The sequence below is a fragment of the Oceanimonas marisflavi genome (assembly GCF_003049725.1).
Lineage (GTDB): Bacteria > Pseudomonadota > Gammaproteobacteria > Enterobacterales > Aeromonadaceae > Oceanimonas > Oceanimonas marisflavi.
In genome coordinates this window covers 113462-171132 of the sequence record NZ_QAGM01000004.1, presented here as the reverse complement: position 1 = coordinate 171132, position 57671 = coordinate 113462, and the positions used below count along the sequence as shown (strand labels likewise).

The following is a 57671-nucleotide window of genomic DNA, read 5'->3' as shown; positions in this document are numbered from 1 at the left end:
CGGCGGTGTGCGCATTGTAGTGCAGCAGGTGCTGCGTCATTCCCGCCTTAAGGGGCTGGCCACCAGAAAGGTATTTTTGGTGGGGCCGGGCAAAAAGGTGCTGTCGGTGGGCAGGGGCATGCGCAACACCCCGGAAGAGGGCCATGTGCTGGCTGGTGTGGAACGGCTGAAGCATGCTCCCAGCGAGCAGGAGCTGGCCAAGCTTGCCCGGCGCATCAGTGACTCGGGCGCGCACGAGGTGTGGCTGTGCATGCCATTGGAAATGGGCGAGAGCATTCGCGCCATTTATCATGCCCTGCGCCACCACACGGTGGAGGTGCGCTTTATTCCCAACTTTTCGGATATGCAGCTGCTTAACCACAAGGTAAGCGAGGTGGCGGGCTTTTTTGCCATCGATCTGAGTGTGTCGCCCATGAGCGGCATGGCCTGGGTGGTAAAACGGCTGGAAGACATAGTGGTAGGCGCGCTTATCTGCCTGTTGATTGCGCCTGTGTGCCTGGTGATTGCGGTGGCCATCAAGCTGACCTCGCCGGGGCCTGTGTTGTTCAAGCAGCATCGCACCGGGGCCAATGGCCGGCACTTCAAGGTGTACAAGTTCCGCTCCATGAAGGTGCACCAGGAGCAGCAGGGTCAGGTAATCCAGGCCACCAGGGGCGATGCCCGCATTACCCCCATTGGCGCCTTTTTGCGCCGCACCTCGCTGGACGAGCTGCCCCAGTTTTTTAACGTGCTGCAGGGGCGCATGTCCATTGTGGGGCCGCGGCCTCATGCCCTGGCCCACAACGAGCACTACAAGGAGCTGGTGGAGTCTTACATGAAGCGCCACAAGGTGAAGCCGGGCATTACCGGCTGGGCCCAGGTAAACGGCTATCGCGGCGAAACCGACACCCTGGATAAAATGGACAACCGGGTGAAGTTTGACCTCTGGTATATAGACAACTGGAGCCTGTGGCTGGATCTGCGCATTATTGTGGCCACCGTGTTCAAGGGGTTTATTAACAAGAATGCCTATTGAGGGAATGGGGATTGGGGAATAGGGATGTAGGCGCCGCTTTAGCTGGCGCATTCGTCCGACAATGCCATTTCTCAAGGCCTGCTCTGCAGGCCCTGCCAGCTGAAGCGGCAGCTACATTCCCCGTATTTTTGAGGTGCAATCATGGCGTTGCTGTTCCGGCTGCGGCTGGTGATTTTTTTTATGTTTCTGGCGGCGCTGTGTTATGGCCTGTTTCGGCCCGCGCCGCCGCCGGACTTGTTTGATGACTCCGATAAATACCTGCATCTGGTGGCGTTTTTTTGCCTTGGCCTTAGTGCCCGTTTTGCCTTTGTGCGGGCTTCCGGTGCCTGGGTGTGGAGTGCGCTGCTGGCCTCGGCCCCGGTGCTGGAATATTTGCAGCATTATGTGCAGCCGCACCGCACCTTCAGCGGGCTCGATGCCCTGGCCAATGCGGTTGGCGTGCTGCTGGCGCTGGCAGGATGGTGGGTGATTCGCTCGCAGATGAGTGGTGAGGGGTGAGGGGTGAGTTTTGAGTGTTGAGGGATGAGTGTTGAGTGGTGAGGGGTTGTGGAGCGCGGGCAGCTTGCCCGCATTTTGGCGCGAAGCGGCAAGGTTTTTGAGCGCCCTTACGGGCGCTGATGCAGGCTGGCAGCCTGCGCTCCACGTAGGCCGTACATGTTGTAGGCCCCGTTTTAACGGGGCAGCAGTGCTTAATGTGTGACGGTTTGCCCGGCTGAAGCCGGGCCTACAACGGAAGACAACAATTAAGGAGAGCCTATGAACAGGGATGTGGAAATTATTCACCACGGGGCGGTGCAGGGGGTGACCGGCTCTTGTCATGAGCTGCGGGCCAACGGCGCGGGCATTCTGGTGGACTGCGGGCTGTTTCAGGGCCGGGAGCGGCGGGATGATTTGGCCATCGACTTTGATATTGCTCATATCAAGGCGCTGGTGGTCACTCATGTGCATATCGATCACGTTGGCCGGCTGCCCTATTTGCTGGCGGCGGGGTTTGAAGGGCCCATTTATTGCTCGCAGCCTTCGGCTTTGTTGCTACCGGCCATGCTGGAAGATGCGCTTAAAATCGGTTTTACCCGGGATGAAAAGCTGATTACCAGAGTGCTCAAACTGCTGGCATCAAAACTGCGGCCGCTGCCTTATAACGAGTGGCAGGCGGTGGAGGGCGGTGACATACGCATTCGGCTACAGCGGGCCGGGCATATTCTGGGCTCGGCTTATGTGGAATGCGAGGCGAACGGGCAGCGCATTGTGTTCAGCGGTGATCTGGGTGCGCCTCATTCCCCCTTGCTGGTGCCGCCTGTTTCCCCCGAGCGTTGCGATGTGCTGGTAATGGAAAGCACCTATGGCGACAGGAATCATGAAAGCCGGGCTGATCGCCGTTTGCGGTTAAAGGCGGCGGTGGAGCATGCGCTGGAAGACGGCGGCACTGTGCTTATTCCTGCCTTTAGTCTGGGGCGCACGCAGGATCTGCTTTATGAGCTGGAAAGCCTGATCGCCGAGTTTGGCGGCGAGCAGGCGGCGCCGGGCCTGCCCTGGAACGAGCTGGAAGTGGTGGTGGACTCGCCTCTGGCGGCGAACTTCACCGAGCTTTACCGCCAGCTGAAGCCGTTCTGGAACGCGGAAGCCCGGGAGCGGGTGAGCGAGGGCCGGCATCCGCTGTCGTTTGAGCAGTTAACGGTAGTGAACAGCCATGCCGATCATCTTAACGCCGTGGGTTATCTGGCGCGCTCGCACCGGCCCTGTGTGGTGCTGGCAGGCTCGGGCATGTGCGCCGGCGGCCGGGTGGTGAATTATTTAAAGGCGCTGCTGAATGATGCCCGCAACGATGTGCTGTTTGTGGGCTATCAGGCCGAGGGCACCCCGGGGCGGGATATGCTGGAATACGGGCCAAAAGGCGGCTGGGTAGAGCTGGACGGCGAGCGTTTTACCATTCGGGCACGAGTGCACCAGGTAAGCGGTTATTCGGCCCATGCCGGACAGGAGGATTTGATAAACTTTGCCACCGGCATTACCCCGCCGCCCCGGCAGATTAGGCTGATACACGGCGAGGCCGGGGCCAAGGCGGCGCTGCAGGCGCGGCTGGTGGAGTTGCTGCCGGAAACGGAAGTGGTGATCCCCTTCGGGGAGCCGTAAGCTGTCAGCTGTAAGTAAAAACAAGCGTAGGTTGTGATGAGCGAAGCGAATCGCAACATTCTGCAGCCGGCCGCGTGTTGGAATTCGCTGCGCTCATTCGCAACCTACATTTGTTCTCGTTCCCACTCCGGAGCGTGGGAGCGAGATATAGATCGTCACCCCCGCAAAGGCGGGGGGCCATGTGTGGGTTTGCACAATATTGGCAGGGCTGGCGCCGGGGTCACTGGATTCCCGCCTTCGCGGGAATGACGGGGTAGGTGCGGGAATGACAGGGTAAGTGTGGGTATGACTGAGAGTATACCGTTTAAGCATTATCATTTTCTGGGGGAATTGGCGGCTCTGCCTTATGTTGAGGCTATCTACCTGTTTGGCTCAAGGGCACGGGGCGATCACAGAGAGCGCTCCGATATCGACCTGGCCGTTTTTTGCCCGGAGGCGAGCGAGCAGGACTGGCTGAAGGTGTTGTCTGTTATTGAGCAGGCCGATACCCTGCTGACCATAGATTGTGTCCGGTTGGATGCCGAACCCGAAAACAGCCCGCTACGGGCGGCCATCGAGCGAGATAAAAAGGTGCTGTATGAGCGTTGAGCTGAATCTTGAGCTGCTGGGTAATGCTCTTGCTCGTTTGCAGGAGTCTCTGGATTTTCCGGCCAGTCAGCCGCTGGTGGTGGATGCCAGTATTCAGCGGTTTGAATTTTGTATTGAGCTGACCTGGAAAACATTGAAAAAGGCGCTGGCGGTGGAAGGCATTTCGGCCAACACCCCCAGAGAATGCCTGCAGCAGGCCTATGCCGCACATTGGCTGCAGGACGAAAGCGAGTGGCTTTCCATGCTCAAAGACCGGAACCTGACATCCCATACCTACAAGGAAGAAGTGGCGCTGGATATCTACCAGCGGCTGCCGGCGCATTTGAGTGCCATGCAGGCACTGCATGAGTTGCTCTGTCAGCGTTTTGACGCGTAGGCCGATGCTCCAGGGTTGGCGCTGCGCGCCAAAATGCAGGCTGGCAGCCTGCGCTCCAGACGTATTCCAAGTATTCAATAAAAACAAAGAGAATAGTTATGACCATTCTGGTAACCGGCGGGGCCGGGTATATTGGCTCCCATACCGTGGTGGAGCTGCTGAACGCCGGCCATAAGGTGCTGGTGCTCGATAATTTGTCCAACTCGTCACCCGAGTCATTGAAGCGGGTTGAAGCAATCACCGGCAAGGCGGTGCCCTTTGTGCAGGGGGATATTCGCGACGCGGCGCTGCTGGAAGAGCTGTTTGCCGGGCATGATATTACCGCCGTGGTGCATTTTGCCGGGCTGAAGGCGGTGGGCGAGAGCGTGCAGAAGCCGCTGGAATATTACGACAACAACGTAAACGGCACTCTGGTGCTGGTAGAGGCCATGCGTAAGGCCGGGGTGTTCCGGCTGGTGTTCAGCTCGTCGGCCACCGTGTATGGCGAGCCGCAGCACATGCCCATTACCGAAGACTTTGCCGTGGGCGGCACCACCAACCCGTATGGCACTTCCAAGCTGATGGTGGAGCGAGTGCTGCAGGATCTGAGCCAGTCGGATGAGCGCTGGGCCATTGCCCTGCTGCGTTATTTTAACCCGGTGGGCGCTCATGAGTCGGGCCTGATTGGGGAAGACCCGAACGGCATTCCCAATAACCTGCTGCCTTATATTGCTCAGGTGGCCGTGGGCCGGCTTAAGCGGCTGGCGGTGTTCGGGAATGACTACCCCACACCCGATGGCACCGGGGTGCGGGACTACATTCATGTGGTGGATCTGGCCCTGGGGCACCTGAAGGCACTGGATCGCATAGCCGGCCATGCTGGCGTCAGCATCTACAACTTGGGCACCGGCCAGGGCTATTCGGTGCTGCAAATGGTGAAGGCCTTTGAGCAGGCCAGTGGTCGTGCGGTACCCTATGCCATTGCCCCCCGCCGCCCCGGCGATATTGCCGAGTGCTGGTCGGATCCTTCCAAGGCCTTGCAGGAGCTGGGCTGGCAGGCCGGGCTGGGCCTGGAGCGAATGATGGCCGATGCCTGGCGATGGCAGTCGCAGAACCCTGCAGGCTATGAGACGGGTAAGGAGTGAGGGGAGAAGAGTGAGGGGATAAATGGCGCTGTTTTCCGATAATCACCTCACACCTCACAATGCTGAGTTAACATTCAAGAATAAATAATCAGGAACGGGATGACGTCTTTAATCCGGCAGCCGGCTTTTCTGGCCCTGCAGCAGTTAAAAGAAAAAGAGCGGGCGGTTAGCCTGGCGCAGCGGTTTGAGCAAGAGTCAAACCGCTTTGCGCAGTTCACCCTGGGCTTTGGCGAGCAGTTGCGGGTGGATTTGTCGCGCCAGCACTGGTCGGCGGAGGTGCGGGAGTTACTGTGCCGGCTGGCGGACGATATGGGCCTTGCGCAGGCCATTGAGGGGCTGTTTGCCGACAACAACTTCAACCACACCGAGGACCGGGCGGCGCTGCACACGGCGCTGCGCATGCCGCCGGATGCGGTGGTCATGCACAAGGGTGAAAACGTGGTGCCTTTGGTGCATGCGGAGCTGGAGCGCATCAAGGCCTTTTGCCAGCGGGTGCAGGGTGGCGACTGGCACGGTTACACCGGCAAGGTTATTCGTGATGTGGTGAATATCGGCATTGGTGGCTCCGATCTCGGCCCGGCCATGGTGGTTGAGGCGCTGGCAACCTGTCAGGACAAGGGCCTGCGGGCGCACTTTGTGTCGAACATGGACGGCGCCCAGCTGGGCAGTGTGCTGGAAAGCCTGGATCCGGCTACCACTTTGTTTGTGATTTCGTCCAAGACCTTTACTACCGACGAAACCATGACCAACGCCCGCGCCGCCCGTGCCTGGCTGCTGGCCGCCTGTGGCAGTGAGGAGCATGTTGCCCGGCATTTTGTGGCCGTTTCCACCAACAGCGAGGCGGTCACGGCCTTTGGCATTGATAAAGCCAATATGTTCCGCTTCTGGGACTGGGTGGGCGGGCGCTTTTCGCTGTGGTCGGCCATTGGCCTGTCCATTGCCCTGGCGCTGGGCTTTGAGCGTTTTCAGCAGTTGCTGGCGGGCGCCCATGCCATGGACGAACACCTGCGCCATACGCCCTTTGAACGCAATATTCCGGTGCAGCTGGCGCTGCTGAGCATCTGGAACATCAATGTGCTGGGGCTGCAAAGCGAAGGGGTGTTTCCCTACAGCCAGCAGTTAAAGCGCTTTCCTGCTTTTTTGCAGCAGCTGAACATGGAGTCGAACGGCAAGGGTGTCACCAACGCCGGCCAGCCGGCAGACCATGCCACTGGCCCTGTGGTGTGGGGCGAGGTGGGCACCAATGGCCAGCATGCGTTTTTTCAGTTGCTGCACCAGGGCAGTGTGGTGGTGCCGGCGGAGTTTATTGGCTTTGCCCGCTCGGCCTATCCTTACCCCGAGCACCAGCGCAAACTGCTGGCCAATATGCTGGCCCAGGCTCAGGCCATGGCTTTTGGCAAGTCCCGCGAGCAGGTAGAGCGTGAACTGGCTGCCGAGGGGCTGAGCGCTGAGGCCATTGCCAACCTGGCGCCCTGTAAGGTGATGCCCGGCAACCGCCCCAGCACGGTGATTTTGTGTGACGAGCTTAACTCCTATAACCTGGGCGCACTTATCGCCATGTATGAGCACAAAACCTTTGTGCAGGGCGCGCTCTGGAACATTAACAGCTTCGATCAATGGGGCGTGGAGCTGGGCAAAAAGCTGGCTGCCCGCCTGATTGACGATCTGGCCGCCGGTGTGGCCGAAGGCCACGACAGCGCCACCAACGGCCTGCTGGCGCAGATTAAAGCATGGGGGAATGCAGGGAATAGGGAATAGGGAATCTATAACGGACTGCTGCGTCCTTCGCGGGACAGGAAATAATGTTTTTAAGCACGGACTTGTTTAATGAATATAAAAAAACTTATTGATAATAATAACTTTATATCGCTGATGGTGTTTTTGTCGCTGGCATTGCTGCTGTCTACTCCGGGTGGCTCGGTGGCGGCCTTTGCCGTGTTGCTGCTGGTGGCGCTGGTATTTCTGTTCCGGGTGAAGGATAAGGCCAGCCTGACCAGCCAGGACAAGCTGTTTATTTTTTCTCTGGTGTTTATGTTCCTGACGGTACTGCCGGCGTTTGTGACAGACGGCTTTCGGGGCCGTTACCTGGATCTCTCTTTGCGGTTTTTGCTGGCCGTGCCGATTTTGTTACTGTTGCTCAAAACGCCGCCCAAAGCGAGCTGGCTGTTTGCCGGCGCGGTAGCGGGAAGCTTTAGTGCATGTGGTCTGGCTGTTTACCAATACTTCTATCTGGGCATGCCCAGAGTCGACGGGTTTCTTTACAGCATTAACTTTGGCTACCTGGCCTGTGCGCTGGCATTTTTGTCTTTTCCCGGTGTGATCTTTTTCGAACGTTCCAGATGGAAGCTGACCGCTTTTGTCGGCTTTATGGCGGCTGTTTTTGCCATGCTGCTTACCGGTACACGGGGAGCCTATATTGCCGTGCCGGCCCTCTCGGTGTTGCTGATTATCCTTTACAGAAAAGAGCTGGGAGCCAAACTGCTGGTTCTGGTGGCGGCGGCAACCATTTCCATGCCGGCGGCCAGCTACATGGTGGTGCCTCAGGTTCAGCAGCGGTTCGATGTGCTGGTTAACGAGCTTGTTAACTATGAGAGCGGGGATGCCAGCAAGGCATACAGCTCCAGTGGCCTGCGGCTTGAACTCTGGACTGCAGCCATAGCCGCATTCAGGCAAAGCCCAATATATGGCCTTAACTACAATGAACGGGAAGCGCTCAATGCCAGCCTGGTAGACGAGGGCAGGGTGATTCCTCAGGTGCTGTCGGTATCTCGTGGTCATGCCCACAGTGAGTATTTTGAAATACTGGCCGGCAGGGGCATTTTGGGCCTGATTGCCTTGATGATGCTGTTTCTGGTGCCGGGAGGCATTTTTCTGCGCCGGGCGGTAAATACACAAGGCAAGGAAAAGGCGCTGGCTGCCGCCGGTGTTACCTTTATTGGCGGCTTTATGGTTTATGGCCTGAGCGAGGCTCCGCTGCAGGGCAATGTTATCTCCGGTTGCTACGCGCTGACTGTGGTGGCCATGTACGCCATGCTGAAGCGCCCGGAGGCCGCCGGGCTGCGGTCGTAACTTCTCGCGCTCCTTCTCGTCATGCCCGCGAAAGCGGGCATCCAGTGAACCCGGCGTCTGAACCGTCTGTATTGTGCGGTTCAGCCCTGGGCTCCCGCCTTCGCGGGAGCGACGGAAGAAAGCGCGGGAGCGACGATGAGCTTTCCGCGTCTGCTCCATTGTTGGGATTCGCTGCGCTCATCGCCAACCTACGCCTCACCACTCACCACTCACCACTCATCACTCATCACTCATCACTCATCACTCATCACTCACCACTTTACTCACCACTTTCCTTTCAGAATCGTTCGATTTTTCACCACCTTTCCATAACTTCACTAGACTTAGATTCAGGCGCTTCCACACGGAGCAGTTATGGGTATGCAGGATGCAAACACGCTCAAGTGTCCTTTGTTGCAGAGTCTGGTATTTCTCACTCGGTTTTATGGCCAGCCCCATCAGGGCGAGGCCCTGATCAGTGGGTTGCCCCTGGCCGATGGTCTGCTTACCCCCGTTTTATTTCCCCGCGCCGCCGATAGGGCCGGCTTTTCTTCCCGCCAGGATGTGTCTCCCCTTGAGGATATTTCCGAGCTGCTGCTGCCCTGTATTTTGCTGCTGAAAAACGGCGGCGCCTGTGTGCTGCTGGAGGCCGACAGCCAGCGCGGCTGCCGGGTGATGCTGCCCGATACCGGTGAAGGTGAGCAGTGGCTGCCCGCCGACAAGCTGGCCAAAAGCTACAGCGGCCGGGCCATTTTGCTCAAGCCCCGCTTTCGTTTTGACGAACGATCACCCCAGGTGCTGGACCAGGGGCACGGCCACTGGTTCTGGAGCACGCTGCGGCGCTCCTCGTCCATTTATCGCGATGTGCTGATCGGCTCGCTGCTGATCAATCTGTTCGCCCTGGTCACACCCCTGTTCACCATGAACGTGTACGACAAAATCGTGCCCAACCTGGCATTTGATTCGCTCTGGGTATTGGCTACCGGTGCCGGAGTGGTGTTTTTGTTCGATTTTGTGATGAGGTTGCTGCGCAGTCACTTTATCGACGTGGCCGGCAAAAAGGCCGATGTGCTGTTGTCGGCACGCATTTTTGCCAAGGTGATGGGCATGCGCATGGAGGCCAGGCCGCCCTCTACCGGCGCCTTTGCCCGGCATTTGCAGGAGTTTGAGGCCATTCGCGAGTTTTTGACCTCGGCCACGGTGGCGGCCCTGGTCGATATTCCCTTCGCCCTGCTGTTTTTGTTCATTATCTGGATTTTTGCCGGCCACATGGTGTGGGCGCCGCTGATTGCCATGCTGCTGTTGCTGACGGTCAGCCTGCTGGTGCAGCGGCCGCTGCGTCACAGTATTGAAGAGGGCTCGCGGCTGGCTTCCCAGAAAAACGCCAATCTGGTGGAAGGCATTGCCGGGCTGGAGACCATCAAGCTGTTTGGCGCCCAGGGGGCCTTTCAGCACCGCTGGGAGCAGGCGGTGAGCCATATGGCCGGCTGGGGCATGAAAACCCGCCGGCTGACCAATGGCGTGTCGACCCTGGCCAGCGTGATCCAGCAGGTGACCACGGTCAGCCTGATTGTGCTGGGGGTGTATTTAATCGCCGCCGGCGAGCTGTCCATGGGGGGCCTGATCGCGGCGGTGATGCTGGGCAGCCGGGCCATTGCCCCCATGGTGCAGTTGTCGGTGCTGTCTACCCGTTACAACCACGCCCGCTCGGCCATGGATATTCTGGAAAAGGTCATGGCCGCTCCCGATGAGCAGGAAGAAGCCCGGCGCTTTATTCATCACCCCGAGTTCGAGGGCGACATCGTATTTGACCGGGTCAGTTTTCGTTATCCGGGGGCCAGCCAGGATGTGCTGAGCGAGGTCAGCCTGCATATTCGTCCGGGGGAAAAGGTGGCCATTATCGGCCGTATCGGCTCGGGCAAAACCACCCTGGAACGGCTGGTGGCGGGACTCTACAAGCCTACCCAGGGGGCCATTCGCATTGACGGCATCAATATGGATCAGCTGCAGCCGGCGGTGCTGAGAAGCCACATGGGCGTGGTGCCGCAAGACGTGACCCTGTTTTACGGCACCATTCGCGACAATATTGTGATTGCCAACCCCCTGGCCGACGAAGCCGATGTGCTCAGTGCTGCCGAGCGTGCCGGCGTCACGCTGTTTACCAATCAGGATCCCGATGGCCTGGATCGCCAGGTGGGCGAGAGCGGCCGGCTGCTGTCGGGCGGGCAGCGTCAGGCGGTGGCGATTGCCCGGGCCTGGCTGAACAACCCGGTGATGATGATGATGGACGAGCCCACCTCCAATATGGACAACCGCTCCGAGCTGCATGTGCGCCAGCAGCTGAAGCGCCTGGGCGAGCATCAGACCCTGCTGCTGGTGACTCACCGTACTTCCATGCTGGAGGTGGCAGACAGGTTGATTGTGCTGGAGCAGGGCAGGGTAATGGCCAACGGCCCCAAGGAGCAGGTGCTGGCGCAATTGCAGGCGGGCCAGGTGAGCATACGGGAGGCAAGTCATGGCTAGGCTGCCGTCTTCCGAACAGCTTGACTACACCAGCGACACCGCCGCCGCCGTGCTGCTCAACACCCCCAGGGGCGCCCGGGCGCTGCTGTGGTGCATGTTGGTCTTTGTGCTGGCGGCCATTGTTTGGGCCTGGTTTGCCGAGCTGGAAGAAGTGACCTCCGGTACCGGCACCGTGATCCCGTCCAGCCAGCTGCAGGTGGTGTCGAATCTGGAAGGAGGCATAGTGCGCGAGCTTTATGTACGCGAGGGCCAGCAGGTGGAAAAGGGCCAGCCGCTGCTGCTGATAGATGATACCCGCTTTAAATCGGATCTGCGCGAGCGGGAGCAGGAAATTGCCGCCCTGCAGGGTGATGTGTTGCGGCTGGAGGCGCAGGTGGCGTCCATTCAGGTGCGGGAAGCGCCGGATCTCGGCTGGCGTGAACAGGTTCAGGTGGAGCCGGCCCCCCTGGTCTTTCCCGACGCCTTTGTTGAGCAGTATCCCCAGCAGCCGGCCATTCAGCGTTCACTCTATAACGAACGGCTCGATTTTGTGAAAAACCAGCTGTCCATTTTCGGCAACCAGATACAGCAGCGCGAGCAGGAAATTGTGGAAACCAACGCCAAGGTGCGCACCCTGCGCCGGGGCGTGGGGCTGGCGGCCCGGGAAGTGAACATGAGCCGGCCCCTGGCCCGCGAGGGCATAGTGCCTCAGGTGGAGATTCTTCGTCTTGAGCGTCAGCTCAACGAGCTGCAGGGCGAGCTCGATTCTGCCCGGCTGTTGTTGCCCAAGCTGGAGGCCACCCTCAAGGAAACCACTTTTAAACGCAAGGAAGTGGCGCTCAGCTTTCGTTCCGAGGCCCAGCAGGAGCTGAACGAGCGCCGTGGCCGGCTGGCCCGGCTGAAGGCCGGCGAAGTGGGCCTGCAGGACAGGGTAACACGCACCTCGGTGCTGTCGCCGGTCAAGGGAACGGTCAAGACCCTGAGCGTGAATACGGTGGGCGGCGTGGTGCAGCCCGGGGTGAGTCTGGTGGAAATTGTACCGCTGGAAGACACCCTGCTGGTGGAGGCGCGCATTGAGCCCCGTGATATTGGCTTTTTGCGGCCGGGGCTGGAGGCCATGGTGAAGTTCACCGCCTACGATTTTACGATTTATGGTGGTCTGATGGGTGAGGTGGAAAAAATCAGTGCTGACTCCATTCAGGACGACGAAGGCAACACCTTCTTTCTGGCCACTATTCGCACAAAAGAGAGCCATTTGGGCAGCGAGCAGGCGCCGCTGCGGATTATTCCGGGCATGCAGGCGGGGGTAGACATCATCACCGGCAAAAAAACGGTGCTGGACTACCTGCTCAAACCCATTTTAAGAGCAAAGCAGGGCGCTTTGCGTGAGCGTTGAGTCGAAAGAAGGGAGAAAAACAATGAGAAAATCGGCGATTGCAGTGCTGGTGGGCACCGCCTTGGTGCTACCGGCCCACGGGCAGACACTGGAAGAGGCGGTCACCCAGACCCTGATGACCCATCCCAAGGTCAAGGAAGCCTTTCATCTTTACCAGTCCCGGCAATATGAGCATGACGAGGCCTTTGCCGGCTATTTGCCCAGGCTTGATGCCAGTGCCGGCATTGGTTACGAATACACCGACAGCCCCGGTGTGCGCGACGGCGATCCCAGGGCCGACAAGACCCTGACCCGCAAGGAAGCCGGACTGTCGCTCAGGCAGATGCTGTTTGACGGCTTTAAAACCCCGAGCAATGTGCACCGCACTCAGGCGGAAGCCGACGCTCAGCGTTATGCGCTGTTGTCGGACGCAGAAAACATTGCCCTGCAGGTGGCCGAGGTGTATCTCGACGTGCTGCGCCACGATGAGATTGTGGAGCTGTCGCGGCGTAACCTGGCCACTCATGAGCAGATATTGTCGGATATTCAGCGACGCACCAGCTCGGGCGTGGGCTCCACCGCCGATCTCAACCAGATCAATGGACGGGTGGCGCGGGCCTACTCCAATATGACGGCGGCGGAAAACAATCTGCGGGATGCCCAGAGCCAGTTTATGGCCCTGGTGAACGACATGCCCGGCGATGTCCGCCAGCCCCAGCCCGATGCCAACTATGTGCCGGCTACCCTGGAAGATGCCCTGATGCAGGCCCGGGACAATCACCCCACGCTGATGTCAGCCTCCTTTGATGTGGCTGCGGCAAGCCAGCAGCACAGGGACGCCAAGTCCGGTTTTTACCCTACGGTCAACCTGGAGCTCGACAGCAACTGGAACGACGATATTGACGGCGTGCAGGGCCACAACAACGACTTTACCGCCATGGTGCGCATGCGCTACAACCTGTTCAATGGCGGTGCCGATCTGGCCCGGAGCCGCTCCACCTCGGCGCTGGAAATGCAGGCCAAGGACATTCACATGAACGCTCACCGTCAGGTGGAAGAAGGCATGCGTCTGGCCTGGGCCGCCTATGAGTCGCTGGGCCGGCAGAAGGACTTTCTGCGCCGGCATGTGGAGTCGAGTTTCGACACCGTGGATGCCTACAAGAAGCAGTTTTCGCTGGGCAACCGCACCCTGCTGGATGTGCTGAACACCGAGAACGAGCTGTTCGAGGCCCGGCGCTCCTACATTAACGCCGAGTACGATCAGTTGCTGGCGGAATATCGCATCATGAACGCCTCGGGCCGCTTGCTCGAAGCGCTGCGTTTTACTCAGCCCGAGCAGTGGCAGGAATCGGAATAAACAAGGAGAGTCACAATGAAAACATGGATTTTGCTGGCCCTGATGCTGCCGCTGGCAGGCTGCACCGTTACCGCCGAGCCGGAGCGGGAAACCCTGCCTGAATACGATCTTACCGACATGGACAGAGACGGGGTGATCACCGCCCGCGACAACTGTCTCGACACCCCCGACAAGGCCTCGGTCGACAACGACGGCTGCCAGGGCAATGAAAACCAGGTGCTGCAGCAGGATATTATTGTGCTGTTTGCTCACGACAAGTCGAACATTACGCCCAAGTACCGGGACGAAATCAACCGCATGGCCACCTTTATGGAGAAAAATCCGGAGCTGAAGCTGCTGCTGGAAGGGCACGCCAGTCAGGTGGGCACGCCGGAATACAATCTGGCGCTGTCGAAGCGGCGGGCCCAGGCGGTGCGTCAGGCGCTGATGAAGGAAGGGGTGCCGGGCGAGCGGCTTGAGATCATCGGTTATGGCGAGAGCAAGCCGCTGCTGATGGGCGATGACGAGCAGTCGGCCGCCGCCAACCGCCGGGTGGTGGGGGCGCTCACCAATATGCGCGAAGGGGTAAGAATGCGCTGGAATGTATACAGCATGGAGAATGCTTCTGATCAATGAGGCCGTTTTATTACCGGCTTTGCGGGCTGGCGCTGCTGGGCGTGTTGCTCGGCGTGCCAGTCTGGTCATTGGAGGAAGAAGACAGCGCCATGCGTACCGCCGTGCAATCGTTTTATGGCGGTAAGGCGGCGCATCGTCTGCTGGAGTGGCGCCGTCTGGTGCGTGAAGGCCAGGGAGCGAAATGGAGCGAGCAGGAGGCCATCAGGCGGGTAAACGGTTTTTTTAATCAGTTGATTTTTATTGACGATATCAGGTTATGGGCCCGGGAAGATTACTGGGCCACACCACTGGAATTTATTGGCGCCGGGGGCGGGGACTGTGAAGACTTCAGCCTGGCCAAGTATTTTTCACTGCGCGAGCTGGGTGTGCCCGACGACAAGCTGAGACTGGTGTATGTAAAGGCGCTGGAGCTGAACCAGTTTCATATGGTGGTGGCCTATTATCCCACGCCGTCGGCGGTGCCGCTTATTCTCGATAACCTCAAGCCGGCCATACTGCCGGCCAGCCGGCGGGGCGATCTGGCGCCCATTTACAGTTTTAACGGTCAGCACTTGTGGCTGATGAAGGAGAGAGGCAGGGGGGAGCTGGCCGGCACATCTTCACGCCTGTCGTTATGGAACGAGTTGCGCAGCCGTATTGATACCACCCGGCTGAACCGCCCGGCCATTAACCTGGATAAGGGACTATGACTCTGTACCGGCAATTGCTTGTCACCATGCTGCTGCTGTTTGCGCTGCTGTTTGTATCGGCTTATTCGGTGCAGTTCAGCTCTACCCGCAGTTATTTGTCCCAGCAGCAGGAGTTTATGGTGATCAACACCGTCACCTCGCTCGGGCTGGCGCTGACCCCCTACCTGGAAAGTGAGGACGCGGTAGGGGCCGAATCGGTGATCAATGCCATTTTTGATGGTGGCTACTACCGCAAGGTGGAGCTGCAGCTGTTGTCATCCAATAAAACCATTTCCCGTGAAAATACCGCGCCGCCCCAGCGGGTGCCGGGCTGGTTTGTGGACTTGAACCTGTTTGAAGGCGGACGTCATCAGGCGGTGCTGACCTCGGGCTGGCTGCAGCTGGGGCAGCTGTATGTGGAAGGGCACACCGGCCATGCCTATTACCAGCTGTGGCGCGGCATGAGCTGGCTGGCCATCTGGTTTGTGGTGAGTTTTGTGCTGGTATGGGGGCTGCTGGTACTGGCGCTGCGCCATTTGCTCAAGCCCCTGCACGAGATTGAAATACAGGCGCAGGAAATTGAACAGCATCACTTTGGCAAGACCATTCCGTTGCCGGCCACCCGTGAGCTCAGGCAGGTGGTGTCGGCCATTAACAGCATGGCCGGCAAGCTGGAGGCCCAGTTTGAAGAGCAGGCGGCCGAGGCCGAACGATTGCGCAGCCGCACCTTTATGGACGACACCTCCGGGCTGGGCAACCGGGCCTGGTTGATGGCGCAGAGTCAGGGCTGGCTGGGTGACGGCCGGGACGGTGCCGTGGTGCTGGTGTCGGCGACTGTGCTCGACTGGCTGTACCGGGAAGAAGGCTTTGAAGCACGGGATCAGATGGTGAGGGTGATTGGCAAGAACCTGCGGCAGTTGTGCCGGGATCGTGGCGAGCATGTGCTGGCCCGTATATCGGCCACCGAATATGTCATGCTGGTCACCGAGTCGGATCCGGCTTCGCTGAAACAACTGGGAGAGGCCATTAACCGGCGGATTGCCGAGCTGGTGAAGGATCCGGATGACGAACGGAATATGTCGGTGGTGGGCATTGCCCTGATCCAGCCCGGGGATGAAATGGGCCGCTTGCTGACCCGGGCCGATCATGCCCTTAACCGGGCGAGAATGGATGAAACCGGGGTAGTGGTGGAAGCACGGCAACTGCGTGACCGGCTGGGACGGCTGCAATGGAAGCAGCTGCTGGAGCAGGCGCTGGAGCAGGATGGCTTTGAGATGAGCGCCCAGGCGGTGATGGGCTTTGACGGCGAGCGCTGTCACGACGAAATTTTTGTGAGTATTCGCAGTGAGGGAATCGCCTATAGTGCCGACAATTTTTTGCCGGTGGCCGAGCAGTTTGGTCTGGGAGAGCGGCTGGATTTGCATGTGATCACCCGGGCGCTGCGCATGCTGGAACACCGCTCCGAGCTGAAACTGGCAGTGAATTTAACGCGCCAGAGCTGCCATCAGGAGGGATTCTGGCGCAAGCTGGCGCAGATCCTGGAGCGTTACGAGGCGGTGCGTGACCGCTTGTTGCTGGAATTGCCGGAAAGTGCCTTTGCTTTTGGCTGGGAGCGGCTGATCGCCCCTCTGGCAAGTCTGAAGGTACCCTGGGGCGTGGATCATTTTGGCCGGCATTTTGATCTGCTGGTGCATCTGGGCAAGCTCAGGCCTGGTTATGTAAAACTGGATCATGGTTACACCAGCCAGTTGCAGCAGCCCGACTATAACGATGCCTTTCTCGCCGCCGTGTGCCGCGTTGCCCACAGCATGGGGGCCATGACCATTGCCTCGCGGGTAGAAACCGGCGAGCAGGTTGAGCGCCTTAAAAGTCTGCACGTAGATGCCTATCAGGGTTACGTCAGCCCCCCCGGCCGCCTCTGCTGACCCTTCACCTTTTTAGAAAGAAGTGACCGTCATTTTCGTTACCAGTGGCTAAATTTTGTGCAGGATCCATCAGGCATTCCCCCCTAGCCTTAAAGTAAGCGAAGTGGTAACAGGGATGCGGACATGGACACAACACGAATAGATAATGCGGTTCAGGTAGTCAGCCTGAAAGGTCAAGCCTTTATTATTGCAAAAGATGGAACGGTTACACCGGTCAAGGAAGGTCAGATCCTGCCTTCGGGCACCCTGCTGCTGACCGATCAGAACTCCGGTATTGTATTTGGCAATGCGCCGGAAAATACGTTAGCTGCACAGCCGGTTTCCGGAGAAGCGGCTGCCGAAGAGGCCGAAGCCATTCAGGCGGCCATTCTGGCCGGCCTTGACCCCACCAAGCTGTTTGCCGCGCCGGCCGCCGGTAACCCGGTAGCGGGCCCGGCAAATACCGATGGCAGCGGCAACGCCGGTTTTGTGGTGGTGAGCCGTACCGGCGAGTCTGTGCTGGCCGAAGCCGGGTTTGATACCCGTTTTGCCAGTCAGGAACTTTCCTCTCTGTATGAAGCCTTGCCGGAGCGGGAAGACAATTCCATTCCGGTGATAGACATTATTATCGATCCTCCCCCTACGCCACCCTCAGACACCCCTCAGTTCCCGGACGACACGGCCTTTGCCCAGGAAAGTGCTTTGCCTACAGGCAGTAATCCAGCCAGTGATAATGAATCCGCGAGCGGACGTTTTGAAATTGATACAGGCAATGATGATCTGGTCAAACTGGAGGTCAGGCTGCCGGGCGGTGAGTGGGTGGATATTACCGGCGGCGGCGTCTTCATCGGCCAGTTTGGTACCTTAACGGTGACGGAAAATAACGGTGTGTACCAGTGGCGTTATGATCTGGACGGAGCCAGTGATCATCCGCTGCCCGGCCTGACTGAAGGTGATGACATTCTGCAGGATCGATTTGAGCTCAGGGTCACCGACGATGATGGCGATCAGGCGACAGCGGCCTTTAATGTGAATGTGCTGGATGACGGTCCTGTGGCTGAAAATGACAGCTATATTGCCGATGAAACCGGCCTGCCCAGCTATAACCTGGTGCTGGTAATCGACACCTCCGGCAGCATGGGCTGGATTATCGGTGGTGACGGTATTCCTGGCGAGACCGGGGTGGACGGCTCGCCCAACCGGCTTGAGATCGCCCAGGAAGCGCTGATCAACCTGCTTAACAGCTACCAGGGCATTGCCGACGAGCTGAATATCAGCATTATTGATTTTGGCAGCGGGGTGAAAAACAGCGCGATAAACCTGTCACTGGAGGATGCGATTATCCATATCGAATCGCTGACCGCGGAAGGCACCACCAATTATACGGATCCGCTGAACGAGGCCCAGCAGCTGCTGGAAGAACAGCTGGCGACGCTGGATGGCTATGAGAACGTGGTGTATTTCCTGTCCGATGGTTACCCCAATGCCGGCACGGCGCCGGCGAGCTGGCAGACCTTTGTGGACGACAATGGCATTGAGGTGATTGCGGTTGGCATCAGCATTCCCGAATCGGCTGTTGCCGAGCTGAACAAGGTGGAAAACAGCGGTGAACAGGCGCTGATCATCATGGACCCCTATGAGCTGGATGATGCCCTGCAGGATACGGTGCCGTCGCCCACCTTGCTGAGTGGCAATGTGCTGGACAACGACATTGCCGGTGCCGATGGCATGAAGGGGGTGGTGTCCGTTACCTATAACGGAGTCACTTATGAGCTTGACGAGCCGGTGAATGGGCCGACCTCGGTCGATATTCCCACCGGCAGTGGCGGCACCCTTACCATATATTCAGATGGTAATTTTACCTACTCGGGGCCGGGCAATGTGGACGGCGATCTGACCGAAACCTTTCTCTATACCATGTCGGACAAGGACAATGACACCGCGAGCGCTCTCCTGAAAATTACCATTGGGGATACGGATACCGAGATTAAGCTGCTGGGGCTGGATGTAGCTGGTGGCGAGCTGACCCTGGACGAGCAGCACTTGCCGGACGGCTCCAATCCCCAGTCCGGCGAGCTGACCAAAACCGGTAGTTTTTCCTATCAGAGTGATGTGGCGGCCAAAGAGCTGACCATTGCCGGTGTCAAGGTGCTGGATAATGGTGTGTATCTGGGGGATGCAAGCGGCAATGTAGTGATCGTCGATGATGCCGGCCGTTTGCTGATGATCACCGGTTACGATGAAGCCAGCCAGAGCTTCAGCTACAGCTATACCCTGAAAGACAACAGCCTGCTGCACGATGAGGCCGGTCGCGACAGCCTGACCGAGCAGTTCCAGGTGTTTATCAGTGATATTCAGGGGGCGACCGATACCGCCGTGCTCGATATCAATATCGTGGATGATATTCCCGATATCAACGGTGTTCAGCACGGCATTATGGGTAACTTTGCCGGCACCCTGAGCGGGCTGGTGGATATCAGTTACGGCGCCGATGGCCCGGGCGAGCTGTCTTTGTCGGGGGATGCGCCCGATGGTCTGGTTTACACCACCACAGATGGCCCCGGTGGCAGTAAGGTGCTCACCGCCACCCTGGATGATGCTTATGGTGACGTGTATTTCATTCTGACGCTGTATCCGGACGGCCACTACGACTTTGAGCTGGTCAATCCCGATCCGGTGCTGGCCACCACCAAGGATCTGACCGGGCTGACCCCGGGAGGTCCGGAGCCGGTAGTGGTACTGCCCATTAACGGCATTGAAGCTACCTTTACCGAGTTGCATTCAAGCCCCGATGACGGAGGGATTAACTCTTCCAAGGTGGGGATGGGGATTGATAATAACCATATTAACGCCGGCGATGTGATGAAAGTTGCCTTTAATTCATTACTTTCAAATATCAGCTTCACACTCAAAAACCTCAGGGCAGGAGACACATTAACCTGGTCAGTGCTGAGTGCAGGCGTAGTGGTGGCGGCTGGCACCTGGACACCACCTGATGGAACAGGTCAAAGTGATGCAGTGGTGTTCAATATTCTTGATCCTATGGATGGTTCAACCATTACTTACACGACAGGCTCCGCTGCCGACATTCAGTCTTCCGGCTTTGATGAGTTGCAACTTGGCGCGGGGGATGGTGATCAGTACCGCCTGCTCGATATGACGGTATATGAGGAGATTTTCCCGGAAGACAGCAACCTGAGTTTTGATATCGGGGTCAAGGACGGAGACCATGATCTGGCTTCAACCAGCCTGAATATCACCATTGAGGCCGACGGCACCGAAGCAAGCGGCTTTACCCTGTCGGGAACCGCTGCAGATGAAGTCTTGCTGGGGAGTGACGGTGACGATGTGCTGGACGGTGGCCTGGGCGATAACATTCTGACCGGGGGCGAGGGCATAGATACTTTCCTCTTTACCCTGGTGGATGCCGGCTCGGTCAACACCATTACCGATTTTGAGAAGGGCGTGGATGTGGTTGATCTCAAGGCGCTGCTGACAGGGGAAGAGTCGGGTAATTTGTCCGATTACCTGGCGTTCAGCCAGGACGGTAACGACACAGTGCTGAGTGTGACTCCGGCCGGCGATGGCGGCGACAGCCAGCAGATCCGCTTTGAAGACACCAATCTGATGGATCTTTATGGGGTGGCCAGCAGTGCGGATCTGGTTCAGGCCATGGTGGATGATCAGACCCTGCAGGTTGACAGATAACCGCAGGCATGCCGGTGGAGGTGAGCCATGGCCAAGGTGGTGACGGTAATGTTGCAGGGGGTGGGCTATCACTGGAATGGCGAAGACATTCTGGTGGATGACGGCATCAGTCTGCCCTGGTCGCTGGCCGGCTCATCGCTGGAGCAGGTTGAGCTGTTTGATCAGGCAGGTGAAACCACCGGCACCTTTTCCATCGACTTTGAGCGCCAGGACTGGGTGCTGGCGGGGGAAAGTGAGCCGGGGGAGGTGATGCTGGTAGACGACAAGGGGGCGGCCCTGACCGCCCTTTCTCCTCTTACGGTGCAGGCCATGTTGCTGCCGGAGGCGCCTTTGCCGTCTGATGCCACAGCCGGCGCAGCAGGCAATGAGCCTTTGAGCCTGAATGATATTTTGCTTGGCAGTGAGCTGGCTGATTTCGACAGCGGTGCGACCAGCATTGACACAGCAGGCCTGAGCAGGGAGCTGATTGACGATGTTATCAACTGGCTCTCGGTGTATAGTCCTCCGGAGTAAGCGCAGAACCTTGCCTGTTTTGTAGCTGCCGCTTTAGCCGGCAGGGCCTGCGTAGCGGGCCGTGAATGCCGGTATTGCCTGGCAAGTGCGCCAGCTAAAGCGGCGCCTACGGCCTGTTATCAGACGAAGGTGCTACATTCTCCATATTTTCCACCCTCAAAGGATCCTCATGCGTACATTGTCTCTTCCCGCCCTGTTCGCCCTGCCACTGCTGTTTACCCCGGCGGCCTTTGCCCTTGCCGTGCCCGATGCGCCTCATCTGACTACCCGGGGAGAGGCCAGCATCAGCGTGGCGCCCGATATGGCGACAATATCGCTGTCGGTGACGGCGGTGAAAAAAGACAGCCGCGAAGCCAAGGACGAGGTGGACACCAAAGTGGCGGCCTTGTTCAGCGGGCTGAGTGTGCTGGGGATTAAAAAAACGGACATTGACAGTGGCAATCTGGTCACCCGCCCGGATTATCACTATCCGAAAAACGGCCAGCGTGAGCTGACCGGCTACGTGGCCGAACGCAGCGTCACCATTCGGCTGTATCAGCTCGACAGCCTGAGCCAGGTGATTGACACCGCGCTGGAGCAGGGCGTGCAGAATGTGCAGCACATTTCCTATGGCGTGCGCGAAGCCGACAGTTACCGGCAGAAGGCGCGGCAGGCTGCCGTGACTCAGGCCAGAGCCCTGGCCGAAGAGCTGGCAACCGGGTTTGAGCTGGCGCTGGGCGAGGTATACGCCATTGAGTATGCCGGTCAGCCTCCGGTGCACCCGCGCCCCCTTGGCGCCGCCCGCATGATGGCCGCCGATGCAGCCCAAGAAAGCTACCAGCAAAACGAGATTGAGTTCACCGATCAGGTGCAGGTGGTCTATACCCTGAAATAATTAAAAAAAAATTTATAACTTAAAAAAACGTGACTTTGATGGCAAAAGTTCCCTAAAGTCGATGTTTTTGGTACTTTATGGAAAAACCCAAGCAGTTGTCATAAAGGACCCGGTAATGGCCAACTATTCTCTCGAAAAAGAAAAAATTAAAATTTTGTTGCTGGAAGGCGTGCACCCCGGCACGGTTGAGTCTTTCAAGGCGGCCGGCTACAGCAATATCGATTATCTCAAAACCTCCCTGGCCGAAGACGAGCTGATAGAGCGCATCAAGGATGTGCACTTTGTGGGTATTCGCTCCCGTACCCAGCTCACCGAGTCTGTTCTCGACGCGGCGGAAAAGCTGGTGGCCATTGGCTGTTTCTGCATTGGCACCAACCAGGTAAACCTGGCTGCCGCCGAAATTCGCGGCATTCCGGTATTCAATGCCCCGTTTTCCAATACCCGCAGTGTGGCCGAGCTGGTGCTGGGCGAGCTGCTGCTGCTGCTGCGCGGCATTCCCGAGCGCAACGCCAAGGCACACCGGGGCGAGTGGCAGAAAACCGCCACCCACTCCTTTGAAGCCCGCGGCAAAAAGCTGGGCATTATCGGCTATGGCCATATTGGTACCCAGCTGGGCATTATTGCCGAAGGCATCGGCATGCAGGTGTATTACTACGACATTGAGAACAAGCTGTCGCTGGGCAATGCCATTCAGGTGGGCAGCCTGAAAGAGCTGCTGAACATGGCCGACGTGGTATCACTGCATGTGCCGGAAACCGCCCAGACCAAGAACATGTTTGGCGCCGAACAGCTGGCCATGATGAAGCCGGGCGCCATTCTGATTAACGCCTCGCGCGGCACCGTGGTCGACATCGACGCCCTGGCGGCAGCCCTTGCCAGCAAGCATGTGGCCGGTGCGGCCATCGATGTGTTCCCGGTGGAGCCCAAGTCCAACGACGAAGAGTTTGTATCGCCCCTGCGTGAGTTCGACAACGTGATCCTCACGCCGCACATCGGTGGCTCCACCCAGGAAGCCCAGGAAAACATCGGCTACGAGGTGGCGGGCAAGCTTATCAAGTATTCCGACAACGGCTCTACCCTGTCGGCGGTGAACTTTCCCGAGGTATCCCTGCCCGGCCATGCCGGCACCAGCCGTTTGCTGCACATTCACCACAACAAGCCGGGCGTGCTCAGCCAGATTGCCCAGGCCTTTGCCGGTGACGATATCAACATTGCGGCCCAGTATCTGCAGACCTCGCCCAAGATCGGTTATGTGGTGATCGACGTGGAAACCGCCCAGAGCGAGCAGGCCCTGGAAAAGCTCAAGGCCATCAGCGGCACCATTCGCGCGCGTATTCTGCACTAAGAGACCGTTCGTCACTCCCGCGAAGGCGGGAGTCCAGTACAGGCGACATTGATTCTACAAGGGGCGAAAGCCCCTTTTTTCATGATAAGATTTTTTGTAGGTTGCGAATGAGCGAAGCGAATTCCAACATTTGTGTTGTTTACAGAATGGACTCCGGCCTGCGCCGGAGTGACGGGATTATATTGAACCGGATAACACCATGAGCGAAGCACTGGACGATTTGTTGACCCTGCTGGCGCTGGAGCCGCTGGACGATGGCCTCTACCGGGGACAAAGCATGGATCTGGGCTTTGGCGCCGTGTTTGGCGGTCAGGTGATGGGGCAGGCGTTGGCGGCGGCCAAATATACCCTGGAGCCGGAGCGGCCGGTTCATTCCTTTCATTCCTATTTTCTGCGGCCGGGGGACGTCAACAAGCCCATCATCTATGATGTGGAAAACATTCGTGACGGCAAAACCACTTCCACCCGCCGGGTGCAGGCGTTGCAGTATGGCAAGCCCATCTTTTACATGACGGCGTCGTTTCAGCAGCCGGTAGCGGGCTTTGAGCACCAGGCGCTGATGCCCGAGGTGGCGGGCCCGGAAGGGCTGACACCGGAAAGCGAGCGGCTGGCGGCGCTGGCCGATCAGGTGCCGGCCAGACTGCGCAAAAAGCTGCTGTCTGAAAAACCCATCGACATGCGTCAGGTCAATTATGTGGATCCCCTGAACCCGGAAAAGGCCGAGCCAACACGTTATGTCTGGCTCAGGGCCAATGGCGCATTGCCGGATGATCTGCGCATTCACAAATACCTGCTGGCTTACGCCTCCGACTTTAATTTTCTGCCCACGGCGCTGATGCCCCATGGCCATTCCTTCTGGGAGCGACAGCTGCAGGTGGCCACCATTGATCATTCCATGTGGTTTCATGAAGACTTTCGTTTTGATGACTGGGTGCTGTATGTGATGGAAAGCCCGCGGGCCATTGCCGGCCGCGGTCTGGTGCAGGGGCATTTTTACACCCGCGATGGCCGGCTGGTGGCGTCCACCATGCAGGAAGGGCTAATTCGCCCGCGCAGTTAGCGCAATAAAACCGAAGCGGTCACTGGCCTTGTTTGCGCTTAATCTCGCTCCCACGCTCCAGCGTGGGAGCGTATACCGGCCTGTCTGTCAGCATGGCGCTGAATGCGGTCAGGGTCTGCATTCCCACGCGGAGCGTGGGAACGAGCGACGAGCGAAGCGGTAATCTAATACATTTGAATACTGGATATCTGTAATGAACAAAACCTGGAGCGAGATTCTCGGGCCGGAAAAACAACAGCCCTATTTTCAGCAGGCCATGCAGGCGGTAAAGGCCGCCCGGGAAGCGGGCAAGGTGATTTACCCGCCGGAAGAGGATGTCTTTAACGCCCTTAAGCTGACCGGGCTGGATCAGGTAAAAGTGGTGATGCTGGGCCAGGATCCCTATCATGGCCCCGGCCAGGCCCACGGCCTGTGCTTTTCGGTGCGTCCGGGCGTAAGAGTGCCACCGTCGCTGCGCAATATGTACAAGGAGCTGGAGAGCGATATTCCCGGATTTGTCACGCCAAAGCATGGCTTTCTGGAATCCTGGGCGAAGCAGGGCGTATTGATGCTGAATACCGTGCTGACGGTGGAAGGGGGCAAGGCCCATTCTCATGCAAAACTGGGCTGGGAAACCTTTACCGACAAGGTGATTCAGGCGGTAAACGATCACTGTGACGGCGTGGTGTTTTTATTGTGGGGCAGCCATGCCCAGAAGAAAGGACAGCATATTGACCGTCAGCGCCACCATGTGCTGACGGCGGTGCACCCCAGTCCGCTGTCGGCGCACCGGGGCTTTTTTGGCAGCCGGCATTTTTCACAGACCAACCGGCTGCTGGAAAGTCAGGGTAAAACGCCCATTGAGTGGCAATTGCCGCTGGAAGTTTGAAAAAGGCGCCCTGGGGCGCCTGAATTATTTTTGTGCTCTATTACAGCCTCAGCTCGTCGGCCTGTTCATCGAGTTCGAAGGTACAGTCGAGTTGCCGAAGTTCCTGCTGCAAACGCCTTTTGTCCTCAAGGGCTTCTATTTCCCGCCATTTGCGTTTTTTGGCCGGCTCGCGCGAAGTGCGCGGGGACTTTTCAACTACAAATTCCTGATCGAAGCGTGACCTCTCCATGGGGCTCCCTCCTGTTGGTTATCAGTTGCAGTCGCCATTCATATATCACAACAGGTTATAAAATAGAACTTTGTTATTTCATTTTTATTAAATTGAATGGCATAAGGCGGGCTTTTTTTTGTGTAAATTGGATATACTTCGATAAAGATTCGTTTGAGTTTGTTGCGCGAGACCCTGTTCATCGCCCCGCCGGCAAAGTCACAACTTAAGGAAAAAGGATGGACTGGGAACTCTTTGAGCTGGGCATCGAAGCCCTGAAGGCCGTGGTGCTGATCTTTATTACCGCTTTTCTGCCCTGGGCCGGGCGGCAACGGAAACAGGATACCCGGGGTTGGTCCCTTATTCTGGCCGGGTTCGGACTGATGGCCTTTGCTGCCGTACTCGATCTGGCCGACGAGTTTGAAGAGTTGCAGCATGTCTGGCTGATCGGCAATACCGAAGTTCAGTCGTTTCTGGAAAAGGTGGTGGGATATGTGGGGGGCTATCTGCTGCTGTTGTTTGGCCTGTTACGCTGGTTTCCTACCATGAACCAGCTGACCGAACGGCTGGAGCAGCAGGTGAAGGAACGCACTCATGAGCTGAGCCGCATGATCCGCTACAACGAGCTGGTGCTGGAGCACAGTCATGATCTGATTGTGGCCTGCGATGCCGAGGGGCGTATTCTGCTTTCCAATGACAAGCAAAGCCGGGAGCAAGACAGCCCCTCCGGTCTGACCGTGACGGAATGGGCAGACACAGCCGAGATCCATAACGATTGCCAGGCCGCCCCCCTGGCCGTGGAGCAGCATCCCCTGGTCAGGGCGCTGAAGGGAGAGCAGATTCATCGTCAGGAGCTGGTGTTTTCCCGGGGTGAGCAGCGCCGTATTTTGCGGGTCAGCAGCTGCCCGATTCAGGATGAAAAAGGCAGGTTGCTGGGTGCCATGATGTCGGCCCACGACATTACCCGGCAGAAAACTCTGGCGGAGCAGCTTCGCTTTCAGGCGACCCACGACAGCCTGACCGGTCTGCCAAACCGGATGTTGTTTACGGATCGGGTGCAGCAGGCCCTGCTCAGGGGACACAGGCAGGCCGATCAGCTGGCGGTGCTGATGCTGGATCTGGACAAATTCAAGCAAATCAATGACACCTTCGGCCACGCCGGTGGTGATCAGCTGCTGCAACAGGTGGCGGGACGGCTGCTGGGGGTGGTACGGGACTGCGATACGGTAACGCGTCTGGGCGGTGACGAATTTGCCATTTTGCTGGAGCACCTGGGAGACAGCCAGGATCCGGCCGGTGAATCCACCCGGGTGGCCCGGCGGATCCTCAAGGAATTTTCCACCCCCTTTATACTGAGCGGGCGGGGGGTACGGGTGGGCGTCAGCATTGGCATAGCCCTCAGCCCCCGGGACGGGACTGATCTGAAAACCCTGTTATGTCATGCCGACAGTGCCCTGTATCACGCCAAGTCACAGGGCCGGCACTGTTTTTCCTGTTACGACCCCGAGCTGGATGCCCGTGAGCTGGAGCGACTGACCATGAGCAAGGAGCTGGAGCAGGCCCTGGCCGAGGAGCAGTTTGTGCTGCATTACCAGCCTCAGCTGCAGGCGGTCAGCGGACGCTGTGCCGGCGTGGAAGCGCTGTTGCGCTGGCAGCACCCGGAAAAGGGACTGCTGCCGGCCGGAGACTTTATTGCCCATGTGGAGCAAAGCGGCCTGATAGTGCCATTGGGAGAGTGGGTGATCCAGAGCGCCTGCCGGCAGCTAAGGCGCTGGCGACAACAGGGCGTGCCGGTGCACAGAGTGGCGGTTAACCTGTCGGAGCGCCAGCTGCATCATGCGGGGCTGGTTAGTTCGGTCGCCCAGAGTCTGGCAGACAGTGGGCTGCCGCCGGGCAGTCTGGAGCTGGAGCTCACCGAAAGCATGCTGATCAAGGACAACAGGGCCATGCTGTCGTTGCTCAACACACTGAAGGAGCTGGGGGTGCTGCTGGCCATTGATGACTTTGGCACCGGCTATTCTTCCCTGTCCTATCTGCGGCAGTTCCCTGTGGCCCGGCTCAAGCTGGATCGTTCTTTTGTCTGCGATATTCCCAACGACACCGTGATCAGCGAAGCCATCATAGCGCTGGCCCACCGGCTGAGTCTGCAGGTGGTGGCCGAAGGCGTGGAAACGGAAGCGCAGAAGGCGTTTCTGACGGAGCTGGGCTGCGAAGAGCTGCAGGGATTTTTGTTTGCCAGGGCGCTGCCGCCGGAGGAGTTGGTGCAGTGGCTGAGCCGGGAAGGGCGGGCATGCCCATCCCGTGCTCCGGTCAGGGAGGGTGTGATGAGCCCGGGAGAAGTGTTAGCCAGCCCGGTGCCGCCGGTGGCGGGATAAGGGGGATATAACGAAAGGATCATTTGGGAACGCAGGCGGGCCGCCTGCGCTCCACTTCAGCCTTTGGATTCCCTATTCCCTATTCCCAGTATTTCAGATCATCGCCTTGAGCATGTCTTCCAGTTTGCCCTGATCGATGGCGAAGTTGCGAATGCCTTCGGCCAGTTTTTCGGTGGCCATGGCGTCCTGGTTCTGCTCCCAGCGGAACTCGGCTTCGGTCATGGGGGCGGGGCGGGCCTGAGTGGCGCCCTTGTCCTGCAGTTTCTGTACAACCTCACCTTCCGCCTGGCTCAGCTCTTCCAGCAGGTTCGGGCCAATGGTCAGGCGGTCGCAGCCGGCCAGCTCGAGAATTTCGCCGGTGTTGCGGAAGCTGGCGCCCATGACCACGGTTTTGTAGCCGTGCGCCTTGTAGTAGTCGTAGATTCGGGTCACCGACAGTACGCCCGGATCTTCCGCCGGGGCATAGTCTTTCTTGTCGGTGTTGTTTTTGTACCAGTCGAGAATGCGGCCCACGAAGGGGGAGATCAGGTAGGCGCCGGCTTCGGCACAGGCGCGGGCCTGGGCAAAGCTGAACAGCAGGGTCAGGTTGCAGTTGATGCCTTCCTTTTCCAGCACTTCGGCGGCGCGAATGCCTTCCCAGGTGGAGGCCAGTTTGATCAGAATGCGATCCTTGCTCACGCCGGCGTCGGCATACAGGGCGATCAGGCGGCGGGCCTTGGCGATGCTGGCGTCGGTGTCGAACGACAGCCGGGCGTCCACCTCGGTGGAAATGCGGCCGGGAATAAGCTTGAGAATTTCACAGCCAATGTTCACCGCCAGCTTGTCGGAAGCGTCGGTCAGCTGCCGGGCGGCGTCCTGGCTCTGGGATTTGGCCCAGCTCACGGCGTCTTCAAGCAGCGGGCGGTATTCGGGGATCTGCGCCGCCTTCAGAATAAGAGACGGGTTGGTGGTGGCGTCTTCGGGCTGATATTTGCGAATGGCGTCGATGTCGCCGGTGTCGGCAACCACTGTGGTGAGGGTGCGCAGTTGTGCGAGTGTATTGGCCATGAACGGGTCCTTCAGGGTGTTGTTTAGCGCTATATTCTAGTTTTAACGGGGTTGAAAGTCATTTGCCTTGGCCGGGCGAAGCCCTGCAGCAGACCCCGGTGATGCCACCCGGTGTGATCTGGGTCACATGGACTGTTCGTGCGCTTGTGGTACATTGCGCCGCTTCGCGTGGCCGCGTGCCGATGGCGGCCATACATTTTGACTTGATGCAGAGGTGCTAATGGACTCCTTTATTGCCTTTATCAACAACCTGCTGTGGGGATCCGTGCTGATCTACCTGCTGCTGGGGGTTGGTATCTACTTTACCGTCCGGCTGGGCCTTATTCAGTTTCGCCATTTCGGGCACATGTTCTCGGTGCTGAAACACAGCCGTCAGTCCGACGCGGCGGGTATTTCGTCGTTTCAGGCCTTGTGTACCAGCCTGGCGGCCCGGGTGGGCACCGGCAACCTGGCCGGGGTGGCGGTGGCGCTCTACCTGGGCGGCCCCGGCGCCATCTTCTGGATGTGGCTGATTGCCCTGATCGGCATGGCCACGGCCTTTGCCGAGAGTGCGCTGGCTCAGCTGTACAAGGTGAAAGACGACGACGGCAACTACCGGGGCGGTCCGGCCTACTATATGGAACGGGGCCTGGGCATGCGCTGGATGGGCGTGCTGTTTGCCATTTTCCTGATCATTGCCTTTGGTCTGGTGTTCAATGCGGTGCAGGCCAACTCCATCAGCGCCGCCATGCAGGTAGCCTTTAGTGTGCCCGAGTGGGCTACCGGTCTGGTACTGGTGGTGCTGGCTGGGCTCATTATCTTTGGCGGCCTGCGTACCATTGCCCGCTTTGCCGAGCTGGTGGTGCCGCTGATGGCGTTGGCCTATCTGCTGATCGCCCTGGTGGTGGTGGCGATGAACATTACCGAGCTGCCCGGTGTGCTGGCGCTGATTGTAAAATCGGCCTTTGGTCTGGAGCAGGCCGGCGGCGGCGCCATGGGGTATGCCATTTCCCAGGCGCTGATCAATGGCGTGAAACGGGGCCTGTTCTCCAACGAAGCGGGCATGGGCTCGGCGCCCAACGCCGCCGCCTCGGCCACGCCCTATCCGCCGCACCCGGCGTCTCAGGGCTATGTGCAGATGCTGGGGGTGTTTGCCGACACCATCGTGATCTGTACCTGCACCGCCTCCATTATTCTGCTCTCCGGCCAGTTTGAGCCGGGCTCCGGTGTGACCGGCATTGAGCTGACCCAGAAGGCGCTGGCGAACGAAGTGGGTGACTGGGGCAATATCTTTATTGCCATTGCCATTCTGTTCTTTGCCTTTACCAGCATTGTGGCCAACTACGCCTATGCCGAAAACAACCTGGTGTTTCTGGAGCACAACCACCCGGCAGGCCTGCTGGTGTTCCGCCTGTTTGTGCTGGGCATGGTGATGTTTGGATCCATTGGCGAGCTGCCTACCATCTGGGCAATGGCCGATACCTCCATGGGCATGATGGCGCTGATCAACCTGGTGGCCATTCTGCTGTTGTCCGGCGTGGTGGTGAAACTGGCGAAGGACTATAACGACCAGCGCAAGCTGGGCCGGCTGCCCACCTTTGACGCCAGCAAGTATCCCGAGCTGCACAACCAGCTGGAAGAAGGGATCTGGGACAAGAAGTAGGCCCGAATTTATTCGGGCAAAGGGATTAGGGACCAGGGAATAGGGATTGGTGCCCCGCTGAAGCGGGGCCTACGATTCCCCATTCCCCATTCCCCATTCCCCATTCCCCATTCCCTGAAGTCAAGGCTGTTCCCCCACCAGAAACTGTTTGCTGATGCTCTTGAAGGTATCGGTACCGGCCTGCTGCATCAGCTCAAACACCACCATTTCCCGGCTGACGATGTGTGCCCCGGCGGCGCGCATGCGCTCCAGGCCCAGCTGACGGTTCTCTTCGGTGCGGCTGCCCACGGCGTCGGCCACCACAAAGACCTCCTTGCCTGACTGCAGCAGCTCCAGCACGGTTTGCAGCACGCAAACGTGGGCTTCCATGCCGCACACGATGATCTGGCTGCGATCCTGCCAGTGCTTGGGCAGACACCCCCCGGCCACGGCGGAAAAGTGTACTTTTTTGTCTACCTCGGGGCGTTCCACCAGCGCGGTGAGCTCGGGCAGGGTATGGCCCAGGCCGCGGGGATACTGCTCGGTAAACAGGGTGGGGGTGCCCAGCACCTGGCAGGCGCCGATCAGCCAGCCGGCACGGGCCACCAGGCGATTGCCCTGGTGGATGGCGGGCACCAGTTTTTCCTGAATGTCGATCACCATCAGAGCGGCTTTTTCGGGTTGCATCAGCATGGGGTTCTCCTTTGTAAACGTGAACTTCAGTATGCCGTTTTCAGCATAAATAAAAAGGGTGAAACCGCTTGCCTGCCGCCGTTTTTCGATTTATCAATAATGTCCTGTTAAGCCACTGAGGAGTCATTACCGGCACGTCGCGCCGGGCAGCCGTCCCGTTCGCCAGTTTCTTTTCCGTTGTTGCCGCTTTCGGACTTTTCCGAGTTTTTCACAATCCGTTTTCGTCACCAAGACGGCGCGGGAAGCCCCGTCCTTTAGGGCGGGGAGGGATAGCGCCACGTTGCGAAGCAACGTCAATGCTCTATCATGTACTGTATGAACGTACAGACTAAAACACTCAGCGTTCGGGTTAAGGATAAGCACGCCAAACTGCTCCGGCAGATGGCGTTCGAGGTCAATCAGGTCTTTAACCACGCCAACGAACTGACCATGAAGGCCGGCCGCAACCATAGCGACCTTGGCCCGGTTAAGCCTGAGTGGTTGTCTGCGTTTGATGTTCAGAAGCTGACGGCGGGCATTCAGAAAGAGCGCGGTTATCTGATCGGCTCAGCCACCGTGCAGGAAGTGATTGCCGTTCATGCCAAAGCCCGCAAGCAGTTTAAGCGGGCCAAGCTGCGTTGGCGTGTCAGCTCCGGTTCAAAACGCTCCCTTGGCTTTATCCCCTTCAAGAGCCGGGCGGCCCAATGGCGCAACGGTCAGGTCAAATTTGCCGGGCACCACTTCAAGGTCTGGGACAGTTATGGCTTGTCCAAGTACCAGTTTCGGGCGGGCAGTTTCTCGGAAGATGCACGGGGCCGCTGGTACTTTAATATCTGTGTGCAGGTGGCCGCCCAACCGGTAACGGAAGGCAAAAGCGCCGTGGGCATTGATCTGGGCCTGAAAGATGCCGCTACCTGTAGTGACGGCACCAGACTGTCAGCCGGGCGGTGTTACCGTGATCTGGAAAGTGCTCTTGGCAAGGCCCAACAGGCCAACAAGAAACAGCGGGTAAAAGCGATCCACGCCAAGATCAAGAACCGGCGCAAGGACGCCTTGCATAAATTCAGCACGAGGCTGGTCAACAACCACGCTGCGATTTTCGTTGGCGACGTGAGCAGCACCAAGCTGACCCAAACCCGCATGGCCAAATCGGTACTGGATGCGGGATGGGCCATGCTCAAAACACAACTGGAATACAAAGCGATAGCGCGGTCAGTGGTGTTTGAAGTCGTTAACGAATCCTACTCCACCCAAACCTGTTCGAGTTGCGGCACCCTGCCCGATTCGAGGCCGAAAGGGTTCGCAGGTCTTGGAATAAGAGAATGGACATGCTCTGAGTGCGGAGCAGAGCACGACCGCGATGTGAATGCGGCCATGAACATTCTTGCGGCGGGGCATCGCCGTCTAGCGGTAGGAATCCCCCTGCTTTAGCTGGGGGAGGATGTCAATGTTTTGGTTTTGCCTGGAGGTAAGGCGTTAATGAGTGGTGGCAATCCCTGTTTGAATTGCGGCGCCTGCTGCGCGTTTTTTCGTGTGTCTTTTTACTGGGGCGAAGTGCACAGCGATTATGCCGTGCCCGAGGCCCTGATCGAGCCCGTGTCTTATTCCCGGCTGGCCATGCGCGGCACCAACCAGCCCGCGCCCCGCTGTGTGGCGCTGGAAGGGGAGGTGGGCGGTTGCGTGTCCTGCACCATTTATGAAAACCGGCCCGGTCCCTGCCGGGACTTTGAGGCCTATGACGCCGAGGGCGCCTGCAACCGGGCCCGGGCGGCCCATGGCCTGCCGCCGCTGGAGGCGCCACCGGTCGCGGCCTGACGGGCGGAGTATAAGCAGCGGAAATCGTTGGTGTTTTGAGGGTTGTCCGGTAGTCTTGAAGCAGAACACAAGGAGCCTGGTTATGGAAAAACTGTCTGCCCTCGAGCAACGCGTGATTGGCTGCCTGATTGAAAAACAGGTGTCCACCCCCGATGTCTATCCCCTTACCCTTAATTCGCTGGTGAATGCCTGCAACCAGAAGAGCAACCGGGATCCGGTGATGAGCCTGGATGAAGGCGAAGTGCAGTCGGTGCTGAACACCCTTGGCGCCCGGCGGCTGGTGAACAACGTAGCCGGCTTTAACGCCCGGGCCGCCAAGTATCAGCATCGCTTCTGCAACACCGAGTTCGGCGAGCTGCACTTCAGCCCCGGCGAACTGGCCATTGTGTGCGAGCTGCTGTTGCGGGGCCCGCAAACCCCGGGGGAGCTGCGCAGCCGCTGCGCCCGTCTGCATTCCTTTGGGGAGGTGAGCGAGGTGGATGCCTGCCTGCACAGCCTGATGGAAAAAGGCCCCTTTGTGGTGAAGCTGGAGCGCCAGCCCGGCAAACGGGAGTCGCGCTACGCCCATCTGTTTGGCGACGTGCCGGTCAGCGAGCCGGCGGCCCCGCTGGTGGAGCAGGCCGGCGACGCCCAGGCCCGCATTGCCGAGCTGGAAGCGGAAGTAGCCAGGCTCAAGGCCCGCATTGCCGAGCTTGAAAAATAAAAAGAAAATAAAAGGGGTCGGAGTCATTTTTCGGCCAAAGCCGAAAAATGACTCCGACCCCTTTTATTTCATAGTCCCATTTTTTCTATCACGGCCTCGGGTCCGCCGGGCAGGCCGCTTTGCTGAAACAGAATGCGGCCCCGTTCATCCAGGGCGGTGATGGTGTTGGAATGCGCAACCTCGCCGTTGGCCAGCCCGGTGTATTTGATATTGAGCGCCATGGCCAGGGTGCGCACCTGATCGTTGTTGCCGCTGAGCAGGGTCCAGTGCTCATCCAGCCGGCGCTTGCCGGCAAAGTGCGCCATCACCTTGGGGGTATCCACCCCCGGTGTGAGGGACACCAGCACAAAGCCGAGTTGTTGCTGCTGGGCCGGAGTCAGCGCCTGCTGAATACGCTTGAGATCCGACACGATCACCGGGCAGGCGGTGGCGCAGTCGGTGTAGATAAACGCAAAAAGCTGTTTTTTACCCGCCAGATTTTCCAGTTTAACCGTTTTTTCCTGGCTGTTCTGCCACTCGTCATTGAGCTGGTAGAGGGAGTCGCCGGGCAGGGCGGCGAGGGCGTCAAGGCTGAGCAGCATCAGCAACAGGGTGAGTATTTTCATCGTGTATCTCTCCGGCACAGCGAAAGCCCAGGTTGCCCAGGGCATAGGTGGCCTTCAGGCTGGAACGAAAGCCATAGCGCATAAAGGCGGCGTAATCGGACGGATCGGTACTGCCGGCGGCGGCCGAGCCACAGAACAGCCCTTTATCCAGGCTGCTGTCGCCCCTGGATTCACCGGTGACCAGCGCCGAGTTAAAGTCCTGAGTCCATTCCCATACCAGGCCGTGCAGATCCTGCACTTGCCAGTAGTTGGCCGGGCTTCGGCCCACGTTATTCAGGCGTGCGGTGGCGGGCAGGGCATACCAGTCGAGAATGCGCCGGGTAAAGCCGGGCTCGGTGGCGCCAAAGGCGGCGGTTTCCGAGGCCTGGGCGGTGTATTCCCATTCCGCCACTGTGGGCAGCCGCTTGCCCTGAGCACGGCAATAGGCATCGGCGGCAAACCAGGACACAAAGGTGACCGGCTGATGGTGCTGCTCCTCAGCCGGCGTTAAACCGGGCCAGTGTTGCAGATAGGCCGGTTCGGTCAGCAGGGCCGGGGGATGGCCCGGCTGCCATTTTGGATGGGCGGCCACAAAGGCCGCGAATTGCCGGTTGGTGACCGGGGTCTTGTCGAGCATAAAGGGCGCCACCGGCGTGAGCGGACTGTCTTTGGTCAGATACAGGGGCCTGACTTCCCCGGCGGGAAGCGAGGCCATATCGGTCGCCAGTGTCAGGCTCAGCAGCAGCGCCAGGCTCATTAGTGGGCGCTCCCGGCCACGATGATGGTCTGGCCTTTTTCCCGGCGCTCGGCCACCTGCTCGGGGGTGACTTCGCCACCGTCGTTACCCCAGCTGTTCAGCACATAGGTCAGCACGTTGGCGGTGTCTTCGTCCGACAGGCGCATGGCCGGCATGATGCTGTCGTAGGCCTGACCATTGACCTTGATGGGGCCTTTCAGGCCGTGCAGCACCACGTCGGTGGCGCGGGTGTGATCGGCATTAAGAAAGTCTGAAGCCGCCAGCGGAGGAAAGGCGCCGGGAATGCCCTGGCCCTCGTTCTGGTGGCAGGCCTGACAGTTGGCCTCATAGGCCCGCTTTCCGTAGAGCAGGCGTTCTTCTTTGGTTTTGGCCACCACTTTGGGATGCCCGTTGGGCATGACCTGTACCGCCGAGCCTTCAGGCAGATAGACGTTTTCGGCCACCTTGCCGGAATAGACGATTTTGTCTTCGGGGCCTTCCACCTGCATCATGCCCAGCGCTCCCTTGTTAAAGGCACGGAAAATGGAGTGATCCACCATGATGAAATTGCCGGGCACGTCGAGCTTGAACTCGGCCATGGCTGCGCCGCCGGCGGGCACCAGGGTGGTTTGCACGTTTTCATTGATGGCGGTGCCACCTTCCACGTTGACCTTGTCGAAGATCTCGCCAATCACGTGAAACGATGACACCAGGTTGGGCCCGCCGTTACCCACATACAGGCGCACGGTTTCGCCCACGTTGGCGGTAAGCGCCTTGTCGCCACTGAGCGCCCCCACGGCGCCGTTGAACACCACATAGTCGGGCTGCTCGCGAATGGCCTTGTCCATGTCAAAGGGCTGCAGGCCCTGCTCGCCGTATTCGCCCTTGGTGTAGAAGTCGCCCTGCATCACGTAATATTCCCGGTCTACCGGCGGCAGGCCTTCTTTGGGCTCCACCAGGATCAGGCCATACATGCCGTTGGCCACGTGCATGCCCACCGGGGCGGTGGCGCAGTGATACACATACAGGCCGGGGTTGAGCGCCTTGAAATTAAACACCGAGGTGTGGCCAGGGGCAGTAAAGGACGAGGCGGCGCCACCGCCAGGGCCGGTAACCGCGTGCAGATCGATGTTGTGGGGCATTTTGGAGCTGGGGTGGTTGGAGAGGTGAAATTCGACTTCGTCCCCTTCCCGCACCCGTAAAAACTGGCCGGGCACCGAGCCGCCAAAGGTCCAGAACATGTATTCCACGCCGTCGGCGATTTCCATGACTTTTTCCACGGTTTCCATTTTTACCACCACTTTGGCGGCATGATCCCGGGTGATGGGCGGCGGCACTACCGGCGGCGAAGTGAGCATGGCTTCTTCTACAGGCAGCTGGCTGGCCTGAGCGGAGAAGGCGAGGGCGAGACTGATGGCGGCGACAAGCTTGCGTGGCTTCATAGGATACTCCCTGCACTGAGTGCGACTGTTTATGTGTATCTCAAATGCAAGTTTGATCGTTATGTAGCCAAACAGGACTGATCTGGATCAATAAAGTGAAAACTAAAAAGGGGGCGATTTTTAAAAGGGGTCGGAGTCATTTTTACTTAAGCGTTTCCAGAAAGGTTTCCAGCACCAGGTTGGGCCGCTGGCTGCGGGCGGTAATGGCGCAAAAATGGGTGGTAAACCCGGGTTGCAGAGCGCGCAGCCGGCCGGCCTTCACCCAGGGGGCGGCGTAGTGATCGGGCAGGTAACCGAGATAACAGCCGGTGAGCACCAGAAACAGTATGCCTTCCCGATCACTGGCCTGGGCGCCGGCAATATGACGATCATACAGGGCGGCGGCCTCGGCAGGACGGGCAAAGCGGGGCTGCACCAGCTCGTGTTCAAAGACGTTGCCGGCAGGGTCGGCAAACAGCGGGTGGTTGTCGGCACAATAGAGGCGGGTGCTTTCTTCATACAGCGGCCGGTAATCGAGCCCAGGCAGCTCCCTTACCTTCGGGACCACACCCACATTAAGGCGGCCGTCGAGCACACCGATTTCAATGTCGTCGGAAGGCTGCATGCGCAGATCAATCTGCACCTGGGGCCCGCGCGCCTTGAGTGCGGCCAGGCCATGAGTGATTTTCATGCCCGGGTGGCTGACCAGGTTGTCGGTAATGCCGATCACTAGGGTGCCCTGCAGATGCCGGTGCAGCTCGCTGATCTCGGCGCGAAAGTGCTCCACGGCGCCAAACAGCCGGTCGCCGGCGTCCAGCACCCGCCTGCCTTCGTCGGTCAGGGCAAACCCGGCCCGGCCCCGCTGGCACAGCTTGACCCCCAGCCGTTTTTCCAGATCCGCCATCTGCATGCTGATGGCCGCCCGGCTGATGCCCAGGGCCACCTCGGCGGCGGAAAACCCGCCGCAGGCGGCCACGGTGCGAAACACTTTCAGCAGCTTCAGATCGAAATCGCTCACCTGACCGGGTGTCTTCATATCGCCTCCTTAAAAAGGGGTTTTAAAAGGGGTCGGAGTCATTTTTCAGCTAAAACCAGCTGAAAAATGACTCCGACCCCTTTTTATATAAGTTCAGCATACGATTAACTGAACTTAATAAAGTTTATATTTAACAAAAGTACAACGGCGATCACCATGGGAGCATCAAACCTTGGCAGGAGTCGTGATGAACACCATGGCAAGCATTGGCAGCAAGCAGGAAATGGGGCAGCAGCTCAGTCTGGAGGCCTTCTGGATGCCCTTTACCGGCAACCGGGCCTTCAAGGCCGCGCCCCGGCTGGTGGCTGAAGCGGACGGCGCCTATTTTACCGACGTGCACGGCCGCAGGCTGTTCGACAGCCTGTCCGGGCTCTGGTGCACCGGGCTGGGTCACCGCCACCCCAAAATCATTGAGGCCATTCACCGTCAGCTCCATACCCTGGATTACGCCCCCGGCTTTCAGACCGGCCACCCCCTGGCCTTTGAGCTGGCAGAGCGGCTGGCGAATCTGGCCCCGGCCGATCTGAACCGCGTGTTCTTCACCAATTCCGGCTCCGAGTGTGCCGACACCGCGCTGAAAATGGCCCGGGCCTACTGGCGCGCCAAAGGCAAACCGGAAAAGACCCGCCTCATTGGTCGGGCTCGGGGCTATCACGGGGTGAACATGGGCGGCACCAGCCTGGGGGGCATTGGCCCCAACCGCAAGCACTATGGCCAGCTGGTGGAGGCGGATCATCTGCCCCATACCCTGCTTGCGGAAAACGCCTTCAGCCGGGGCCAGCCCGAGCACGGCGCCGGGCTGGCCGACCATTTGCTGCAGCTGATTGAGCTGCACGATGCCTCCAATATCGCGGCGGTGATCGTCGAGCCCATGTCCGGCTCGGCCGGGGTCATAGTGCCGCCGGTGGGTTACTTGCAGCGGCTGCGTGAGATCTGCGACCGGCACGATATTTTGCTGATTTTCGATGAGGTGATCACCGGCCTGGGGCGCATGGGCGAGTTGTTTGGCGCCGAGACCTTTGGCGTGGTTCCCGACATCATGAATGTGGCCAAGCAGCTCACCAACGGCGTGGTGCCGATGGGCGCGGTGATCGCCCGGGAGCAGATCTATCAGGCCTTTATGGAGCAGCCCGGCCCGGACTATATGGTGGAATTCCCTCACGGTTATACCTATTCCGGCCACCCGGTGGCCTGTGCCGCCGCCATGGCTTCGCTCGACGCCATTATCGACGACGAGATGCTGGGTCGAGTGCGGGCGCTGATGCCGGTGCTGGAAGAGCAGATCCACCGGCTGAAGGGGCTGCCCCATGTGGTGGACATTCGCAACTGCGGCCTGGCCGGGGCGGTGCAGCTGGCGCCATACCCGGGTGAGCCGGCGCGCCGACCCATGGAGCTGGCCATTGAACTGTGGCAGGCGGGCTATTACGTGCGCTTTGGCGGCGACACCCTGCAGTTTGGCCCGCCCTTTATCTCCACCCCCGACGAGCTGGAGCAGTTGTTCAACGCCGTGCACCGCGTGCTGAAAGCACAGGGATAAAAACGGCGCGTAGGTTGGGTTGAGGAACGAAACCCAACACAACAGGTGCTTGCGGAATGTTGTGAATTCGCTGCGCTCATCGCCAACCTACGCCGCTGATTATGCAAATAGAAATCAAAATAAGGACTCACCATGAACACCATTCCTCACCTGATCAACGGCGAACATCACCACGGCACTCAGCTGCTGGACGTATTCAACCCCGCCACTGGGGCGGTGTGCGCGCAAGTGGCGGTGGCCGATGCCGCCACCGTAAACCAGGCGGTGGCCGCCGCCGAGGCCGCTTTTCCCGCCTGGCGCGACACCCCGCCGGCCAAACGGGCGCGGGTGATGTTCCGTTATCGTCAGCTGCTGGAAGAGCGGGCCGATGACATTTGCCGGCTGATTGCCGAGGAGCACGGCAAAACCCTGGAAGACGCCCGTGGCGAGTTGCAGCGGGGCATGGAAAACGTGGAATACGCCTGCGGCGTGCCCGGCCTGCTGAAAGGGGAGTTTACCCGCAATGTGGGGCCGGACATCGACGCCTGGTCCGACTTTCAGCCCCTGGGCGTGGTGGCCGGTATTACCCCGTTCAACTTTCCCGCCATGGTGCCGCTGTGGATGTTTCCCATGGCCATCGCCTGCGGCAACTGCTTTGTGCTCAAGCCCTCGGAGAAGGATCCCGGCTCGTCCTTGCTGATTGCCGAACTGCTGGAGGAAGCCGGCTTGCCCAAGGGCGTGCTCAACGTAGTGCAGGGCGGTCGCGAGGCGGTGGATGCATTGCTGGAGCACAAGGGCGTCAAGGCGGTGAGCTTTGTGGGCTCCACTCCGGTGGCCGAGCATATTTATGCCAAAGGCACGGCCCACGGCAAGCGGGTGCAGGCGCTGGGCGGCGCCAAAAACCATGCCGTGCTGCTGCCCGATGCGGATCTCGACAACGCCGTCAGCGCCCTGATGGGCGCGGCCTACGGCTCCTGTGGTGAGCGCTGCATGGCCATTTCGGTGGCGGTGTGCGTGGGCGATGCGGTGGCCGACGCCCTGGTGGAAAAACTGAGTGAAAAAGTCCGGGCACTCAATATTGGCCCGGGTACGCAAGGCGGTCACGACATGGGCCCGGTGATAAGTAAGGAGCATCTGGAGAAAATCACCGGTTACATTGAAGACGGTCTGCAGGCCGGCGCCGCTCTGGCGGTGGACGGCCGGGGCATAACGGTGCCGGGCCATGAAGCCGGCTATTTTATCGGTGGCTGCCTGTTTGACCGGGTCACCCCCGACATGCGTATTTACCGGGAAGAAATCTTTGGTCCCGTGCTGTGCGTGGTACGGGTTGGAAGCCTGGAAGACGCCATTGCCCTGGTGAACGCCCATGAATACGGCAACGGCACCTGTCTGTTTACGCGGGACGGCGAGGCGGCGCGGCTGTTTGGCGATCAAATCGAGGTGGGCATGGTCGGCATCAACGTGCCGCTGCCGGTGCCCGTGGCCTATCACAGCTTTGGCGGCTGGAAGCGCTCGCTGTTTGGGGATCTGGCCGCCTACGGTCCCGATGCCGTGCGCTTTTACACCCGGCGCAAGACCATTACCCAGAAATGGCCCGAGCGCGCCAGCCATCAGGCCTCGGACTTTGCCTTTCCAAGTTTGTGAATGTTGTGACGGGTGAGGTGTGAGGGGCAGTTCACGGGTCTTTCCTCCTCACCCTTTACTCCTCCCCCCCTCACAGTTCTTTAATTGCCCGCCGCAAGCTGGCACAATATGGGCCCTCTTGAGGGAGTAATCGTTCGGCCCCGCCGAAACGGCTGTCAACAATCTCTGAGCCAAAGGCTTATGGCAGTCGTGTCCTGACGGATTGATGAGACTCGAGACGCAACCATCCACCGGGCGGGAGGTGGTTGCGTCTTGGTTGTTGAGTCCCGCCCCAAGAGCGCTTATGAACATGTCTTGCCTGTCATTTCTTTTGTCTGCCCCTGTTCACGGGGGAAATGCCCCATGCTGATGTCTGTTGCCGCCATTTTACTGGGCCTTGCGGTGCTGGTGTGGAGTGCCGACCGTTTTGTGGATGGCGCCTCGGCCACCGCCCGTCATGCGGGCATGCCGCCGCTGCTGATTGGCATGGTGATCGTGGGCTTTGGTACCTCGGCCCCGGAGATTGTGGTGTCGATCATTTCGGCGCTGGAAGGCAACCCCGGGCTGGCGCTGGGTAACGCTTATGGCTCCAATATCGCCAATATCGGACTGATACTGGGGATAACGGCGCTGATCAGCCCCATAGCCGTGCATTCCCAGGTGCTGCGCAAGGAGCTGCCCATACTGCTGCTGATCACCCTGCTGTCCCTCAGCCTGTTGTGGAACGGCTGGCTGGCGCGGCCCGACGCCATCATACTGCTGGTGGTGTTTGTGCTGCTCATGGCCTGGAGCATTCGCCAGGGCCTGCAGGGTGGCAACGACAGCATGGCCACCGAGCAGGAGAAAGAGCTGGACGACAACCTGATGAGCCTGAAAAAGGCGCTGTTCTGGCTGCTGGCCGGTCTGGTGCTGCTGATCATCAGCTCGCGCATTCTGGTGTGGGGCGCGGTGAACGTGGCTCAGGCCTTTGGTGTGAGTGATCTGATTATTGGTCTGACCATTGTTGCCATTGGCACCTCGCTGCCGGAGCTGGCCTCGTCCATTGCCGCCATTCGCAAAAACGAGCACGACCTGGCCCTGGGCAACGTGATTGGCTCCAACCTGTTCAACACCCTGGCGGTGGTGGGGCTGGCCGGTGTGATCCACCCGCTGGAGGTGGTGCCGGAAGTGATCAGCCGCGACTTTATGGTGATGATAGTGCTGACCCTGTCGCTGTTTGTGCTCGGCTTTGGCTTCAGGGGCCGGCAGGGGCGCATCAACCGCTTTGAAGGCGCCTTTTTGCTGACCGTGTATGTGGCCTACACCGGCTGGCTGGCCGGCAATGTGATTGCCGCGTAGCAGTGAAGCAGCAGTGCGGTTGCCTCCGCCGACACGCTTCGAGCCCATCCATGGGGCGCTCGGCAAATGTCATCCCTGACATTTGACGGTCGGCTTCGGCAATCCCCACTGCTACTTCAGGCTATATCTGTGTTTTTATGCTGCCGGGTTACATCCGTGGCGAAAGCCCGGCCTCCAATTTCCCCATTCCCCATTCCCCATTCCCCCCAAAATGGGCGCTTTGCTCGCCCTTGCCCATCTGCATCAACCGCGCCTGTGTCTATACTGACCCGCATAACCCCATCTGGCGCGTGAAGAGCATAATGAAAACATACCCCCGTATGCGGCGGGCCGCCACCGGCCTGCTGTGCAGTCTGCTGGCGCTGCCGGCAACGGCGTTTTCCATTGCAGACAGCAACCCCAATACCCAGGGCTGGATGCAGGGCTTTCCGCCACCGCCGGAAAAACGCCTGCGCGCCGCCGACGGCTCCTTTTTTGAATTTCCCGCCCGTGGCGCACATGCGCGAGTTTATGCCCACGGTGGAGGTGTCGCGCGGTCTGGGGGCGCCGGCGCCGCTCAACTACCGGCTCGATCCGCTGATCGACAAGCTGCATTTTCTGCCCTGGGGCAGTGCAGAGCCCGTGACCTTTGCCAGTTCCCTGGCCCGCAACTACACCGATGGTCTGATTATTCTGCACCGGGGTGATGTGGTGTATGAGCGCTATTTTGGTGCCCTGCAGGAAGACGGCCAGCACGCCGCCATGTCGGTGACCAAGTCCTTTACCGGCCTGCTGGCCGCCGTGCTGGTGGCCGAAGGCAAGCTGGATGACACCAGACAGGTGGCCGGCTATGTGCCCGAGCTGAAAGACTCCGCCTTTGGCGATGCCACCGTACGCCAGTTGATGGACATGACCACGGGTCTGCAATACAGCGAAAATTATGCCGATCCCAACGCCGAGGTATGGCAATACTCCGCCGCCGGCAGCCCCTGGCCCAAGCCGGCAGGATACACCGGGCCGGTGGGCTATTTTGAGTATCTTGCCGGGGTGCAAAAGCAGGGTGAGCATGGCGAGGCCTTTGGCTATAAAACCGTGAACAGCGACGCCCTGGGCTGGGTGATCTCCCGGGTCACCGGCAAGTCGGTGGCTGAGCTGCTGTCGGAAAAAATCTGGCGGCGCATCGGTATGGAGCAGAGCGCCTATTACCAGGTGGACGAGCTGGGCATTCCCTTTGCCGGCGGCGGCCTGAGCGCCGGCCTGCGCGACATGGCCCGCTTTGGCGAGCTGGTGCGCAATCAGGGCCGCTGGCAGAACGAGCAGATTTTACCGGCGGCGGCCATTGAGGACATTCAGCGCGGTGGCAGCAAGGAGGCCTTTGCCAGGGCCGGGTTTGACAAGCTTGAAGGCTGGTCTTACCGCAACATGTGGTGGATAACCCACAACCGCAACGGCGCCTTTGCCGCCCGGGGCGTGCATGGTCAGACCATTTACATCGATCCCGCCGCCGAGATGGTGCTGGTGCGCTTTGCTTCCCACCCGGTGGCGGCTAACGGCGCCAACGATCCCCTTTCGCTGCCGGCATATCAGGCGGTGGCCGATCACCTTATTTCTCTTGAAAAACCGTAACAGGAGCCCGTATGAAACCTGCTGAACTCTTTGATCTCACCGGCAAAGTGGCCATTATTACCGGCGGCGCCAACGGCATTGGCAGAGGATGCAGCAAAATGCTGGCCGCCCATGGCGCCAGCGTGGTGGTGGCGGATCTGAAGCTGGACGCCGCCGAGGCCACCGCCGAAGACATTCGCCGCGAAGGGGGCCAGGCGCTGGCCGTGGCCTGCAACGTCACCCGGGACGACGATCTGGTGGCCTTGGTCAACCAGACCCTGGCGGAATTTGGCCAGATTAATATTCTGGTGAACAACGTGGGTGGCGGTGGCGCCGGCCGCGAAAGCCCGGCCACCCTCACCGTTGAGCAGTTTGCCCGCACCTTTGAGCTGAATGTGTTCAGCAACTGGCGGCTGGCCCAGCTGTGCGCGCCGCACATGGAAAAGGCCGGTTACGGCTCCATCATCAATATGTCGTCCATGAGCTCCATCAACAAAAGCCCGGCCATCAGCGCCTATGCCTCGTCCAAGGCCGCCATCAACCACATGACCGCCAACCTGGCCTTTGACTATGGCCCCGCTGGCATTCGGGTCAACGCCGTGGGCCCGGGTGCCATTCGCACCGACGCCCTGGCTTCTGTGCTCACCCCCGAAATTGAGGCGCGCATGCTGGCTCACACCCCGCTCAAACGGCTGGGGGAGGCGGAAGACATTGCCGGCGCCGTGCTTTATTTCGCCGCCCCGGTATCCCGCTGGGTCAGCGGCCAGACCCTGTTTGTGAACGGCGGCGGTGTGCAAACGTTGGACTGATTTTCCCGCTTCCCCGAAACGGCAAACGGCGTGCTCTGCAGGGCACGCCGTTTTTGTTTTCCTGATGCCGGGAAAGGCCTCACTTGAGCATAAATCCTCTTGATCATGATTGTGATATTTGTTCTCATTCGTAACCTGTTTTTTAAAATGTTGAAACGGACTTATACACCATGTTGCTCAAACCCCACCCCCTTGCCCTTTCCGTTGCCCTGGCCTGTGGCCTGCCAACGCTGGCTCAGGCCGACGATGTTTTTACCCTCGACGACGTGCTGGTGGAAGCGGAGTCTTACCAGGGCTACGCCGAGTATGCGCCCACCTCCGGCACCAAGAGCAAGCTGCCCTGGCAGCAGGTGCCTCAGTCGGTGTCGGTGGTATCCGGTGCCGAAATGCAGGACAAGGGTGCCCTTCGGCTGGAGGATGCGCTGGAAGGGGTGGCCGGGGTCAACAACACCTTGGGGGAAGGCAGCCGGGATCAGTTTGTGATCCGGGGTTTTGATGCCCTTAACGACACCTACCGCGACGGCCTGCGCGACGATGGCGGCTTTCAGACCTTTCGCAGCCTGGCCAACATCGAGCGGGTGGAAGTGGTCAAGGGGCCGGCCGGTGCCCTGTATGGTCGGGGGTCGGCCGGCGGCATCATCAACCTGATCAGCAAGCGGGCCGATGGCAAGGACGTGCTTGACGTGAGCCTCAGTACCGGCAGCGACAACCGTGTGGGCAGCCGGTTGGATGCGGGAAGCAGGCTGACCGACTCGCTGAACGGGCGCATCAACCTGGAGTGGCGGCAAGGTGACAGCCATGTGGACGAAGTGGACTACAGCGATTACTTTATCGCCCCCACGGTGCGCTGGCAGCTGGATGAGCAGCAGACCCTGGATCTGGATCTGGAGCTGCTGCATCAGGAAGTCACCCCCTATCGCGGTGTGCCTTCGGTTAACGGCAAGCCGGTTGATGTGTCGGTGGAAACCTACTACGGCGCGCGCAACGATTTTCAGGAAGCCGACAGCCAGCGCCTGGCGCTGACTCACAAGCTGAGTCTGGACGGGGGCTGGGAATGGGTGAACCGTGCCGCCTACAACCGCATTACCCTGCAGCAGAAAGGCACTCGCAACGCCGGGGATACGGATGAGAGGGTAGAGCAGGAGCAGACGGTCAACAACTTTGGTTTTGATCCCCAGACCAGCGCCACCCTGCAGTCGGAGCTGAGCTGGAACACCGAGCATAACCAGCTGCTGATGGGCGTGGATTACAACGCCTTTGATCGTGACTTTACCCTGGCCACTCTCAAAAAGGATCAGGTGCCGGCACAGGATCTGTTCAACCCGGCAGGCAGAGACACCGCCAACCCCGGTTTTGCCCCGTTCCGGCAAAACAGCACCGAATCGCTGGGCGTTTACGGCCAGAACGTGGTGACTCTGGGAAGCTGGTCGCTGCTGGGCGGCCTGCGTTACGATCGCATGGAGCTGGAGCAGCAGTTCAGGGGCGCAACCAGCACCAACGAGGATGAAAAGCTGAGCCCGCGTCTGGGTCTGGTGTATACCCTGAGTGATGAACTGTCGTTCTACGGCAGCTGGGGCCGTTCCTGGCAGCTGCCCTACGGCGGTATTTACATCAACCCCAAACTGGCCGAGTTTTACCGTACCGATCTGCTGGAAGCGGGGGTCAAGTCCTACCTGTTTGAAGACCGGCTGATGCTGCACGGCGCCCTGTTCCGTATCGATCAGCAGCAGCCCGAGACCAACAGCAACGGCGAGATCACCGCTCGCAACGAATTTCGTCATGAAGGCCTGGAGCTGGAAGCCCGGGGTCAGATCACCGATGCCTGGAACATTGCAGCCGGTTACAGCTATCTGGAGGCAAAGGACCGGGAAACCGGCTACCGGCCCAATGATGTGTCCGATCACCTGTTCTCCCTGTGGACCACCTACCAGACCGGGTTTGGCCTGAAACTGGGTGGCGGCGTCAAGTATGTGGGCAACCGCTTTGCCGGTAACAACGAAGCAGTGACCCTGGGGGACTACACCAAAGTGGATCTGATGGCCGCCTACAGCTGGCAGAAGCGTCATACCCTGCAGCTGAATCTGGACAATGTGCTCAACGAAAAATACATACTGGGCGCCACCGCCGGCAGCACCGGCGCCAATCAGCTGGGCTACGGCGCCCCGACTCAGTGGATGCTGAGCTACCGCTATCAGCTGTGAGGTATTACGCCTCACCAAACAGGAGGGAATAGGGTCTTTCCAGCGCCTGCTGAATGTCTGCCAGTGAGAACACCCTGAAAAACTCGGCAAAGCGGTTGCCTTCAAACCAGATCTGCACCACCGGCAGTGCCATCACCCGCTGCTGGGCGCAGAGCCCGGCAGCATCATGCTGGCAGTCGGCATAACAGGCCAGCACTCGCGGAAACTGCCCGGCCAGCAACTGCTGTAACCGGGGCTTGAGTGCCTGGCACACGCCGCAGTGGCGGCCGCCATAGAGCATCAGCACCGCCGGGTGCTCGGCGAGCAGCGCATTGAGTTGAGGTTGGCTGGTTACGGGCAACATAAGCACTGGCTTTCATAAAAGACAAAGGGTAAGCATCGCGCTTTTCGCTGACCGTTGCCATACCCGACCAAGGTTTAATACTGCATGCCGGCGTTGTCGGCAAGCTGCAGCCTCTGGCCGGTAACGACTGATTAAACTCAGGCGGCTCGGATATCCTGGCTGCCTGCCCTCGTGCTGACCGCACACAGCAATTCACTCACCCCTCATATTCCCCCACTTTCAAACTTGCCGTTTCTTCAGTACCTTATGGGCTAAACCTCATCAAACACCGGTTTAGCCTAAAGGAGACAAACATGACCATATCCGAGCAGGATCTGCGCCATTTGCGCCGTTGTGTGGAGCTGGCCGAAGAAGCCCTGAGTGAAGGCGACATGGCCTTTGGCTCCGTGCTGGTATCCGCCGAGGGTAAAGTACTGGCGGAAGACCGCAATCGTATTCACACCAGCGAGGCTACCTGGCACCCGGAAGTGGCCCTGGCCCGCTGGGCCGCCGAAAACCTGAGCGCCACCGAGCGCTCCCGCTCCACCCTTTATACCTCGGGTGAGCACTGCCCCATGTGCTCCGCCGCCCACGCCTGGGCCGGACTGGGCCGCATTGTGTACGCCAGCTCTGCAGAGCAGTTTGCGGCCTGGTGTCAGGAATGGGGCCTGGGTGCCTCGCCGGTAAAGGCGCTGTCCATTAACGACGTGGCCCCCGACATTCCCGTGGCCGGCCCGGTGCCCGAGCTTGCCGAAGAAATCCGCGAGCTGCACAAGCGCTATTTTGAGGGCGGTGGTCCGATCAGATAATGCCCCTTTGTGGCCGATCATTGGAGCGCAGGTCTTGTCCCTGAACAGGGGCCGCTCGCCTGCATTAGCGCCCGTCAGGGCGCTTCTTTTTACCCTTTTAACACGCTGAACTCCCGGAAAAGTCGCATGGGCAAGGGGTGTTCCAGTTGCCAGTAAATATTCATCGGCTTGCTGCCGTGATAGCGCAAAAAGCGAACCGGACCACAGGCGCGATAGGGGGATTGTTTATTGATGCGTACAAACAGTTGGAACCGCCAGCCGTTCTCGCCGCTTTCCAAATAGCGTTTGCCGCCAGGTGTATCGGGGCCCGCACTGTTCTGGGATTGCCAATGAAACTCCTGTTGGCTGATGGCGTAATCGTGATAAGCCACGCCTTCGTGTTGCGCCGTGCTTTTATCGAGGGTGACAAACAGTAGCTCGGTTTTCAGCGCTTTCATGGGCAGTACGCCGGCTTGAAAGGGAGTACGTTTGTGCTCGGTTAAAAAGCCAACGGCGGTCAGTATTTCCCGGCTCTGGTAGGCCGCATGCAGTTTAAGCGGCGTATGTTCCAGGCCAGGTAAGGGAGAGTAGGCATAGCGAGTACGGGCATCCAGATAATGGCTGAGCTCAGCCAGCTCGTTACAGGCGGCCGGCGTTTGTGCCAGGCGATCGAGAAAGGCTTGAGCCGAGCCGGTTTGCTTGTGCTCACCATCTATTTGGTACGCCAGCATTTGCAGTCTCTGACGTTCGCTGTCATTGGCGATCAAGTAGCGGGCATTCTGCTCGGCCACTTGCCGGGTCAACTGCAACTGCTCGGCATCGTCGATATGCAGCAGGCTGCCCATGCGACGACTGAAATAGCGTTCTTGCTCACTGGGCTCGCCATCCAGCAGGCCGGCATCTCGCTTTAAATTGGCCCAGCCGCTGTTTTGGCCGCTGCGGTAAATATCGTCCAGCTCCAGTTGCTGTTCGTTAAGAAATTCGCCAAGGGTCACTCGACGATTATTGGTAAGGCTGACGTAGGCATGAAGCTCTTGTTGCAGACGCCGCCAGTTCTGATTAATGGCCTGACGCAGGCTGTCGAGAATATGCTCCCGAGCCCGTTTTTGTAGTTGAAGATGACAGCCGGTGGGCAGGCGGCCAAAGCCTTTGTCGATGCTCTCCACCACTTCACGGCGAGTGAGCCCGGTAATGGAGCTGTAGAGCAGATCAAAACGAAAGCCCTGTTTATGTTGGCCCACAAAATCCAGAATTAGGCAGCTGTCTTTGCCCTCATGCAGGCGCAAACCACGGCCAATTTGCTGTTGAAACAGGGTGGCACTCTGGGTGGGGCGCAGTAGTAACAGGGTATCGACAAAAGGTAGGTCAACGCCTTCGTTATAGAGATCAACGGTGATCAGGGCGTGAATGTCGCCATTCTTGAGTTGTTTGGGTAGCTCATGTCGCTCTTTTGACGAGCTTTGCCCGGTGATCACACGCGCAATGATACCGGCTTTTTCAAACTGAGCTGCCATAAACTCGGCATGGGCAATGCTGACGCAAAATACCAGGGTCTTGCACTGGCGTGGATCGTTCACCAGCTGCTGCCAAGCTCGGATCACGGCGGCGGCACGCATATGGTTGCCAGTCAGCAGCTTGTTCAGTTCCTTAAGCTCGTTAGCCTGTTTCCAGGGAATGCTGCGGTAGTCGGTATCATCATCGCAGGCGTAATACTCAAAGGGTGCCAGCAGTTGCAAATCCAGCGCCTGCCACAGGCGCAGCTGGGCGGCGGGGGAGCCATCGGGACGGTTGTCGAAGTGGCGCAGGATATTCTTTCCATCGGTGCGTTCTGGAGTGGCTGTCAGTCCCAACAAGCAGGCCGGTTTTAAGTTGGTTAGCAGCAGTTCAAAGCTGTTGGCTTCAATATGGTGGCATTCGTCAATGATCACCATATGCCAATGATCCGCCTTGGCCTGGGTAAGTAGTTTGCGTGCGTTCAGGCTTTGAATGGTGGCGAACAGATGGTTATCTTGCTCCGGTTGATGCTCACCGGTAAAGAGATCGCCAAAGTCCGGCTCGCGCAATACCAGCCGAAAGGTATTCCTGGCTTGTATCAGCAGCTCCTTACGGTGGGCCACAAACAACAGCCGCGGCAGTCCGCCTTGCTGGCGAGCCAGATTCCGATAATCAAAGGCGGCCATCACGGTTTTGCCGGTGCCGGTGGCCGCCACCAGCAAATTACGCATGCGGCCATGGGCCCGCTCGTTGGCCAGTTGCTCCAGAATATCCTGCTGAAAGGGCTTGGGCTCAATATCAAAAAAAGTGGGTGTGGCGATAAAGTCCCGACCCGACTCTCGTTTGATGGCTCTGGCAAGTTCGTGGCGGTGGGAGTGATCATCCGGGTTATAAGGCTGAAACTCTCCATCATTCCAAAGGGTTTCAAAATGTGCCTGTGCTCGTTGATACAGCTGATTTTGTCCCTTTTCGGTGAATTTAACGGTCCACTCCAGGCCACCCATCAGCGCGGAACTTGATAAATTGGCACTGCCCACGTAGGCGGAGCCGAAGCCGCTGTGACGCTCAAAAATCCAGGCTTTGGCATGCAGGCGAGTACGCTGACCATCCAGAGATACGCGCACAGCGCAGTTGGGCAAGCGAGCCAACATATCCAGCGCTTTTTGCTCGGTGGCACCAATATAGGTAGTGGTAAGAATACGAATCCGAGCCTGACTTTGTCCTTGCGCATTGGTGCTGGTGATTTGCTTGAGCACATCGATGATTTTGCGCACACCAGAGACGGTGATAAAGCTCATCAAAATATCGACGCCGTTACACGAAGCCAGCTCGGCCTGTAGTTCATGAAACAGGGCGGGTGAGTCTTTACCTGCGGTAAATAGCCAAGGCTGGGAGAGCCCGATGGCGGGCATGTCTGGGGCTGTGGTGGAATACAGGGCCCGCACTACTTGAGGCGGTGTGGTGAGCAATGCTGCTGTCTCATCGGGTTGTTCAAGGCGCTGGCGCGAATAGCGCAGAATATCGTTAATAAGATGAGCCTGAGCCTCGACCTTGTCTTTGCCTTTTACATTGGCCAGCAATTGAGAGAGCTGCTCCGCCAAAGCATCGGCCAGCCGTTCATGGCTGAATTCCGGGTTGAGAGCTTCGGTATGTATGGTTAAACCGGCTTGCGTTAATGCCTCGGTTGAGTCGGTAAAGTCCTGAGTGGTGAGCAGATCATACAGCCCCTGGGGCAGTGGTGCTTTCATTCCGTGTCCTTGTTATTTTTTGATTTTTTATCGGACCAGGTTAGCATGTTGGGATGATGAGGAGGGTGGATAAATGTTTGCTTAGTAGCTGAATTTGTTGGGATTCGCTTCGCTCATCACAACCTACTTCGAGTGGGATTAAAAAACGGCGCCAAGGTTGAGCTTTGGCGCCGTTTTTTATGGACCCCCGCCTTCGCGGGGGTGACGAAAGCGTATGTCTTACTTCCGCGTGGCCGCCTTCATCTCTTTTACAAAGGCGGTGAGGGCGTCGAGCATGGCCTGGGGCTGGTCCAGGTGCTGTTCGATGATCTTGACCACGGCGGAGCCGGAGATGGCGCCGGCGGCACCGGCGGCAATGGCCTCACGCACCTGTTCGGGACTGGAGATGCCAAAGCCCAGCAGGGACGGCGGCGCGTCATACTTGGCCAGGGTGGCCAGCAGGGTGTCTACCGGGGTGCCGGCCCTGGTTTCGGTGCCGGTTACACCGGCGCGGCTCAGCAGGTAGGTGTAGCCGGAGCCCATTTCCGCCACCGCCTTGAGGGTGGCCTCACTGCCGTTGGGCGGAGCGATATAAATGCTCTCAATGCCGGCTCTGTCGGCGGCGGCCTTGAAGGGGTCGGCCATTTCCAGCGGCACATCGGCCACCAGCACCGAGTCCACGCCGGCCTTGGCGGCGCGGGAGTAGAAGCTGTCCATGCCCGGGGCGAACACCAGGTTGGCGTATACCAGCAGGCCAATGGGCAGCTCGGGGTATTTTTCCCGCACTTGAGTCAGCAGGTCGAAGCAGATTTGCGAGTTGGTGCCCGCTTCCCGGGCGCGCAGGGTGGCGGCCTGAATGGTGGGGCCATCGGCCACCGGATCGGAGAAGGGAATGCCCAGCTCCAGGGCATCGGCGCCACCGGCCACCAGGGCGTCAATTACTTTCAGCGAGTGTTCGGGAGTGGGGTCACCCAGGGTGACGAAGGGCACAAAGGCACCCTCGTTGCTGGCGTTCAGGCGCTCAAACAGGTGGTGGTAGCGGCTCATTTCATTTCTCCTTTCTGCTCCAGGATCTCGGCAACGGTAAAGATGTCCTTGTCGCCACGACCGGACAGGTTAACCACCAGAACTTGTTCTTTTTCGGGATCGGCTTCGGCCAGTTTCAATGCATACGCCAGGGCGTGAGACGACTCCAGCGCCGGAATAATACCTTCGTTGCGGGCCAGGGCCTGAAAGGCGTCGAGGGCTTCGTCATCGGTCACCGACACATACTGGGCCCGGCCGGTGGTGGCCAGATAGGCGTGCTGGGGGCCAACCGACGGAAAGTCGAGACCGGCGGATACCGAGTAAGACTCTTCCACCTGGCCGTCGCTGTCGTGCATCATCAGCGACAGCATGCCAAAGAACACGCCCTTGGTGCCTTCGCCCAGGGTGGCGCCGTGCTCGCCGGTTTCAATACCCTTGCCCGCCGGCTCCACGCCGATGAGCCTGACGTTCTCTTCTTCAATAAAGTCGGCAAACAGGCCAATGGCGTTGGAGCCACCGCCCACGCAGGCGATCACCGCATCGGGCAGGCGCGCTTCGTGCTCCACAATCTGCACCTTGGCTTCTTCGCCAATCATGCGCTGAAATTCCCGCACTATGGTGGGGAAGGGGTGCGGACCGGCGGCGGTGCCCAGCATGTAGTGGGTGGTGTCGTAGTTGGCGGTCCAGTCGCGCAGGGCCTCGTTACAGGCGTCTTTCAGGGTGGCGGAGCCGGAATGCACCGGTACCACTTTGGCACCCATGAGTTCCATGCGGAAGACGTTGGGCTTTTGCCGCTCGCAGTCCTTGGCACCCATGTAGACGATGCATTCCATGCCCATCAGGGCGCAGGCCAGGGCCGTGGCCACGCCGTGCTGGCCGGCACCGGTTTCGGCGATAATGCGCTTTTTGCCCATGCGCTTGGCCAGCAAGGCCTGGCCCAGCACCTGGTTGGTTTTGTGGGCACCGCCGTGCAGCAGGTCTTCCCGCTTCAGATAGATGCGGGTGTTGGTATTGCTGGCCAGGTTACGCACCCGGGTAAGCGGGGTGGGGCGGCCGGCGTATTCCGCCAGCAGCTCGCGAAACTCGCGGTCAAATTCCGGATCCTGCTGGGCGTCCACAAAGGCCTGCTCCAGTTGCAGCAGGGCCGGCATCAGGATCTGCGGCACATACATGCCGCCAAAATCACCAAAAAAGGGGTTCAGTAAGCTCATTGTGTAGTTGTCCTGCGTCCGTAATGTCTGAGGGTGGCAAAGGCCGCCTTGAGTTTGGTGGCGTCTTTGTGGCCGGGGGCGCTTTCCACGCCGGAGTTAAAGTCCAGACCGCGGCAGCCCTGCGCTGCGGCGGTGGCGGCGTTGTCGGGAGTGAGTCCGCCGGCCAGCATGGCATTGGCCTTGTCGATGTTGTTCAGCAGACTCCAGTCAAAGGCGAGGCCGGTGCCGCCGCTCTGGTTGCCGGATTTGGTATCAAACAGCAGCCGGTCGGCGTGTTGTGGCAGGGCCGGCAGTTCGTTGCTTACCGCCACCGCTTTCCAGATGGCCACGCCGGGCAGCCGGGCTTTAAGCTGGTCTATCACGGCGTCGTCTTCGTTACCGTGCAGTTGCACCGCGGCCAGGTTCAGTTCCTGCGTGGTAGCAACCACCTCGTCAACCGGCTGGTTCTGGAATACGCCCACATAGTGGAGCGGGGCACCGGTCATCACATTGCGGGCCTGATCCAGGTTCACGCAACGGGGGCTTTTTTCCACAAAAATCAGGCCGCCATAGACGGCGCCGGCCTCATGGGCGGCGGCGGCGTCTTCGGGGCGCGTCAGGCCACAGACCTTGTTGTCGCCCAGGATCAGCCGGCGTACCGCCAGGTCCAGATCGTCTTCTGCCATCAGTGAACTGCCCACCAGAAAACCGTCGGCGTGGGCCGAAAGCGCCTTGGTCTGGCCGTGGTGATAAATGCCCGACTCGGAAATCACGATACGGTCGTCGGGGATCAGCGCCGCCAGCCGTCTGGTGCGGTCGAGATCGATGGAGAGATCCCGCAAGTCCCGGTTGTTGATGCCAATGACTTTGGCGCCAAGGGTGAGGGCGCGGGCCACTTCGTCCTCGTCGATCACTTCGGTGAGCACGCCCATGTTAAGGGACTCGGCCACCGCCGCCAGCTCGGCATACTCTTGGTCGTTCAGCACCGACAGCATCAGCAGAATGGCGTCGGCCTGGTGATGACGGGCCAGCTTGATCTGATAGGGGTCGATAATAAAGTCCTTGCAGATCACCGGCTGGGTGACCTGATTGCGCACTCGAGTGACAAACTCAAAGCGGCCCTGAAAGTATTTCTCGTCGGTGAGCACCGAAATGGCCGAGGCGTAGCGGCCATACACGCCGGCAATGGCATCCAGATCAAATACTTCCCGAATCAGCCCCTTGGAAGGCGAGGCTTTTTTACACTCCAGAATAAAGGCCGGTTTGCCGGCGGCCAGGGCCTCGGCAAAGGGGCGATCACTGGGGGTGAGGCCAGCCTCAAAGCTCGCCAGCGGCTGGCTTTGCTTGCGTTCCTGCACCCAGATTTTTTTGTCGGCAACGATTTTGCCGAGCACCGTATTCAGCATTGACTCAACTCCGCCAGTTGTTTAACCACGTCCATGGCATGGCCGGATCTTAACACGGACAGCGCCCGCTCCACGCCCTGCTTGAGGTTTTCCACCTGGCCGCTCATCAGCAGCAGCGGCGCCACGTTCATGGCAATCACGCTCTGCTGGGCCAGGGTGCCTTCACCGGCCATCAGCGCCTCGGTAATGCGGCGGTTTTCCGCCGGCTCGCCGCCCACAATGGCGCTGATGTCGTGGCGCTCCAGCCCCAGCTCTTCGGGGGTGATGTCATATTCGGTAATGGTGTCGCCATTGATCTCGGCAATGTGGGTGGTGCCGTGAATGGCAATTTCGTCCAGGCCGCTGCCGTGCACCACCATGCCGCGGGTCAGGCCCATGGCCACCAGGGTGTCGGCAATGGGGCGCACCAGCGCCGGGCTGTATACCCCCAGCAGCATAAAGCTGGGGCGCGCCGGGTTGATCAGCGGGCCCAGCACGTTAAAGATGGTGCGGGTTTTCAGGGCCTGGCGCACCGGCATGGCGTGGCGAATGCCGCCGTGGTAGTGAGGGGCAAACAAAAAGCACACATTGGTGTCGTCCAGGCAGCGGCGGGCCTGTTCCGGACTCAGATCCAGGCGAATGCCGAGCTGCTCCAGCAGATCGGAGGAGCCCGACTTGGACGACACGCCCCGGTTGCCGTGCTTGGCCACCTTGATGCCACAGGCGGCGGCCACCAGTGCCGAGGTGGTGGAGACGTTAATGGTGTTCATGCCATCGCCGCCGGTGCCAACGATATCGCAAAAGGCGTAGTCTGGGCGGGGAAAGGGCTTGGCGGCGGCCAGCAGGGCGCTGGCGGCGCCGGCGATCTCGTCGGAGGTTTCGCCTTTTATCTTGAGCGCGGTCAGCAGGGAAGACAGCACAATCGGATCCATGTCGCCGCTCATCACCTGCTCAAACAGGGCGTGGGCCTGCTCCCGGCTGATGTGTTCTCCCCGGTAAAGTTGCTCCATGGCCTGATTCATGCGGCGTTCTCCTTGTTGGTAATACATTCCAGACTCTGGGCCAGCAGGCGGGCCCCGTCCGTGGTCATGATGGATTCGGGATGAAACTGAAAGCCCAGCACCCGGTTGCTTTGGTCCTGCACCGCCATGGTCATGCCGTTGAAGTCGGCAATCACCTCCAGGCCGGCAGGGATGGCGGTGCCCACCAGCGAGTGGTAACGGGCCACCGGCAGCGGGTTGGCAAGGTTGGCAAATACACCTTCACCGCTGTGGCTGATCAGCGAGCTTTTGCCGTGCTTGATTTCGCCGGCGCTTTCCACTCGGCCGCCGTAGTGCTGCACCAGGGCCTGATGGCCGAGGCAGATGCCCAGGATGGGAAAGCGGCCCAGGCATTCTTTAATCAGCGCTGGCATATTGCCGGCGTCGGCGGGCTTGCCCGGACCGGGGGAGAGCACCAGCACCGGGTTCTCCGCCTGCTCCATGGCGGTGAGCAGCTGGGCCACCGGCACTGTGTTGCGGTAAATGTTCACGGTGGCACCGAGGGCGCGGAACTGATCCACCAGGTTGTAGGTAAAGGAGTCGTAGTTATCGAGCAGGAAAATGGTCTGGCTCATGAGCTCACCTCCGCCAGTGTGGTGCCGTGGGACAGGGCGATGGCGTTCAGTACCGCCGCCGCCTTGTTGCGGGTTTCGTCGGCTTCCGACTGCGGGTCCGAGTCATACACCACGCCGGCGCCGGCCTGCACATGGGCCAGCCCCTGGCTTACAAAGGCGGAGCGGATCACGATGCAGGTGTCCATGTCGCCCAGGCCGTTGACGTAACCCACGGCGCCGCCGTAGCTGCCCCGGCGCTGGCCTTCCACCTCGCGGATCAGCTCGCTGGCGCGAATTTTGGGGGCGCCGGTAAGGGTGCCCATGTTCATGCAGGCCTGATAGCCGTGCAGGGCGTCGAGATCGGCGCGCAATGTGCCTACCACGCGGGACACCAGGTGCATCACATGGCTGTAGCGGTCCACGCTCAGCAGATCCTTTACATAGCGGCTGCCGGGCTCGCTGATGCGGGCGATGTCGTTGCGGGCCAGATCCACCAGCATCAGGTGCTCGGCGGTTTCCTTTTCGTCCTGGCGCAGATCCAGCTCGATGCGGCCGTCCAGATCCAGGTTGATGCTGCCGTCCGGGTTAAAGCCACGGCGGCGGGTGCCGGCAATGGGATACATCTCCACCTGGCGGCTGTGATGGTCAAACTTCACCGAGCTCTCGGGGCTGGCGCCAAACAGAATAAAGTCTTCATCGTTCACATAGAACATGTAGGGGCTGGGGTTGGTCTGCTTGAGTTTGCCATAGGCCGCCAAGGGACTGGGGCAGGGCAGGGTAAAACAGCGGGACGGCACCACCTGAAAGATGTCACCGGCCACAATATTGCCCTTGAGCCGCTCCACGTCGGCGCGAAATTCGGCATCGCTCTTGCTGGCTGTGACCTTGCCGCTCAGGCCAGACTCGGCCTCGGGGCTGGCATGGCGTTCGCCACAGGCGGCGGCCAGCGCGGTCAGGCGGGTCTGCAGCCGCGCCTGCTCGGCGGGGTCAAAGGCGCAGGCGGCCAGATGGCACTGCTCTTTTACGTGATCCAGGGTGATCAGGGTTTCCGCCAGATAGAAACAGAAGTCGGGGCAGTGGTTGATGCCCTCGGCCACCTCGGGCAGGCGCTCAAAGGAGGCAATCAGGTCGTAGGCGAAGGTGCCGCCCATAAACAGGTACTGCTGGCCCTTGTCGGCGGTAAAGCGGGTGAGAATAAGCCGAATGGTTTCCAGTACGGAAGCGGCTTTCAGGCGGCTGTCTTCATCCTGGTCGGCGTCGGCCTCGGCCAGGGTCACGGTAAGCTGGGTGTTGGTGCGTTTGCCCCCCAGCTCACTGGCTATCAGCTCAAGGGCGGGCAGGCCGTTGGCATTAAGGGCGGTGAGGGTAACTTCCCGGCCCCGGCACACCAGACGCACACAGGCATCGAGCATCAGCAGGCTTTGGGTGCCCGCCTTGGTGTCTATTTCGGCGGATTCCAGCAGCAGGCTGTTGTCGCCGGGCTGGCTGAGGGCGGCGTATAACGCCAGAGGATCATCGGTGTAGGGTGCATCTTGCAATAGAACGTGGAGCTGACCTTGCGCCATGGGGTATTCCTTATGTGTTAATGCTGATCATCAGGGATCTGTCTGATGACCTGGCTGGCAATGTCGTCGTCGGTGACGGACGCGAATGCCGGTTGCTGAACAGGCCGGTTTTCGGGTTGCCATCGCCAAAAAATGAAAGAGGTCGGTTTCATCGCATCACCTTTTACTGGATAATAAAAAAGCCCGCAGAGTTGCGGGCTTTTATGTTCGCTGAGACT

Annotated in this window: 47 protein-coding genes (1 of these 47 cut by a window edge); 32 read left to right on the top strand and 15 right to left on the bottom strand. The window is 59.4% G+C overall.

The window, feature by feature from the left end:
- The 20 genes from DA373_RS04415 to ung all read left to right on the top strand — a co-directional run.
- Nucleotides 1-1015: the 3' portion of an undecaprenyl-phosphate glucose phosphotransferase gene (locus DA373_RS04415; protein ID WP_107851129.1), read on the top strand. The gene continues 368 nt to the left of window position 1, outside the view; the window shows 1015 of its 1383 coding nt (coding positions 369-1383); its start codon lies beyond the left edge, outside the window; its stop codon occupies nt 1013-1015.
- Nucleotides 1016-1156: 141 nt separating this feature from the next.
- On the top strand, nt 1157-1513 hold the full coding sequence (locus DA373_RS04410; protein ID WP_107851128.1) for a VanZ family protein: 357 nt from the start codon (nt 1157-1159) through the stop codon (nt 1511-1513).
- A 258-nt stretch (nt 1514-1771) separates the two neighbouring features.
- The gene (locus tag DA373_RS04405; RefSeq protein ID WP_107851127.1) at nt 1772-3148 is read left to right on the top strand and encodes an MBL fold metallo-hydrolase; all 1377 of its coding nucleotides are present in this window, start codon (nt 1772-1774) and stop codon (nt 3146-3148) included.
- A gap of 285 nt (nt 3149-3433) precedes the next feature.
- Complete coding sequence (locus tag DA373_RS04400; protein WP_107851126.1) at nt 3434-3736, top strand: nucleotidyltransferase domain-containing protein; 303 nt, start codon at nt 3434-3436, stop codon at nt 3734-3736.
- Nucleotides 3726-4112, top strand: coding sequence for an HI0074 family nucleotidyltransferase substrate-binding subunit (locus tag DA373_RS04395; protein ID WP_107851125.1), 387 nt, complete (start codon nt 3726-3728; stop codon nt 4110-4112). Before DA373_RS04400 ends, DA373_RS04395 begins: the two co-directional genes overlap by 11 nt.
- 98 nt (nt 4113-4210) lie before the next feature.
- Nucleotides 4211-5236 (top strand): UDP-glucose 4-epimerase GalE, encoded by a 1026-nt coding sequence (galE, locus tag DA373_RS04390; RefSeq protein ID WP_107851124.1) that lies wholly within the window; start codon nt 4211-4213, stop codon nt 5234-5236.
- 99 nt (nt 5237-5335) lie between these two features.
- Entirely contained in the window at nt 5336-6994 is a 1659-nt protein-coding gene (gene pgi / locus DA373_RS04385) for a glucose-6-phosphate isomerase (protein WP_107851123.1), read from the top strand.
- 69 nt (nt 6995-7063) lie between these two features.
- Complete coding sequence (locus DA373_RS04380) at nt 7064-8305, top strand: O-antigen ligase family protein (protein WP_107851122.1); 1242 nt, start codon at nt 7064-7066, stop codon at nt 8303-8305.
- 360 nt (nt 8306-8665) lie between these two features.
- Complete coding sequence (locus tag DA373_RS04375) at nt 8666-10807, top strand: type I secretion system permease/ATPase (protein WP_107851142.1); 2142 nt, start codon at nt 8666-8668, stop codon at nt 10805-10807.
- Nucleotides 10800-12182, top strand: coding sequence for an HlyD family type I secretion periplasmic adaptor subunit (locus DA373_RS04370; protein WP_107851121.1), 1383 nt, complete (start codon nt 10800-10802; stop codon nt 12180-12182). The genes DA373_RS04375 and DA373_RS04370 overlap by 8 nt, the downstream gene beginning before the upstream one ends.
- A gap of 22 nt (nt 12183-12204) precedes the next feature.
- The gene (locus DA373_RS04365; RefSeq protein ID WP_107851120.1) at nt 12205-13518 is read left to right on the top strand and encodes a TolC family outer membrane protein; all 1314 of its coding nucleotides are present in this window, start codon (nt 12205-12207) and stop codon (nt 13516-13518) included.
- Between the two features lie 15 nt (nt 13519-13533).
- Nucleotides 13534-14133 carry an OmpA family protein gene (locus DA373_RS04360; protein ID WP_107851119.1) on the top strand — a complete coding sequence of 200 codons (600 nt, stop codon included), beginning with the start codon at nt 13534-13536 and terminating at the stop codon, nt 14131-14133.
- Entirely contained in the window at nt 14130-14822 is a 693-nt protein-coding gene (locus DA373_RS04355) for a transglutaminase-like cysteine peptidase (protein WP_107851118.1), read from the top strand. Before DA373_RS04360 ends, DA373_RS04355 begins: the two co-directional genes overlap by 4 nt.
- Entirely contained in the window at nt 14819-16726 is a 1908-nt protein-coding gene (locus DA373_RS04350) for a bifunctional diguanylate cyclase/phosphodiesterase (protein WP_107851117.1), read from the top strand. Before DA373_RS04355 ends, DA373_RS04350 begins: the two co-directional genes overlap by 4 nt.
- A gap of 123 nt (nt 16727-16849) precedes the next feature.
- A complete protein-coding gene (locus tag DA373_RS04345) occupies nt 16850-20413 on the top strand; it encodes a retention module-containing protein (protein WP_107851116.1) in 3564 nt (1187 codons plus the stop codon).
- 27 nt (nt 20414-20440) lie between these two features.
- Complete coding sequence (locus tag DA373_RS04340) at nt 20441-20926, top strand: hypothetical protein (RefSeq protein WP_107851115.1); 486 nt, start codon at nt 20441-20443, stop codon at nt 20924-20926.
- A 169-nt stretch (nt 20927-21095) separates the two neighbouring features.
- Nucleotides 21096-21800 carry an SIMPL domain-containing protein gene (locus DA373_RS04335; protein ID WP_107851114.1) on the top strand — a complete coding sequence of 235 codons (705 nt, stop codon included), beginning with the start codon at nt 21096-21098 and terminating at the stop codon, nt 21798-21800.
- 115 nt (nt 21801-21915) lie between these two features.
- Entirely contained in the window at nt 21916-23145 is a 1230-nt protein-coding gene (serA, locus tag DA373_RS04330) for a phosphoglycerate dehydrogenase (protein WP_107851113.1), read from the top strand.
- Between the two features lie 199 nt (nt 23146-23344).
- The gene (tesB, locus tag DA373_RS04325; RefSeq protein WP_107851112.1) at nt 23345-24205 is read left to right on the top strand and encodes an acyl-CoA thioesterase II; all 861 of its coding nucleotides are present in this window, start codon (nt 23345-23347) and stop codon (nt 24203-24205) included.
- A 193-nt stretch (nt 24206-24398) separates the two neighbouring features.
- A complete protein-coding gene (ung, locus tag DA373_RS04320) occupies nt 24399-25073 on the top strand; it encodes a uracil-DNA glycosylase (RefSeq protein WP_107851111.1) in 675 nt (224 codons plus the stop codon).
- 40 nt (nt 25074-25113) lie between these two features.
- Here the strand turns inward: ung and DA373_RS04315 are convergent, their stop codons facing one another.
- The gene (locus DA373_RS04315) at nt 25114-25302 is read right to left on the bottom strand and encodes a DUF3545 family protein (RefSeq protein ID WP_107851110.1); all 189 of its coding nucleotides are present in this window, start codon (nt 25300-25302) and stop codon (nt 25114-25116) included.
- 218 nt (nt 25303-25520) lie between these two features.
- On the opposite strand from DA373_RS04315, the gene DA373_RS04310 reads away from it, so the two are divergent.
- Complete coding sequence (locus DA373_RS04310) at nt 25521-27656, top strand: putative bifunctional diguanylate cyclase/phosphodiesterase (RefSeq protein ID WP_107851109.1); 2136 nt, start codon at nt 25521-25523, stop codon at nt 27654-27656.
- Between the two features lie 93 nt (nt 27657-27749).
- On the opposite strand, the gene tal is transcribed toward DA373_RS04310, so the two are convergent.
- Complete coding sequence (gene tal / locus DA373_RS04305; protein WP_107851108.1) at nt 27750-28703, bottom strand: transaldolase; 954 nt, start codon at nt 28701-28703, stop codon at nt 27750-27752.
- Nucleotides 28704-28923: 220 nt separating this feature from the next.
- Here tal and DA373_RS04300 point away from each other — a divergent pair, with 220 nt between their 5' ends.
- Nucleotides 28924-30345: an alanine/glycine:cation symporter family protein gene (locus DA373_RS04300; protein WP_107851107.1), complete on the top strand. Its 1422-nt coding sequence runs from the start codon at nt 28924-28926 to the stop codon at nt 30343-30345.
- A gap of 120 nt (nt 30346-30465) precedes the next feature.
- Here DA373_RS04300 and DA373_RS04295 read toward each other — a convergent pair whose 3' ends face one another.
- A complete protein-coding gene (locus DA373_RS04295) occupies nt 30466-31017 on the bottom strand; it encodes a hydrolase (protein WP_107851106.1) in 552 nt (183 codons plus the stop codon).
- 315 nt (nt 31018-31332) lie between these two features.
- Between DA373_RS04295 and DA373_RS04290 the strand changes: the two genes are divergently transcribed.
- The 3 genes from DA373_RS04290 to DA373_RS04280 all read left to right on the top strand — a co-directional run bounded on the left by DA373_RS04290 (nt 31333) and on the right by DA373_RS04280 (nt 33514).
- Nucleotides 31333-32427, top strand: a complete 1095-nt coding sequence (locus DA373_RS04290) for an RNA-guided endonuclease InsQ/TnpB family protein (protein WP_107851105.1) — start codon at nt 31333-31335, stop codon at nt 32425-32427.
- A 48-nt stretch (nt 32428-32475) separates the two neighbouring features.
- On the top strand, nt 32476-32811 hold the full coding sequence (locus DA373_RS04285) for a YkgJ family cysteine cluster protein (RefSeq protein WP_107851104.1): 336 nt from the start codon (nt 32476-32478) through the stop codon (nt 32809-32811).
- A gap of 82 nt (nt 32812-32893) precedes the next feature.
- Nucleotides 32894-33514 (top strand): YceH family protein, encoded by a 621-nt coding sequence (locus DA373_RS04280; RefSeq protein ID WP_107851103.1) that lies wholly within the window; start codon nt 32894-32896, stop codon nt 33512-33514.
- A 68-nt stretch (nt 33515-33582) separates the two neighbouring features.
- Here DA373_RS04280 and DA373_RS04275 read toward each other — a convergent pair whose 3' ends face one another.
- The 4 genes from DA373_RS04275 to DA373_RS04260 form a co-directional block, all read right to left on the bottom strand.
- Nucleotides 33583-34119 carry an SCO family protein gene (locus DA373_RS04275; protein WP_157953676.1) on the bottom strand — a complete coding sequence of 179 codons (537 nt, stop codon included), beginning with the start codon at nt 34117-34119 and terminating at the stop codon, nt 33583-33585.
- The gene (locus tag DA373_RS04270) at nt 34079-34855 is read right to left on the bottom strand and encodes a formylglycine-generating enzyme family protein (RefSeq protein ID WP_107851101.1); all 777 of its coding nucleotides are present in this window, start codon (nt 34853-34855) and stop codon (nt 34079-34081) included. Before DA373_RS04270 ends, DA373_RS04275 begins: the two co-directional genes overlap by 41 nt.
- Nucleotides 34855-36276: a copper-containing nitrite reductase gene (gene nirK, locus DA373_RS04265; RefSeq protein ID WP_107851100.1), complete on the bottom strand. Its 1422-nt coding sequence runs from the start codon at nt 36274-36276 to the stop codon at nt 34855-34857. Before nirK ends, DA373_RS04270 begins: the two co-directional genes overlap by 1 nt.
- Before the next feature lie 142 nt (nt 36277-36418).
- Nucleotides 36419-37291 carry a LysR family transcriptional regulator gene (locus DA373_RS04260; RefSeq protein ID WP_107851099.1) on the bottom strand — a complete coding sequence of 291 codons (873 nt, stop codon included), beginning with the start codon at nt 37289-37291 and terminating at the stop codon, nt 36419-36421.
- 187 nt (nt 37292-37478) lie between these two features.
- Between DA373_RS04260 and DA373_RS04255 the strand changes: the two genes are divergently transcribed.
- From DA373_RS04255 to DA373_RS04230, 6 genes are all read left to right on the top strand, one after another.
- Entirely contained in the window at nt 37479-38828 is a 1350-nt protein-coding gene (locus DA373_RS04255) for an aspartate aminotransferase family protein (protein ID WP_107851098.1), read from the top strand.
- A gap of 132 nt (nt 38829-38960) precedes the next feature.
- Nucleotides 38961-40451 (top strand): CoA-acylating methylmalonate-semialdehyde dehydrogenase, encoded by a 1491-nt coding sequence (locus DA373_RS04250; RefSeq protein ID WP_107851097.1) that lies wholly within the window; start codon nt 38961-38963, stop codon nt 40449-40451.
- Nucleotides 40452-40793: 342 nt separating this feature from the next.
- A complete protein-coding gene (locus DA373_RS04245) occupies nt 40794-41768 on the top strand; it encodes a calcium/sodium antiporter (RefSeq protein WP_107851096.1) in 975 nt (324 codons plus the stop codon).
- A 498-nt stretch (nt 41769-42266) separates the two neighbouring features.
- Nucleotides 42267-43373: a serine hydrolase domain-containing protein gene (locus DA373_RS04240; protein WP_232821187.1), complete on the top strand. Its 1107-nt coding sequence runs from the start codon at nt 42267-42269 to the stop codon at nt 43371-43373.
- Nucleotides 43374-43384: 11 nt separating this feature from the next.
- Nucleotides 43385-44161 (top strand): glucose 1-dehydrogenase, encoded by a 777-nt coding sequence (locus DA373_RS04235; RefSeq protein ID WP_107851095.1) that lies wholly within the window; start codon nt 43385-43387, stop codon nt 44159-44161.
- A gap of 170 nt (nt 44162-44331) precedes the next feature.
- Nucleotides 44332-46362, top strand: a complete 2031-nt coding sequence (locus tag DA373_RS04230; protein WP_107851094.1) for a TonB-dependent receptor — start codon at nt 44332-44334, stop codon at nt 46360-46362.
- Nucleotides 46363-46366: 4 nt separating this feature from the next.
- Here the strand turns inward: DA373_RS04230 and DA373_RS04225 are convergent, their stop codons facing one another.
- Nucleotides 46367-46705, bottom strand: a complete 339-nt coding sequence (locus DA373_RS04225) for a thioredoxin domain-containing protein (RefSeq protein ID WP_107851093.1) — start codon at nt 46703-46705, stop codon at nt 46367-46369.
- 293 nt (nt 46706-46998) lie between these two features.
- On the opposite strand from DA373_RS04225, the gene DA373_RS04220 reads away from it, so the two are divergent.
- Nucleotides 46999-47493, top strand: coding sequence for a nucleoside deaminase (locus DA373_RS04220; protein WP_107851092.1), 495 nt, complete (start codon nt 46999-47001; stop codon nt 47491-47493).
- An 89-nt stretch (nt 47494-47582) separates the two neighbouring features.
- Here DA373_RS04220 and DA373_RS04215 read toward each other — a convergent pair whose 3' ends face one another.
- The 7 genes from DA373_RS04215 to DA373_RS04185 all read right to left on the bottom strand — a co-directional run bounded on the left by DA373_RS04215 (nt 47583) and on the right by DA373_RS04185 (nt 57453).
- Nucleotides 47583-50714 carry a DUF3427 domain-containing protein gene (locus DA373_RS04215; RefSeq protein WP_107851091.1) on the bottom strand — a complete coding sequence of 1044 codons (3132 nt, stop codon included), beginning with the start codon at nt 50712-50714 and terminating at the stop codon, nt 47583-47585.
- A 219-nt stretch (nt 50715-50933) separates the two neighbouring features.
- Complete coding sequence (gene trpA, locus DA373_RS04210) at nt 50934-51740, bottom strand: tryptophan synthase subunit alpha (RefSeq protein WP_107851090.1); 807 nt, start codon at nt 51738-51740, stop codon at nt 50934-50936.
- The gene (gene trpB / locus DA373_RS04205) at nt 51737-52930 is read right to left on the bottom strand and encodes a tryptophan synthase subunit beta (RefSeq protein ID WP_107851089.1); all 1194 of its coding nucleotides are present in this window, start codon (nt 52928-52930) and stop codon (nt 51737-51739) included. The genes trpA and trpB overlap by 4 nt, the downstream gene beginning before the upstream one ends.
- Nucleotides 52927-54315, bottom strand: a complete 1389-nt coding sequence (gene trpCF, locus DA373_RS04200) for a bifunctional indole-3-glycerol-phosphate synthase TrpC/phosphoribosylanthranilate isomerase TrpF (RefSeq protein ID WP_107851088.1) — start codon at nt 54313-54315, stop codon at nt 52927-52929. The genes trpB and trpCF overlap by 4 nt, the downstream gene beginning before the upstream one ends.
- Nucleotides 54309-55316 (bottom strand): anthranilate phosphoribosyltransferase, encoded by a 1008-nt coding sequence (gene trpD / locus DA373_RS04195; RefSeq protein WP_107851087.1) that lies wholly within the window; start codon nt 55314-55316, stop codon nt 54309-54311. Before trpD ends, trpCF begins: the two co-directional genes overlap by 7 nt.
- Nucleotides 55313-55909: an aminodeoxychorismate/anthranilate synthase component II gene (locus DA373_RS04190; protein WP_107851086.1), complete on the bottom strand. Its 597-nt coding sequence runs from the start codon at nt 55907-55909 to the stop codon at nt 55313-55315. Before DA373_RS04190 ends, trpD begins: the two co-directional genes overlap by 4 nt.
- On the bottom strand, nt 55906-57453 hold the full coding sequence (locus DA373_RS04185; RefSeq protein WP_107851085.1) for an anthranilate synthase component 1: 1548 nt from the start codon (nt 57451-57453) through the stop codon (nt 55906-55908). The genes DA373_RS04190 and DA373_RS04185 overlap by 4 nt, the downstream gene beginning before the upstream one ends.
- Nucleotides 57454-57671 lie beyond the last annotated feature (218 nt).

Coding starts and splice junctions, on each gene's coding strand:
- DA373_RS04405 (WP_107851127.1), top strand. CDS start 1,772: ATGAACAGGGATGTGGAAATTATTCACCACGGGGCGGTGCAGGGGGTG.
- galE (WP_107851124.1), top strand. CDS start 4,211: ATGACCATTCTGGTAACCGGCGGGGCCGGGTATATTGGCTCCCATACC.
- DA373_RS04310 (WP_107851109.1), top strand. CDS start 25,521: ATGGACTGGGAACTCTTTGAGCTGGGCATCGAAGCCCTGAAGGCCGTG.
- DA373_RS04370 (WP_107851121.1), top strand. CDS start 10,800: ATGGCTAGGCTGCCGTCTTCCGAACAGCTTGACTACACCAGCGACACC.
- DA373_RS04350 (WP_107851117.1), top strand. CDS start 14,819: ATGACTCTGTACCGGCAATTGCTTGTCACCATGCTGCTGCTGTTTGCG.
- DA373_RS04395 (WP_107851125.1), top strand. CDS start 3,726: ATGAGCGTTGAGCTGAATCTTGAGCTGCTGGGTAATGCTCTTGCTCGT.
- DA373_RS04400 (WP_107851126.1), top strand. CDS start 3,434: ATGACTGAGAGTATACCGTTTAAGCATTATCATTTTCTGGGGGAATTG.
- trpD (WP_107851087.1), bottom strand. CDS start 55,316: ATGAATCAGGCCATGGAGCAACTTTACCGGGGAGAACACATCAGCCGG.
- pgi (WP_107851123.1), top strand. CDS start 5,336: ATGACGTCTTTAATCCGGCAGCCGGCTTTTCTGGCCCTGCAGCAGTTA.
- nirK (WP_107851100.1), bottom strand. CDS start 36,276: ATGAAGCCACGCAAGCTTGTCGCCGCCATCAGTCTCGCCCTCGCCTTC.
- DA373_RS04275 (WP_157953676.1), bottom strand. CDS start 34,119: ATGAAAATACTCACCCTGTTGCTGATGCTGCTCAGCCTTGACGCCCTC.
- DA373_RS04270 (WP_107851101.1), bottom strand. CDS start 34,855: ATGAGCCTGGCGCTGCTGCTGAGCCTGACACTGGCGACCGATATGGCC.
- DA373_RS04250 (WP_107851097.1), top strand. CDS start 38,961: ATGAACACCATTCCTCACCTGATCAACGGCGAACATCACCACGGCACT.
- DA373_RS04285 (WP_107851104.1), top strand. CDS start 32,476: ATGAGTGGTGGCAATCCCTGTTTGAATTGCGGCGCCTGCTGCGCGTTT.
- DA373_RS04225 (WP_107851093.1), bottom strand. CDS start 46,705: ATGTTGCCCGTAACCAGCCAACCTCAACTCAATGCGCTGCTCGCCGAG.
- DA373_RS04295 (WP_107851106.1), bottom strand. CDS start 31,017: ATGCTGATGCAACCCGAAAAAGCCGCTCTGATGGTGATCGACATTCAG.
- tesB (WP_107851112.1), top strand. CDS start 23,345: ATGAGCGAAGCACTGGACGATTTGTTGACCCTGCTGGCGCTGGAGCCG.
- DA373_RS04375 (WP_107851142.1), top strand. CDS start 8,666: ATGCAGGATGCAAACACGCTCAAGTGTCCTTTGTTGCAGAGTCTGGTA.
- DA373_RS04365 (WP_107851120.1), top strand. CDS start 12,205: ATGAGAAAATCGGCGATTGCAGTGCTGGTGGGCACCGCCTTGGTGCTA.
- DA373_RS04410 (WP_107851128.1), top strand. CDS start 1,157: ATGGCGTTGCTGTTCCGGCTGCGGCTGGTGATTTTTTTTATGTTTCTG.
- DA373_RS04255 (WP_107851098.1), top strand. CDS start 37,479: ATGAACACCATGGCAAGCATTGGCAGCAAGCAGGAAATGGGGCAGCAG.
- DA373_RS04230 (WP_107851094.1), top strand. CDS start 44,332: ATGTTGCTCAAACCCCACCCCCTTGCCCTTTCCGTTGCCCTGGCCTGT.
- DA373_RS04260 (WP_107851099.1), bottom strand. CDS start 37,291: ATGAAGACACCCGGTCAGGTGAGCGATTTCGATCTGAAGCTGCTGAAA.
- DA373_RS04300 (WP_107851107.1), top strand. CDS start 28,924: ATGGACTCCTTTATTGCCTTTATCAACAACCTGCTGTGGGGATCCGTG.
- trpCF (WP_107851088.1), bottom strand. CDS start 54,315: ATGCTGAATACGGTGCTCGGCAAAATCGTTGCCGACAAAAAAATCTGG.
- DA373_RS04315 (WP_107851110.1), bottom strand. CDS start 25,302: ATGGAGAGGTCACGCTTCGATCAGGAATTTGTAGTTGAAAAGTCCCCG.
- tal (WP_107851108.1), bottom strand. CDS start 28,703: ATGGCCAATACACTCGCACAACTGCGCACCCTCACCACAGTGGTTGCC.
- trpA (WP_107851090.1), bottom strand. CDS start 51,740: ATGAGCCGCTACCACCACCTGTTTGAGCGCCTGAACGCCAGCAACGAG.
- DA373_RS04215 (WP_107851091.1), bottom strand. CDS start 50,714: ATGAAAGCACCACTGCCCCAGGGGCTGTATGATCTGCTCACCACTCAG.
- DA373_RS04290 (WP_107851105.1), top strand. CDS start 31,333: ATGAACGTACAGACTAAAACACTCAGCGTTCGGGTTAAGGATAAGCAC.
- DA373_RS04360 (WP_107851119.1), top strand. CDS start 13,534: ATGAAAACATGGATTTTGCTGGCCCTGATGCTGCCGCTGGCAGGCTGC.
- DA373_RS04380 (WP_107851122.1), top strand. CDS start 7,064: ATGAATATAAAAAAACTTATTGATAATAATAACTTTATATCGCTGATG.
- DA373_RS04240 (WP_232821187.1), top strand. CDS start 42,267: ATGCGCGAGTTTATGCCCACGGTGGAGGTGTCGCGCGGTCTGGGGGCG.
- DA373_RS04235 (WP_107851095.1), top strand. CDS start 43,385: ATGAAACCTGCTGAACTCTTTGATCTCACCGGCAAAGTGGCCATTATT.
- ung (WP_107851111.1), top strand. CDS start 24,399: ATGAACAAAACCTGGAGCGAGATTCTCGGGCCGGAAAAACAACAGCCC.
- DA373_RS04355 (WP_107851118.1), top strand. CDS start 14,130: ATGAGGCCGTTTTATTACCGGCTTTGCGGGCTGGCGCTGCTGGGCGTG.
- trpB (WP_107851089.1), bottom strand. CDS start 52,930: ATGAGCTTACTGAACCCCTTTTTTGGTGATTTTGGCGGCATGTATGTG.
- DA373_RS04345 (WP_107851116.1), top strand. CDS start 16,850: ATGGACACAACACGAATAGATAATGCGGTTCAGGTAGTCAGCCTGAAA.
- DA373_RS04245 (WP_107851096.1), top strand. CDS start 40,794: ATGCTGATGTCTGTTGCCGCCATTTTACTGGGCCTTGCGGTGCTGGTG.
- DA373_RS04335 (WP_107851114.1), top strand. CDS start 21,096: ATGCGTACATTGTCTCTTCCCGCCCTGTTCGCCCTGCCACTGCTGTTT.
- serA (WP_107851113.1), top strand. CDS start 21,916: ATGGCCAACTATTCTCTCGAAAAAGAAAAAATTAAAATTTTGTTGCTG.
- DA373_RS04220 (WP_107851092.1), top strand. CDS start 46,999: ATGACCATATCCGAGCAGGATCTGCGCCATTTGCGCCGTTGTGTGGAG.
- DA373_RS04340 (WP_107851115.1), top strand. CDS start 20,441: ATGGCCAAGGTGGTGACGGTAATGTTGCAGGGGGTGGGCTATCACTGG.
- DA373_RS04280 (WP_107851103.1), top strand. CDS start 32,894: ATGGAAAAACTGTCTGCCCTCGAGCAACGCGTGATTGGCTGCCTGATT.
- DA373_RS04185 (WP_107851085.1), bottom strand. CDS start 57,453: ATGGCGCAAGGTCAGCTCCACGTTCTATTGCAAGATGCACCCTACACC.
- DA373_RS04190 (WP_107851086.1), bottom strand. CDS start 55,909: ATGAGCCAGACCATTTTCCTGCTCGATAACTACGACTCCTTTACCTAC.